Here is a 53,903-nt window from a genome sequence, read left to right as displayed (position 1 = left end):
CACGTGGACTCCGTCGTGCTGCCTGGCGGCGAAGATATTTCGCCCCGCCTGTACAACCAGCAGGCCGAGCCGCAGACGGACTGGAAGGGCGACTACCGCCGGTCCGTGCTCGAAATGGGTCTGCTGCACCAGTGCTTTCACCGCGGCGTGCCCTTGATGGCGATCTGCCGGGGCTTTCAGATGACCAATGTATTTTTCGGCGCGGCGCTGCAGCAGCACGTGGGGCACCAGGTCGGCGTCCGCACGCTCGGCAACGACCAGGGCGAAGAAGCCGGGCAGGCGCGGGCCACCGAGGTCGCGGAGAACGGCGTCGGCGTCTTCGGCACAGCGCTGCAAGGCATCCGCGCGGCCGTCTATCACCACCAGGCCGTGATCGACCCACCGGAGGGCCGGCCGCACCTGAGCACCTCGCTGCGCCGGACCATTCCCTCGGAAGGGGGCGAGACCGCCTGGCGGGCCATCATGGCGGTCGAATCGTCCCAGCCGCGCGCGCCGCTGATCGGCTTGCAGTTCCACCCCGAGTTCTTCGACGGATCGACGGCCGGGGGCGGCGAGGCCCGGCCGTTGTCCAACACGGAACTGGAGCAACTGGGGGCGGGCTATACGCGGCCTGGAGCGCAGACGTCGGGCTTGCAGAACCCGGCCGACCTGATCGCCAGCGGCATCCTGGACCACATGTCGCCTGGCAACGATGCGCTGTGGAAGATCCTGTCGGACGCGGCGACCGCGCACCGCCACAAGGCCGCCATCACGGCCGAGGCGCTGGCGGAGGGGCGTGCGAAGCTGCGGCCCGTGGAGCCGGCAGCAGAGCCGGCCATTGGCTGACGCACCGCGCCAGCGCGCTCACCTGCCGGCGTCGCCCGGCGCGCGCCGGCGCTCCAGCACCCCGATGGCCACGAAGCCGCACAGCACGGCGAACCACAGCGTGGCCACGCGGATGCCCACGGCCGCCAGCGTGGCCAGGCCCAGCGGCACGGCGTGCAGCGCCAGCAGGGCGACCAGGGTGGCCTCGGTGGTGCCGATGCCGGCCGGCAGCATGGACGCGGCGCCGGCCAGCATGGCGGTGGGGTACAGGGAGGCGGCATCGCGCCAGGGCAGGCCGATGCCCAGCCCGTGCAGCAGCCAGGCGAACGACAGCGCCACCAGGCCCCATGCGGCCAGGCCCAGGCCCAGCGAAAGCCCCCAATCCAGCGGGTGCAGCCACGCCCTGCAGCCGGCCAATCCCAGCGCCAGGGCCCGCACCGCACGCGACAGTCGCGGCCAGCCGCGGCGGCGCAGCCGGGCGGCACCGCGCAGCAGCCATGCGGGCCGTGCCGCCACCAGCACGACGGCGCCGATCATGCCCGCCACGAACGCCACCAGCACCGCGAACAGCGGCAGGGCGGGGATGGCCAGCGCCGCCAGCAGCACCACGCACAGCAGGTCGAACGCGCGCTCGTACACGAAAGCCGAGACGGTGCGCGCCGCCGGCACGCCGGCGCGCGCGAAGTAGCGCACACGCACCAGCTCGCCCACCTTGCCGGGGGTCGCAGTGAAGGCGAAGCCCGAGAGGTAGGCCAGAAATCCCGCACCCCAGGGCACGGCGTGCCCTGCGCGGGCCAGCAGCCAGCGCCAGCGCAGGTAGCGCAGCAGGTAGGAGGCGAAGGCGATCGCCGCCATCGAGGGCATCCAGGCGAGCACCTGCGGCAGTTGCGCGAAGACCTGGTTGCGCGCGTCGGCCCACACCAGGGCGGCCACGTAGGCCGCCGTGCAGGCCCCGGCCGCGGCGACGGCGTGGCCGGGCTTCATGCGCGGTCGGCGAAGGACCAGCGCTTGTGGCCCAGGTAGCTCGTGAACACCGGCACGGCCACGCCCACGGCATGGGCGATCTCGGGCACGAAGGCGGTCACGCCCAGGGCGGGCAGCACCTGGCGCGCCAGCAGCAGGCTCACGGCCCAGGTCTGCGCCACCGCCACCAGGTTCACCAGCACGAAGAACGCGGCGGACTTGCGCACCGACTGCTGGCTGCCCTGGAACACGAAGGCGCGCGCCAGCAGGAAGGCCGTGACCATGCCCACGCCGTAGGCCAGCACCACGGCGTAGGAAAACGGCATCCACTGGTTGAGCACGATGCGCGCGATGAAGTTGGCGAGCGCGGCCAAGCCGCCGGTCACCAGGAAGGCCACGAACTGCCGGGAGCGGAACTGCGCGATCATGCGGGGCCTAGACGGGTGCCGCGGCCGCCTGCGCGGCCATCTGGCGCCCGAAGCCGATGCTCTCGGAGATGCCGCGGTCCTCGGGGTAGTAGTAGGACGTGTCGGCCACCCACAGGCCGCGCACGGGCAGCTGCACGGGCGGCAGGCTGTCCAGGTAGTTGGGCGGGCAGATAGGCTGGGCGTAGCGGTAGCGGCTGGCGCGCAGGGCCAGGAAGTCGCTGTCCTGCAGCTTCGGGTTGATGGCCTTCAGGTAGCGGCGCACCTTGTCGAGGAAGGCCGCGTCGGGCTCGGCGAACTTGGGGTGCTCGCCGGGCATGTAGAACGGCACATACACCACCGACTCCGCCAGCGGGCGCAGGTTGCTGTATTCGACCAGGCCGGGAATGTCCATGTCCGGATCGTTCACGTTGAGCCAGAAGTTCTCGGTCAGCGGCTGGCGCAGCTTGGCGATCACGCAGACCACGGCGATGTTCTGCAGCGCGCCGTACTGCGCCAGCAGCGCGGGCGGGAGGTCGGGCATGGTGCGCGGCACGTAGGGCAGGGGAATGGTGCTCACCACCTTGTCGAAGGCCTCGAAGCCCTGCGCGGTCTCCACGCCCTGCACGCGCGTGGCGTCCATGCGCACGCGGGTGACGGGCGTGGACAGGCGGATCTCGCCGCCGTGGCGCTGGATGTCGGCCACCATGCCGTCCAGCAGCGTGGCCGAGCCGCCGTCGAGGTGGCCGAGCTTTTCGCGCATCAGGCTGTAGCGCGAGCGGCCGATGCGGCGGATGCGGCTCCAGATCCACGCGGCGGACAGGTTGCCGGCATGGTCGTAGAACTTGTAGTCGAACAGGCGCCGCCACAGCACCTCGTAGGCCTCCTTGCCCACCCAGCGGCGGATCCAGCCCGTGGCCTCTTCGCCGTCGAGCGGCTTCCAGTCGGTGCGCTTCGTGGACAGGAACGCGTGCAGGCCATAGCGGAACTTGGCGACCAGGCCCAGACCCTGAAAGCGCAGCAGCGCCACCGGGTTGCCCCAGGGCTGCAGGCGCTTTTGGAACCAGTAGCCCATGCGCGTGGCGCGCCAGCGCATCCGGTCCGAAAGCCCCAGTTCGTCGAGCATCTGCAGGAAGGCGTGGTCGGAGGTGCAGTGGAAGTGGTAGTAGCGCTCGATGGGCAGGCCGTCGAAGTCGAACATCGCGGTCATGCCGCCCACGCGGTCGTCGGCTTCAAACACCACGGGCCGGTGGCCGTCGCGCGCGAGCTGGTAGGCCACGGCCAGGCCCATGGGGCCGGCGCCCAGCACGGCGATGCGCTGGCCCGGCGCGGCGGCCGTGGATGCGGAAGGAGGGGGGGTCTGCGCGCTCATCAGAACTCCAGCACCACGCGGCTGTATTCCGGGTGGTTGAAGGTTTCGTGGATGGCCTCGGCGAAGGGCGTGGCGCGCACGCCGAAGATGCCGGGCCAGTCGATCACCTCGAACTCGTCGTGGGCCACCAGCGCCTTGAGCTGGTCGGCGGTGAACGGCGGGTCCTTGTCGAACAGCGCCCACACCTTGAGCAGCAGGTAGAAAAGGCCGTAGGGGATCTTCACGATCCAGGCGCCCGCGCCCGTGGCGGCCTTGATCTGGCGAATGATGTCGATGTAGTCCACCTTCTCCAGCCCCGTGATGTTGAACACGCCGCCCACGCGGCGCTCCTCGATGCAGCGCACGATGATGCGGCAGAAGTCCGCCGCGTACAGCGGCTGGCGCATGTAGCGGCCGCTGCCCGGAATGGGGAACACCGGCACCTTGCGCATGAAGCGCGACAGCCAGCCCAGGTGCTTGCGGTCGAACCAGCCGAACATCAGCGTGGGCCGCAGCACCACGCAGGGAATGCCGCTGTCCAGCACCATCTTTTCCTGCGCGCGCTTGGTCTCGGTGTAGTGGTCCTGGGCGACCGACTCGACCACCGAGGAGCTGATGTGCACGGTCTGCGGGATGCGGTGGCGCTGGATCAGATCGAGGATGCGGCCGGTGGAGGTGAGGTTGTTGCGCACGAACGGGTCGGCCTGCGGCGCGCCGATCTGCGCCTGCAGCATGACCACCACGTCCGCGCCCTCGAAGTGGCGCTCCCACGCGCCGGGCTCGGCCAGGTCGGCGTCCTCGGCCACGATGTCGGGGTGCACCTGGCGCAGGATGGCGAGGTTGCTCGCGTGCTTGTCCAGCACGACGAGGTTGTGGTAGCCGTGCAGCTTCAGGTGGGCCACGAGGTTCTGGCCCACGAGGCCGGCGCCTCCCGGCAGGATGATTTTGGCGTTCTTCATGGTGTTGGTTTTTCTCGGCGGGTTCGGGGCGCTCACTGCGGCGCCGGTATCTGCAGGGCCACCGAGCAGTCGGTGCCGGGTGCGGTCAGGGTCACGGCGGTGGGCAGCGCCTCGGGCGCGGCCTGCAGGTAGGCGGTGAAGGTCAGGTAGCGTGCGGGCGCATGGGGGCCGCCCGGCGCGCTCAGCTTGCGCCAGCGGTGGGGCACGCCCAGGCCCACCACGGTGCCATCGGGCGCGACGAGGCGCATCGATGGCGGCGGCGCATCGCCTTCGGAGGGCAGCAGCGCGCCGCTCACCGAGACAAAGCGCGGGTCGCCGGGCACGCGCTGCACCCAGTCCACGAAGGCCGTGCAGCGGGCGGGCGGCACGTCGGTGTGCGAGCCCAGGGCCGTGGCGGCGTCGGCGAGCGGCGGCCGACCGAAGATCGAGTGGCCCTGCTGGCGGGCCTTGGCGACGATGCGCTCGCCCAGGGCCCGGTCCCAGATCAGCATGCCGATGCGCCGCTCGTCGTGCACGCCCATCGCCAGCGCAAGCGCGCCGGTCATGCGCAGGTGCGCGACATCGCTGCGCCGGGTCTCGCGCAGCTGCACCGACAGCATCTGCGCCAGCACCGCCACCAGCAGCACGGCGGCACCGGCGCGCGCGAGGCCGCGCAGGGCCAGCACGCGCGGGGCGTACAGCACGCCCAGGGCGGCCCAGGCCATCATCGTGGGCGTGGTGTAGCGGCTGGCCAGCGAGCCCTCCATGCTGAACTGCAGCCGGCCGCTGGCGGTGGCGAAGGCGATGCCCGCCACGAAGGCCACGAAGGTGAGCAGCGACAGCTCCAGCGCGTGCGTGCGCGGGGCGCGCAGCGCGGGCACCAGGCGGGCCAGCGCCAGCATGGTGAACAGCACGCCGAAGGCCTGGCTGATCCACATCGTCTCCATCTTGCGCGCCAGGTGCTGGAACGGGCTGCCCAGGTACTGCAGCGTGTACTGCAGCAGGCCCAGCGGCCGGCTCTGCAGCATGGCCAGCAGGCCGGGCCGGGGCGTCGGCGCGGCGAAGTCCGCCATGTACACGCCGATGCCCGCGGCGCCCAGCAGCGCCAGCAGCGCCACGCGGCGCCAGCCCATGCGCGCCACGGCGGCGTAGAGCGCCATCATGGGCAGCGCCATGATGCCGTTGGCCATGGTGCCGATGCTCAGCACGCCCAGTGCGCAGCCGCCGGCGAACCAGCCCACGTCCTGCGGCGCCTGCGTGGCGCGGTACAGGCAGTACAGCCCGGCCAGCGGCAGCCACTGGGCCAGGAAGAACTGGCTCTGGAATGCCCAGGTGAGGTTTTCCTGCTGCACCCACGACAGCAGCCAGACGGACAGCAGCGCCAGCGCCGCCACCGACGCCGTGCGGGTCATCGGCCCCAGGCGCGCCTTCAGGAAGGCCCAGAAAGTGGCGATGCTGCCCGCCACCAGCAGGTAGTTGACCGCGATCAGGAAGGCCTGGGTGCCGCCGAACCAGCGGTATTCCATCCAGAACAGGGCCTTGGACAGCACGAGGCGGTGCTCGTTGAAGAGCCGCCACCAGGCCTGCCAGCCGGCGCCATCGCGCACATCGGCATAGAACTCCAGTGCGCCCCACATGTCCCAGATCGGCACGGACGTGAAGGTGCGCCAGGCCGCCACGGCCGTCGCCAGGGCAAAGAGCGTGGCATAGCCCGCAAGGGCCACCGCCGCCCAGAGGCGGCGGCGTTCAGGGGTCCATGGCATGGCTCAGATGTCCATCTTGTGGAATACCGCGCGCGGCAGGTTGCGGATCACGGCCATGATGAGCGCCCATTTCGCCGGGGCATACACCACGGGCGTGCCGCGGGCCATGCCGCGCACCACGGCCTGGGCCACCTGCTCCACGCTGGCGAGCTTGGCGCCGCGCGCCTTGAGGTGCGCCGTCATCGGCGTGTCGGTGGGGCCCGGCTTGATGAGCACCACCTTCACGCCCGAGCCCGCCAGGCGGTGCTGCAGGCCTTCGGCATAGCGCTCCACCAGGCCCTTGGCGGCGCCGTACACGTAGTTGGATTTGCGGCCGCGGTCGCCGGCCACCGAACCGATGATGCCGATCGTGCCCCGCCCCGCCACCTGCATCGCGCCGGCGAACGCCTCCGCGCACAGCGCGGGCGACAGGCCGTTGACGGCCATGGCCTGCTCGGCGCTGGCCAGGTCGCCCTGGCACCGGGCCTGGTCGGGCAGGCTGCCGTGGGCGATGAGCACGGTGTCCGGCACGCCCTGCGCCACCAGGTGCTGCACCAGCGCGGTGATGGAGGCCGCCTGCGTCACGTCGCCGGCCATCACGTCGATGCGGGCCTGGGGCTGGCGCACCTGCAGGTCGTCGGCCACGCCCTGCAGGCGGGCCGCGTCGCGGCCCACGAGCACCACGCGGCCGATGCCGCCGGCCTGCAGCCATTGGCGCGCGCAGTGCTGCGCGATCAGCGACGTGGCGCCGACGATCACGAGGGTCTGCGGTGCGTTGCTGGCGTTGTTGTTGTTCTGCATGTTAGCGGTGAGTTCGTTCTTGTATTGGAGAAAAAGCCGCAGGTCAGTCGCCCATCAGGCGCCGCGACATCGCGGACCGGATGTTCGGGTCGCGGTACGGAAGGAATTGGGGGAGCTTCGGGTAGCCGGCCTCGAACAGGGCGCGCGGCATGCGCGCGTCCTTGGCGGGGTACAGGCGCCCGCCGGCCTCGGCCACGACGGCATCGAGCCGGTCGAACAGCCGCAGCGTGCGCTCGCCGAGGTTGGGAAAGTCGAGCGCCAGCGTGACGCCCGGCTGCGGAAAGCTCAGCAGGCCCACCGATTCGCGGTCGCCGAAGGTCTTGAGCACGCCCAGGAAGCTGCCCTGGCCCGACGCGGTGATCTCGCGCAGCAGGGCGCCCACGGCATCGGGGCCGTGCGGGCGGGGCACCACGCACTGGTACTGGTAGAAGCCCCGGCGGCCGTAGATGCGGTTCCATTCCTGCAGGTTGTCCAGCGGGTAGGAGAACGGTTCGTAGTGCTGCAGCGCGCGGCCGGCGCGGCGGCGGTTCAGGTGGTAGTACGCCGCGTTGAAAGGGCGCAGGCTCAGGCGGTTGACGAGCGAGACGGGCGGCGCGAACGGCACGGTGCGCTGGCGGTCCTTCGGGGCGGGGCCGTGCTGGGATTCGGGCGCGGCGGCATTGGCGCGCAGGAAGATGCCGCGCGTGCCGCCGGCCCGGGCGCCCGAGAGGCAGTCGATCCACGAGACGGTGTGTTCCCAGCCCGCCTCGGAGGCATCGGCCAGGGCGAAGAACTCGCCCAGCGACCCGTAGGGCAGGGTCTCGGTGTCCAGCCACGCGCCGGGCACCCGCCGCAGCCGCAGCGTGGCCTGCGTGACCACGCCGGTCAGGCCCAGGCCGCCCACCGTGGCGGCGAACCAGTCGGGGTGCAGCTGGGGGCCGCAGCGGATCGACAGCCCGTCGGTGCGCAGCAGCCGCAGTTCCTGCACGTGGTCGCCGAAGGAGCCCTGCACATGGTGGTTCTTGCCGTGCACGTCGTTGGCGATGGCGCCGCCCACGGTGGCCAATTGGGTGCCCGGGGTCACGGGCAGCATCCAGCCGCGCGGCACGAAGGTGCGCTGGATGTCGCGCAGCAGCATGCCGGCCTCGCAGGTCAGGTCGCCGGTGGCTTCGTCCCAGGCGATGAAGCGGTCCAGCCCGCGCAGCGACCACAGCGCGCCGCCGGGGTTCAGGCACACGTCGCCGTAGCTGCGGCCCATGCCGAACGCCAGCCCGTGCTGGCCGGGCTCGCGTGGCAGGTGCGCCAGCGGCCGTTCGGCCAGGATGCGCAGATCGTGGTCGTCGGCGCTCAGGCGGCCCCAGGAGCGTACGGCTACCACGGCAGTCCCAGGGCGGCGGCGACCATCGCCAGGCTGAACAGCGCGCCCGCGGCCAGGCTGGCGCGGTCCTTGAAGGCGAAGACCAGCGGGTCGTCATGCATCTGCCCGCGCACCGCGCGCAGCCACATCCAGCTCACCCAGAACACCATCACGGGCACGGCGGCCCAGATCATCTCCGGCGCGCGGTACATCAGCAGCACCGATTCGCTGTTGAGGTACAGCGCCAGCACCACCACGGCCGTGTAGCCGGCGGCGATGCCCAGGTTCTGCACGATGGGTGCGTCCGAGGTGAGGTAGCCGCGCCCGTGCGCCTGCGTCTTGCCCGCGGCCTGCTGCACCATCAGCTCGGCATAGCGCTTGACGAAGGCCAGCGACAGGAAGAGAAAGCCCGAGAACGCCAGCAGCCAGAACGACAGCGGCTGCGTGATGGCATAGGCGCCCGCCACGATGCGCAGCGTGTAGAGCACCGCGAGCGCGATGCAATCGACCAGCACCCAGCGCTTGAGCGCGAGCGAATACGCCCAGGTGATGGCGAAGTACCCCAGCAGCCAGCCGAAGAACCCCGGGCCCACCTGCCAGGCCAGCGCGAAGCTCGCCGCCGTGAGCACCGGCACCAGGGCCACGCCCTGCCAGGCGGCCAGCGCGCCCGAGGCGAAGGGCCGCAGGCGCTTGCGCGGGTGCCGGCGGTCGCTCTCCAGATCGAGCAGGTCGTTGGCCACGTAGACCGACGAGGCGCACAGGCTGAAGGCCAGGAAGGCCACCAGCAGGAGGCCCCAGGCCTCGCCGTCGGCCACGCGGTGGGCGGCCACCAGCGGCACGAACAGCAGCAGGTTCTTGAGCCACTGGTGCAGCCGCAGGGCCTTGCGCCAGGGCTTGAGGCCCGCGGGCTCGCGGGGAAAGCGTTCCACCACGTTGCCGTGGGCCTCGGCCCGCCGGGTGACGGCCCCCGAGGCGTTGACCACGATGGCCGAGCGCGCGGCCTGCCACACCGGCACGTCCGCCTGCGAGTTGCCGGCGTAGTCGAAGCCGCGCTCGCCAAAGGCTTGCACCAGCGCGGCGGCCTTGGCCCGCCCGGCGAGGTTGGTGGCGCCATCGCTGGCCATCACCTGGTCGAAGCACCCCAGGTGGGCGGCGATGGCCTGCGCCACCGAGCGGTCGGAGGCCGTGCACAGCACGGTGCGCCGCCCGGCCGCGTGCTGGTTGCGCAGCCACTGCACGAACGGCACGTTGTAGGGCAGCGTGGCCACGTCCATCTGCACCCGCTGCCCGATCTCCTGCTTGAGCGCCGCCTTGCCCCGCGCCAGCCACACGGGCAGGGCCAGCGCGCGCCACGGCCCGTCCCGCAGCAGCTGCAGCGACGATTCGTGCAGCATGTCCGTCAGGATGAGCGTGCCGTCCAGGTCCACCACCAGGGGCGGTTCCGAAGACGGGCCCGGGATGGGCAGGGACGAATCGAGGGGCGGGCGCAAAAGGAACCTTTGGTGGGATGGCGTGATGGGGAGGCGCGGCGCATTGGTAACGCTCTGTGCGCAATGGCAACAGGACATTGTAAAAGCCGCCATCCACGCCGCCGCCACCGCCGCCCCGGCGTTACACCCTGCCCGAGCGGGTGTGGCGAAGATGCCGCAGCCCGCCCGCCACCCCCGCCGCGCTCAGCCCTGCAGCATGTACGACACGTCCGGTTCGCGCTGCGTGGCGATGGATCGCTCGAACCGGCGCGATTCCAGGTGGAAGATCCCGACCCGGTCGTTGTCCTGGCTCACGAAGGCCCAGGGCCGGGTGGGATGCAGGCTGACCGCGATGGGGCGCGCGTCCATGGGAATGTGGGCCTGCTCGGCGAGCGTCGCCGGGTCCACGATGGACAGGCTGCGGTCGCCATAGTGGGACACCAGCAGCCGGCCGTCGCGGCAGCGGTAGATGCGCGTGGGGTCGTTGCGCGCGGGCGCACTGCGCACGACCTTCATGGTGGCCGTGTCGATGGCGCACAACGTGTTGCTCCAGCGGCAGGTGACGTACAGCGTGCGCTCGTCCGCGCTGAGCGCATTGCCCTCGGGCTTGTCGCCGGGCACGCAGGCCACGGGCGCGAACGCGGCGTCGTGCGGCTTGAACTGCGTCACCGAGTGCGTGAGCAGGTTCATCGCGTAGGCCGTCTGGCCGTCCCGGGTGAGCGCGAACAGGTGGCTCTTGATGCCGCCCACCGGCACCGCGCGCCGCACGGCGGTGTCGGTCTCGGGCCGGTCCAGCACGGCCAGCTGCGCGCGGTCCTCGCTCAGCACGTAGAGGCGGCCCGACTGGTCCATCTGGATGCCGTGCAGGCGGTTGAACGGCGCCAGGTCGATGGTGCGCGCCAGCGTGCGCGTGGCCAGGTCGATCTGCAGCACGCTGGTGCCGCCCGGGCCCGGGTGCCCCGAGGTCTCCACGCCGTAGTGGCCCACGTAGGCGTAGCGCTGCGCGGCGTCCACCACGAATTCGTGCGGGAACGGGGGCAGGGCGATGGTGTGCAGCCGCTCGCCGCTGGCGATGTCGTAGTGGCTGATGCAGTGGCTCGATTTCTCGATCAGCAGCAGCACCTCGCGCGGCGCGCGCCCCGCCGGGGCCTGGGCGAGGACCGTGGCCGGCCCCAGGGTGGATGCGGCCAGCGAAAGGCCGGCGGTCTTCAGAAGCTCCCGACGTTGCATGGTGGTGGTCTCCCTTGGTGTGGATCGAACAGCGCCCTGGCGGTCGCGCGGCGGGCGCATCGCCGCTTTTTTTTTGCGCGCTTCAGCGCCCCCAGCGCAGCACCAGCGGATCGAGCCGCCGCGCGATGCCGATGAGCTGGCGGCGCACCTCGGGGTGCATCGGCGGCCAGGGCGCGCGCGGCGCCTCGCAGGCGATCACGCCGCCTTCCTTCATGAGCGCCTTGGCGGCCAGGAAGCCCGCCTGGCGGTTCTCGTGGTTGATGAGCGGCAGCCAGCGCTGGTAGTGGGCGAAGGCCGCGTCCGCATCGCCCTGGCGGTGCGCCTGGAGGATGGGGCGGATGCCGTCGGCAAAGCCCGCGCCGGTCATGGCGCCGGTGGCGCCGGCCTCCAGGTCGGCCAGCAGGGTGATGGCTTCCTCGCCGTCCCACGGGCCTTCGATGGCCTCGCCGCCCAGGGCGATCAGCTCGCGCAGCTTCGTTGCGGCGCAGGCCGTCTCCATCTTGAAGTAGCACACCTGCTCGATCGTCGTCGCCATGTCGGCCAGGAAGGCGGGCGACAGCGGCGTGCCGGCCGCCGGTGCGTCCTGGACCATGATGGGAATGCCGATGGCGTCCGACACGCCCTGGTAGAAGGCGCGCACCGGCGCCTCGCCGAAGCGGAAGGTGGCGCCGTGGTAGGGCGGCATGACCATGACCATCGCCGCGCCCATGTCCTGCGCGCGCCGGCTGCGGGCGGCGCAGACGGCGGTGCTGGTGTGCGTGGTGGTGACGATCACCGGCACGCGGCCGGCCACGTGTTCCAGCGCGGTGCGCGTCAGCACCTCGCGTTCGTCGTCCGACAGCAGGAACTGCTCGGAGAAGTTGGCCAGGATGCACAGGCCGTCCACGCCCGAGTCGATCATGAAGTCCAGGCAGCGCCTCTGGCTGGTTAGGTCCAGCGTGCCGTCTTCGTGAAACGGGGTGGGCGCGACGGGGAAGATGCCGCGGTAGCGGGGGTTGGAGAGGCCGGGCATGGCGTGTCCTTCGCGTCTATTCCACGATGTCGAACTGGTCGAGGTACTCGGTCTTGAGCGAAAGGCCCAGGCCCGGCACATCGTCCTGGAGCTGCAGGAAGCCGTTCTCCGCGGCGGGCTCGCCGTCGAAGAGGTACCAGAACAGCTCGTTGCCCACCTCCACGTCGAAGATGGGAAAGTACTCCGCCATGGGCGAGGCCAGCGTGCTCATGGTCAGGTGGTAGTTGTGCATCTGGCCCGCGTGCGGAATCACCGGCACGGAATGCGCCTCGCACAGCGCGTTGATCTTGTGCGCGGCGGTGATGCCGCCCACCCGGTTGGTGTCGTACTGCACGACGCTCACGGCTTTTTTGTCCAGCAGCTGCTTGAAGCCGTACAGGCCGAACTCGTGCTCGCCGCCCGAAATGGGGATGATGTTCATCGCGTTCAGTTCGGCATAGCCGTCGATGTCGTCGGCGATCACGGGTTCCTCCAGCCAGCGCGGCTCGAACTTCGCGAGCTTGGGCAGCATGCGCTTGGCGTATTCGAGGTTCCAGCCCATGTAGCACTCGAGCATCAGGTCGGTGTCGTAGCCGATCACCTCGCGCACCGCCGCGACCGACTTCAGGTTCTCCTGCACGCCGTGCTGCAGGTGCGCGGGGCCGTAGCCGAAACGCATCTTGAAGGCCTTGAAGCCCTGGTCGAGGAAGGTTTGCGCCTCGTCCTGCATCGCCTTCAGGTCGGTGCGGTAGAGCTTGCTGTAGTAGCAGGGGATCTTCTCCTTGGTGCGGCCGCCCAGCAGCTTGAACACGGGCTTGTCCACGCTCTTGCCCAGGATGTCCCAGATGGCCAGGTCCACCGCCGATATGGCGGCCATGGCCACGCCCTTGCGGCCCCAGGCGTGCGTGCTGCGGTACATGCGCTGCCACAGGTATTCGTAGTCCCACGGGTCGTGGCCGATGACCAGGGGCGCAAGATATTCGTCGATGATGGCCTTGGCGATCTTCGGCGCCAGCGCCACGTTGCCGAGGCCCACGACCCCGTCGTCGGTCTCGATCTCCACCACCGTCCACGCATGGAAACGGAAGGTGCTCATGCTCTCGGCCGGCGAATACAGCAGGTCCATGGCGTTGGAGCAGAAGTGGCCCTGCGGCGGCACGGTCTGGCCCTTCCACTGGAATACACGGGCGCGGACGGATTGGATTTTCATGGTGGAGTCTCTGAACGGAGGGAGTGGGATCAGGCGGCGGCCAGCGCCTTGGCGCGCTGCGCGCTGCCCATGCGGCAGGCGATCTGGAAGGCCTGCCAGGTCGCCTCGGCGCTGGCCCGGCCCTGGCCGGCGATGTCGTAGGCCGTGCCGTGCGCGGGCGTGGTGATCGGGATCGGCAGGCCGCCCTGCACCGTGACCCCGCGCGAGAAACCCAGCAGCTTGATCGCGATCTGGCCCTGGTCGTGGTACATGGTCACGATGGCCTGGTACTCGCCGGCCTGCGCCTTCAGGAAGATGGTGTCGGCCGGAAACGGGCCATGGAAAGGCGCCGGCGTGGGCCAGTCGCGCGCCTGCAGCGCCTGCACGGCGGGCACGATGGTGTCGATCTCCTCGCGCCCGCACACGCCGCCATCGCCGCCGTGCGGGTTGAAGGCGGCAATGGCCACCTTCGGTGCCGCCACGCCGCTGGCGAGCAGCGAGCGGTAGATCAGCTCGGCCGCCAGCTGGATGCGCTCCACGCTCAGGTAGCTTGCCACGTCCTTGAGCGGTACGTGCGAGGAGATGCGCGAGGTCCACAGGTCGCCCAGCGTGTTGAACTCGCAGAAGTAGCCGGTCACGCCCAGGTGCCGGGCGAAGTGGTGCAGCTCGTCCTCGTGCTGCATGCCGCCGATCTTCATGGCCTGCTTGTTCAGCGGTGCAAAGCAGATGGCGTCGATGTCGCCGGCCAGCGCCGCGTCCATGCAGCGGTCCAGCACCTGCAGCACCGAGCGGCCCCCGGCCGCCCCGGCGCGGCTGCGCTGCACGTCGGCCGGGGCCACCGTGTCCAGGGCCAGGAAGGCGGGCCGCGCGGTGCCCGCGCGGCCCCGCACATCGGCCAGCGCGCCCACGGCATCGGTCGCCACCTGCACACCGGCGATGCGCTGGCCGTCCTCCCACAGCCAGGGGTCGCCCACCAGCACGGTGTTGGCCCGCTGCGCGGTTTCGGGCCTGGCGAGCAGGCGGGCGATGAGTTCGGGGCCGATGCCGGCGGGGTCGCCGAGCGTGAGGGCCACCACGGGGCGGTCTTGCGTGTTCATGGGCGGCTTGTCCTGCTAGTCGATGCGGATGTGGTTCTTGCGGATGAGGTCGCCGTAGCGCTTGAACTCGGCGTTCTGGAAGGCGATGAACTCGGCCTGCGAGATCGGCTTGAGTTCGGCCCCGACGGCGCCCAGGCGGGTCTGCGTCTCGGGCATGGCCAGCACCTCGTTCACCGCGTCGTGCACCTTCTGCTGCACTGCCTTGGGCGTGGCGGCAGGCATGTAGATGCCGTACCAGGCGCTGATGTCCACCTGCGGCAGGCCGGCCTCGGCCATGGTGGGCACCTGCGGCAGCTGCGGGTTGCGCTGCGGCGTGGTCACGGCCAGGGCGCGCATCTTGGCGGACTTGATCTGGCCCAGCACCGAGGGCATGGTGTCGAAGCTCATCTGCACCTGGCCGCCCACCAGATCGACCAGCGCGGTGCCGCTGCCCTTGTACGGCACGTGCATCAGGTCGATGCCGGCCGCGTCCTTGAACATCTCGGCCGCGATGTGCTGCGTGCTGCCCGCGCCGCTGCTGGCGAAGTTGATGGTGCCGGGCGCTTTCTTCGCCAGGGCCACCAGCTCCTTGACCGACTGCGCGGGCAGGGCGTTGGTCACCACCAGCACGTTGGGCACCGCGCCCACGAAGGCCACCGGCACCAAGTCGCGGTTGTTGTCGTAGGCCAGCTTCAAGAGGTGCGGTGCGATGGCGTGCGCGGTGACCACGCCCATCACCATCGTGTGGCCATCGGTGGCCTTGGCGGTGGCATCGGCCGCCAGCGTGTTGGAGGCTCCCGGACGGTTTTCCACCACCGTGGGCTGCTTGAGCAGCGGGCCCAGCCGGTCGGCCACGGCACGGGCCATGGCGTCGGTGCCGCCGCCCGGGGCCGAGCCCACCAGGATGCGGACGGGCCGGGTCGGCCATTCCTGGGCGCTGGCGCCCAGGGGGATGAGGACGGCGGCGGCCAGGGCCAGGCCGGGCAGGGGGATGCGGCACCACATGGTTTGTCTCCTGTTGTATGCATGCCCATGGACCGGGCATTGAGGGGCATCCTAGGGCGCTGCCTGCGGGCCGTAAATTGAAATGAAATGATGAATTGATATCCATTGGTTATCGTTTCCGGTCGCGTCTGGATGCCACCGGAATGGGGGCCTGCGGTTGAATGCCCCGCGCGCGGCTCACTAAACTCGGCGCTGCTCCCTCCCCACCGGATTCCCTCCCTCCATGCACCGACTGCCCTGGCCCCTGCCCGCCCTCCTGGCCTGGGCCGCCGCATGGCTGGCGTACCTGGGCCTGCAGGGCCGGGTGGCGCCGGTGGCGGCGCTGATCGCGGCCTGCGCCGTGGGCACCGCGGCCAGCGTGCTGGGCACGGGGTGGTGGCGCCGCGGGCTGATCGCGGCGGGGTTTCCGCTGTCGCTGGCGCTGTCCGGCGCGGCCAGCGTGCCGGCCTGGGCCTGGCTGGTGCCGCTCGCGCTGCTGCTGCTGGTGTATCCGCTCAACGCCTGGCGCGATGCGCCCCTGTTTCCCACGCCGCACGATGCGCTGCTCGGCCTGGCCCGCGCGGTGGCGCTGCCGGCGGGCGCGCGGGTGCTGGACGCCGGCTGCGGCCTGGGCGACGGCCTGCTCGCCCTGCGCCGCGCCTACCCGCAGGCGCGGGTGGCGGGCGTGGAGTGGAGCTGGCCGCTGCGACTGCTGTGCGCGCTGCGTTGCCCGTGGGCCGAGGTGCGTCGGGGCGACCTGTGGCGCGCCGACTGGAGCGGCTGCACGATGGTGTATTTGTTCCAGCGCCCCGAGAGCATGGCCCGCGCCTTGGCCAAGGCGCAGGCGGAAATGGCGCCGGGCACCTGGCTCGTCAGCCTGGCGTTCGAGGTGCCGGGGGCGACGCCGCATGCCCGGCTGCCACCGGACGGCGGGCATGCGGTGTGGATCTACCGCATGGGCGCCGCGCCGGTGGCCGGCCGCCCGGCCGCGGCGCTATGATCCGTCGCTGCCCCTGGCAGGCCGGGCGTTCCGGCCGACGCCCTTGCTCGCGCCCTTTCGCCGCAAGGTGGCGTCTCCACCCTTTTCCCTGAGAGGTACCCTCCAATGTCCAAGAAGACCTTGCCACTGCTGGCCGCCGCCTGTGCCGCCGTCCTGCTGACGGGCTGCGAAACCACCAACATGAAGATGGGCAGCGCCGAGTCCAAGACGGTTGCCACCGGCGCGGCCGCGGGCGGTGCCACGGCCAACGAAAGCAGCGACCTGCAAAAGTGCGCCTCGCCCCTGGGCACCGTGTCGCTGGTGGAAAACCAGCAGGCCGGCTGGTACACCATCCTGCGCAACGAATACCGCCTGCCGCCCACGGCCAACCTGCTGCGCCTGCTGATCCAGCAATCGAACTGCTTCATCGTGGTGGAGCGCAGCGCCTCGGGCATGACGGCCATGGACCGCGAGCGCGCGCTCATGCAGTCCGGCGAAATGCGCGGCGGCAGCAACTTCGGCAAGGGCCAGATGGTCGCCTCCGACTACGGCCTGTCGCCCGAGATCGTGTTCTCCAACAGCGATGCCGGCGGCATCGGCGGCGTGCTGGGCGGGCTCATCGGCGGCGGCAGCGGCCGGGCCATCGGCGCCCTGGGCGGCGGGCTCAAGACGCGCGAGGCCAGCGCCATGCTGACCCTGGTGGACAACCGCTCGGGCGTGCAGATCTCGGCCTCCGAGGGCAGCGCCTCCAAGAGCGATTTCGCCGGCTTCGGCAGCCTGTTCGGCGGCTCGGCCGGCGGCTCGCTGGGCGGCTACCAGAACACGGCGCAGGGCAAGGTGCTCACCGCCGCGTTCATGGACGCGTACAACCAGATGGTCGTGGCGCTGCGCAACTACAAGGCGCAAAGCGTGCAGGGCCAGGGCCTGGGCGGCGGTGGCCGCCTGGGCGTGGACGGCGGTGCCGCACCGTCGCAGACCCGTGCCGGCGTTCCCGCGCCCGCAGGGGCCCCGGCCGGCGCCCCTGCCATGTCGGTGCGCGAGGCGCAGGAGCGCCTGAACGCCCTGGGCTACAACGTGGGCACGCCCGATGGCGCTGCCGGCGCCCGCACGGCCACCGCGCTGCGCAACTTCCAAAAATCGAAGGGCCTGCCGATCACGGGCCGCGTGGACGCCGCCACGGCCGACGCGCTCTCGCGCTGAAGCCAAAAGCGCGAAGGGGACCGCAGGCCCGCGCCTGCCCGTCCCCTTTTGCGCGGCGCCGGGCCTGGCCCCGGCGCCGCCATGCCACCCCGGTCACTGCCCCCCGATGGGCGCCACCGTGTTCCACAGCGCGGTGCAGTGGGCCGCCGAATCGATGGACGATGCCGGGAGGCTGCTGGGGCTGCCCGCGGTGCTCCATTGCGAAAGCGAGGAGGACAGGCCGGCATAGGGCGTCCAGGCCGTCGGCAGCTGCGCGCCGCTGGCGGCCACCGGCGTCCATGGCGCCGGGCTGGCGGGGCTGTTCACGAAGCTCGCCCAGGCGGCGGCCATGGTCTGGGCCAGGGCCTGGTCGGCGGGCGGCGGCGGCTGGCTGCCCCGGGTGTACACCGCGTAGGCCGTTCCCAGGGTGTTGAACACATAGGGCAGTTCGTTGCCGTGGCAGACGTTGCCGTCCTGGCCCGGTGCGCAGGCCGCGACTTCCGTGGGCGGCTTGCCGGCGCTGTAGAGGTCGATCAGCGGCGGCTGGGCGAACAGGTAGCCGAAGGCCGGCAGCGCGGGGCTCGCCTGCGCGTTGCGGGCGGCCGCCCGGTTCGCCATGGCCAGGTTGCCGCAGCGGAACGCGAAGTCGTTGATCACGCCGGACAGCGTCGCCGCCGTGCCGTTCATGTAGCTCGGCGCGGGCCGGGTGGGCGCGCGGTACGGGAAGACCGGCTGGCCTTGTGCCGTGGTGCTGTAGCCCAGGATCGTCTTGGCGTCGTCCGGCCAGACCTTCGGCACCAGCCCCTCGTTGAAGACCACGGGATTGAGCCCCACCCCCAGCTTCAGGAAGGCCAGGTTGGCGAAGACGGCGCCCTCGTCGCGGTTCACGCCGAAGACGAAGGGCTTGGGCGGCATCGAGGCCGTGGCGGACACCGCGTTGTAGCCGGCCAGGGGCTGGCCCACGATGACCTTGCCGTCCACGGTGGGCGACCAGGGCAGGCCATCGTTGACCTGGGGCGACGCCTGGGCCAGAAGCCCCACCAGCGGGCGGGTGGCGGCCTCGCGTTCGGCGGCGGCGAGGGCCTTGGGGTTGCCGGCCTTGCCCCGGGTGCCAAACAGCTGGCCCGCCTGGGCCGCGACGATCTGCGCCGGCGTGGCCTTGAGCAGGATGGGCTTGCCCGCGAGGCACCCGCCCACCTGGGTGCACAGGGCATCGCGGAACAGGCTTCCTATGCCTTGCGCCTGCGCGGGCGTGCGGTACACCGAGCCCACCGGGTTGCTCTCCATGATGGCGGCCTGAAAGCGCGTGGCGCTGTCCGGTGCTGAGAACAGGTGCAGCCCCGCCGACATGGCCCCGGCGCTCTCGCCCGCGACCGTCACCCGGGTGGCATCGCCCCCGAAGGCGCCGATGTACTTCTGCACCCAGTCCAGCGCCGCCTGCTGGTCCAGGATGCCGAAATTGCCCCGCAGCGGCCCCCCGACGGTGGGGTTTTCCACCGCGTTGTCGAGGGCCAGGAAGCCCAGCGCCCCCAGGCGGTAGTTGATGGTGACGACCACCATGTCGCCCGCCGCCGCGAGGTACGAGCCGTCGTACAGGTTGCCCACCGTGGCGCCCTTGGCGCTGTCGTACAGCGGCAGGTAGCCGCTGCCCTCCACGAACGCGCCGCCGTGGATGAAGAACAGCACCGGCCGCTTGGGCTGCGCGCCGATGGCCGACTGCGGCGTGAAGACGTTCAGGTACAGGCAGTTCTCGCTCTGCGCGCTGGTGGGAAGGTTCGGCCGCGCGGCCTGCGGGCAGAACGGGCCGGCGGCCGTCTGCGCCACGTTGCTGCCGGCCGGGACCGTCGCCGCCGGGGGCTGGAACCGCGCGGCCGTCGCGTACTGGATGCCCAGGTAGGCGTTCACCGGCACCGGGGCCGATGCGCCCGCGGGGGTGAGGGGCGTCTGCAGCCCGCACAGCGTGGGCGCCGCGGGCGCGCCGGCGATGGTGACGGTGGTGCCGCTCGCGCAGGCCGGTGCCGTGGCGGCCGCGGCCATGTTCGGGGCGCCCAGGCACAGCAGGGCAGGGGCCGCCAGCGCCAGCAGGGCGCGTCGGGCGGAAGGGGGTCGTCGCATGGAAATCTCCCTCTCTTGTTCGATGGATCGGTGTGTCGCGCCCCCCGGGCGGGGGGCGGCTCCATTCTTGGAGAAAGCGCGGGCCCCGGGCCGCCGCAGCGCCTGAAGCCTTCTGAATCGTTCTGGGGTGGCGGTGCCGGCCCAGGGTGCCGTGTGCAAGGCGTTACCTGTGGTCACAGCTCCTTGGAATCCTTGGCCTGGCCTGTCATGTTTGCTATTGAAATAATAGCTGCCAAGGCATGTTTCACTAGGGCGTGAGGCCTGAAAGGCTTGCAATCGATCTATACTCCCGCCCGTTGGTGCTCGCGCGGTCATTGCGACCGCGCAGTTAAACGGGAACCAGGGAGGGCGCGTCCGACGGACCGCGCCCCAACCTGGGCTGCCCCCGCAACGGTAAGCGAAAGAAGGCCTCGCCTTCACCCCGTGGAATCGTGCCCACTGGATGCCTCGGCATCTGGGAAGGGTCCACGGGTTTTCGCCAGCCCGGAGACCGGCCGACAGGGGGCCGCGCGCCCCAAGGCTCAGGCCTTGGAGCGCGCGGCCCATTTCACGGAACCTGCGGGGAGGCAGGGGTCCGGGCGAATGCATTCCTGTGGTCCCCATGCAAATCTTCTCTGTGCTGGCGCGTGCGCCAGCCCCGCGGCCATGACGCCGGGCACCGTCTGGTTCGTCGGCGCCGGGCCGGGCGATCCCGAGCTCATCACCGTCAAGGGCCGCGCGCTCATCGAGCGCGCCGGTGCCATCCTGTTCGCGGGCTCGCTCGTCAACGAGGCGGCCACGCGCTGGGCGCCGCCCGGTTGCACCATCGCCGACAGCAAGGACATGACGCTGCCGCAGATGGCCGCGTGGCTCATCCTGCAGGCGCAAAAGCACGACACCGTGATCCGCCTGCAGACGGGCGATCCGGCCCTGTACGGCGCGCTGATCGAGGTGGTGCAGCCGCTGGACGCCGCGGGCGTGCCGCTGCGCGTGGTGCCGGGGGTGTCCTCGGCCATGGCCTCGGCCGCGGCGGCGGTGGAGAGCTTCACCCTGCCCGAGGTCACGCAGAGCGTGATCTTCACCCGCGTGGAGGGCCGCACGCCCATGCCGCCGGGCGAGTCGCTGGCCGAGCTGGGCCGCCACCACTGCACGCTGTGCATCTTTCTGTCGATCACGCTGCTGCGCAAGGTGCAGGCCGGGCTGCGCGAGGCCGGCTGGGCCGAGGACGCGCCCCTGCTCGTGGTGCACAAGGCGAGCTGGCCGGGCGAGGAGCTGATCGTGCGCGGCACGCTCGCCGACATCCGCGACCGCTGCCGCGAGGCCCAGGTGGTGAGCCAGGCCATGGTGATCGCCAGCCCCACGCTGGGCGCCCGCCAGTGGACGGAGCTGGCCAAGTCCAAGCTGTACGACCCCACCTTCACGCACCGCTTTCGCCGGGCGAGCGAGCCCGCCCGCCCCACCCAACCCCCTCTGGAACGTGCCCCATGAACACCACCATCCTGCTGATCGGCCATGGCTCGCGCGAGCCCGAGGGCAACGACGAGATCCACGCCTTCGTGGCGCAGTGGCGCGCGCGCCAGCCGGCCTGGCGCATCGAGGTGTGCTTCATCGAGTTCGCGCCGCCCGGCCTGCACGACGGCCTGCTGCAGGCCGCGCAGGGCAGCCAGCGCGTGCTGGTGCTGCCGCTCATCCTCAACGCGGCGGGCCACGTGAAGATGGAGATCCCCGAGGCCATCGAACATGCGCGCGCGCACTGCCCCGGCGTGGCGTTTCTCTACGGCCCGCACCTCACGGCGTGCGAGCCCATCCTGGCCATCCTGCAGCGCCAGCTGCGCCAGTGCATGAACGCGCTGGACATGCCCGACCCCACCACCACCGGCGTGGTGCTGCTGGGCCGGGGATCGTCCGACCGGCAGGCCAACGGCGACGTCGCCAAGATGGCGCGCTGGCTGCAGGAAGACGGCCACCATGAGCTGGTCGAGATCGCCTTCACCGGCATCACCTGGCCGCGCCTGGAGCGCGTGGTGCAGCGCCAGGTGCTGCTGGGCATGAAGCAGATCGTGGTGCTGCCGTACTACCTGTACACCGGCACGCTGATGCAGCGCATCGGCCGGCAGGTGGCGCACCTGCGCGCGCAGTACCCGCAGGTGCGCTTCGCGCAGTCGCCGCACTTCGGCCTGGAGCGCGAGATCTTCGAGTTGCTGGAGGGCCGCGTGGCCGACCTGCTGGAGGGCGCCCCGGGCAGCCTGCTGCCCTGCGACGGCTGCAAGTACCGCGAGATCGCGCACGACCTGGGGCATGGCCACAGCCATGAGCACACGCACGCCCCGGCGGGCGCGCCCGCGCCGACCCCCGAGGCGGCGGTGGCCCTCGCCGCGGGCGGGGCGCCGGTGCACCGGCACGCGCACGCCCCGCACGGGGCCGACCATGCCCATGGCGCGGCGCACCCGCACCCGCACCCGCACGAGACCGCCACGGCATGAGCACCGTCAACACCGTCACCGAGCAGCTCACGCGCGCCGGCCAGGCCATCGAGCACGACAGCTTCGCCATCATCGACGCCGAGGCCGGCCCGCACCCCTACACCGCGGCGCAGTGGCCCATCGTGCGCCGCATGATCCACGCCAACGCCGACTTCGAGTTCAACGGCCTGACCGACTTCCACCCGAAGGCGGTGGAGGCCGGCATCGCCGCCCTGCTGCGCGGCGGCGCGCCCGTGGTGGCCGATGTGGAGATGATCTGCTCGGGCCTGTCGCAGCCGCGCCTGGCCCACTTCGGCATGCGCACGCACCAGTTCATCAGCGACGCCGACGTGATCGCCCAGGCCCAGGCCGAGGACACCACGCGCGCCGTGCAGGCCATGCGCAAGGCGCACCGGCACGGGCTGCTGCGGGGGGCCGTCGTCGGCATCGGCAACGCGCCCACGGCCCTCATCGAGCTGGTGCGGCTGATCCGCGAGGAGGGCGTGCGCCCCGCGCTCGTCGTGGGCATGCCGGTGGGCTTCGTCTCCGCCGCCGAATCCAAGGACCTGATGGCCGGCGTGGACGCGGTGCCGTGGATCGTCATCCGCGGGCGCAAGGGCGGCTCCACGCTGGTGGTGGCCGCGCTGCACGCGCTGCTGGCGCTGGCCGAGGCCCGCCAGAAGGCCACGATGCCGGGGACGCCGTCGCCATGATGGAAAAGACCGTGCGCCGCGGCACGCGCACCGGCTTCACCACCGGGGCGTGCTCGGCCGCCGCCGCGCGCGCCGCCGTGCTGGGGCTGGTGCACGGCTGCGTGCCCGAGGCGGTGGACTGCCTGCTGCCCAACGGCGACGTGGTGCGCTTCGCCGTGAACGACGGCCGCTGCGACGGCCAGGCCGCGCATGCCATGGTCATCAAGGACGCGGGCGACGACCCCGACTGCACCGACAAGGCCCACCTGACCGCCGACGTGCGCGTGCTGCCCGGCGATGCCGGTGCGGTGCGGCTGGCGGGCGGCTTCGGCGTGGGCACCGTCACCATGGCCGGCCTGGGCCTGGTGGTGGGCGGCCCGGCCATCAACCCGGTGCCGCGCCAAAACATCGAAGAGAACGTGCGCGCCGTGGGCGAGGCGCTGCTCGCCCATGCGGGGCTGGAGGTCACCATCTCCGTGCCGCAGGGCGTGGACATGGCCAAGAAGACGCTCAACGCGCGCCTGGGCATCCTGGGCGGCATCTCCATCCTCGGCACCACCGGCATCGTCAAGCCCTATTCCACCTCGGCCTACCGCGCGAGCGTGGTGCAGGGCGTGCAGGTGGCGGCCACGCTGGGCCACGGCGTGGTGGTGCTCACCACCGGCGGGCGCACCGAGCAGTTCGCCATGAAGGAGCGCGCGCAGCTGCCCGCCGCCTGCTTCGTGCAGATGGGCGACTTCCTGCGCTACGCGCTCGACGAGGCCGTGGCCCAGGGGCTGCGCGAAGTCGTCATCGGCGGCATGGTGGGCAAGCTCACCAAGATCGCCCAGGGCGAGACCATCACCCACGCCAACCGCGCCGAGGTCGACACGCAACTGCTAGCCGAACTGGCCGCCGGCATCGGCGCGCCGGCCGACGTGTGCGCCGAGATCGCCGCCGCCGAGACCGCGCGCTTCGCCGCCGAGCGCATGGAAGCGCTGGGCCTGGCCGCACCCTTTCACGCCGCGCTGGCCCGCGCGGTGGTGGACACCCTCATGGCCCCCGACCGCTACGGGGGCCGCTTCCAGCTCCAGGTGCTCGTCTGCGACTTCGACGGCCGCAAGATGGCCGAGGCCTGCTCCGCATGAACGCCCCCGACACCGTGACCGCCTTGACCACCGCCCCGACCGCCATGCCCGACCCCCAACCCTGCCGCATCATCGGCGTGCTCGACGACGGTGCGGCCAGCCTGGGCGCCACCGCGCTGGCCCTGCTGCGCCGCGCCGACCTCGTGGTGGGCGGCACGCGCGCGCTGGCGCTGTTCGAGGACGACATCGCCCCCGGCGCCACGCGGCGCGACCTCACGGGGCAGCTCTCCGCCGTGCCCGGCTGGATCGCCGCCGCGCGCGAGGCGCAGCAGGCCAGCGTGGTGCTGGCCACGGGCGACCCGCTGTGCCACGGCATCGCCAGCTACCTGGCCTCGCGCCTGTGCATCGAGGCCATCGAGGTGATTCCCAACGTCTCCACGCTGCAGCTGGCCTGCGCCCGCCTGGGGCTGGCCTGGCAGGACGCGCGCATCGTCTCGGTGCATGCCAGGGATGCGGGCGAGTGGCAGCAGGGCGCGGCGCCGTCGCACGGCCTGTATGCGCTGGCGCAGGCCGTGCGCGCGCACGACCGGCTGGCGGTGCTCACCAGCCCCGACAACACGCCTGCGCGCATCGCCCGCCTGCTGGTGGCCGAGGGCCTGCAGGACGACTTCCAGCTCAGCGTGGCCGAGCGCCTGTGCACGGCCGACGAGCGCGTGTGCGCCGACCTGGCGCCGGCCGACGCGGCGCAGCAGGCCTTCGCCGACCCCAACGTGGTGCTGCTGGTGCGCACGCGCCAGCGGCCCGCGCCGGTGCGCTTCGGCCTGCCCGATGCGGCCTACCACCAGCGCCAACCGGACAAGGGCCTCATCACCAAGCAGGAGGTGCGTGCCGTGTCGCTGGCGCGCATGCAGCTGCGCGCCGACAGCTGGGTGTGGGACATCGGCGCGGGCAGCGGCTCGGTGGGGCTGGAGGCCGCGCGCCTGTGCCCCCAGGGCCATGTGTGGGCCATCGAGAAGAACGAGGCCGATGCGGCCATCGCGCGGCAGAACGTGCAGGCCTTCGGCGTGTCCAACCACACGCTGGTGCACGGCAAGGCGCCCGAGGGGCTGGATGCGTGGCCCGACCCGGACGCCGTCTTCATCGGTGGCTCGGGCGGCGAGCTGGCCGAGCTGATCGCGCTGTGCCTCAAACGCCTGCACCCGGGCGGCTGGCTGGTGATGAACTTCGTCACGCTGGAGAACCTGGCGGCCGCCACGCAGGCCCTGCAGGCCGCGGGTGCCGCGTGGGACGTGCTGCAGCTGCAGGCCGCGCGCAGCAAGCCCATCCTGCACATGCACCGCATGGCGGCCGAGAACCCGGTGTGGATCGTCTGCGCGCAGGCCGTGGGCACGGAGGCCCCGGCAGCGGCGGTGGTGGAGGAGGGCGCATGACCGATACGACCCCGTCCAGCGCCGCCCTGGGCCGCCTCATCGGCGTGTCGCTCGGCCCCGGCGACCCCGGCCTCATCACCCGCGCGGCCTGGGCGCAGCTGCAGCGCAGCGATGCCGTGTGGACCTACCCGGCCCGCAGCACCAAGACGCCCAGCTACGCCTTCGACATCGTGCAGCGCGCAGGATTGGCGCCGCCCGCCACGCACCAGACGCTGCTGTTCCCCATGACGCACGACGGCGACAAGCTCGCCCGCGCCTGGGCGCGTGCCGCCGCCGCCGTGCTGCCCTGGCTGCAGGCCGGGCAGGACGTGCTGTTCCTGGTGGAGGGCGATGCCAGCACCTATGCCACCTTCGGCCACCTGGCGCGCACCGTGCGGGCGCTGGATGCGCGCATCGAGGTGCCGGTGATCGCGGGCGTGAATGCCTTCACCGCCGCCTGCGCCGCGCGCGGCATGCCGCTGGCCGAGCAGGACGACACCGTCGCCATCGTCCCCGCCGCCTACGGCGTGGGCGCGGTGGACCGCCTGCTGCCCGACTTCGACACCCTGGTGCTCATGAAGGTCAAGCCGCTGATGGACGAGCTGATCGACTGGCTCGTGCGGCGCGGGCTGCTGCCGCACACGCAGTTCATCGAGCGCGTGGGCGCGCCCGACGAGCGCTGCGTGAACGGCCCGGACCTGCCGGCCCTGCGCGGCTCCAAGGTCAGCTACCTCTCGCTCATGGTGGTCAAGAACCCGCACCGCATCCGCGGCGAGCGCATCAAGGGCTGCCTCAAGAAAACTTCGCCCACTGCGCCGCTCACCGGCGCCCTGGGCCTTCCACTTGCCGAAATGGAGACAGACGAATGAATTCCCCCACCGCCACCCCCGCCGTGGTGCTCTCCGCGCCCGCGCAGCCGCTGGAGGCCGTGCGCGTGTGCCTCGTCGCCATCACCCGCCACGGCGCCGCGCAGGCCGCGCAGCTGGCCCGCGACGTGCCGCAGGCCCATGTGTGCACTGCGGCCAAGTTCGCCAGCGCGTTCGAGGGCCTGCCCAACACCGTGCGGGCCTACGAAGGCGCGCTGCGCGACGAGATCGCGCCGCTCTTCGCCGCCTATGACCAGCTGGTGTTCTTCGTCTCGCTCGGCGCCGTGGTGCGGCTCATCGCGCCGGTGCTGAAATCCAAGGACGAGGACCCCGGCGTGACGGTGGTGGACGACGCGGGCCAGTTCGTGATCCCCGTGCTGTCGGGCCATGTGGGCGGCGCCAACGACTGGAGCGAGCGCATCGCCGCGCTGATCGGCGCCACACCCGTGCTCACCACCGCGTCGGACGTGGGCAAGACCATTCCCGTGGACATCCTCGGGCGCCACCTGGGCTGGCGCGTGGAGGCGCCCAAGATCAACATCACGCGCGTGTCGGCCCACGTCGTCAACGGCGAGCCCATCGCCGTGGTGCAGGAGGCCGGCCGCCGCGACTGGTGGAACCGCCCCACGCCGCTGCCCGCCAACATCGCCTGCTTCGACCGCCTGGACGATGTCGACCTGGCGCACTACCGGGCCGTGCTGTGGGTCACCCATGCGCCGGTGCCTCCCGAGCAGTGGCAGGCCCTGCAAGAGCGCCTGGTGGTCTACCGCCCGCCGCTGGAGGGCGCTGCGGCATGACGGCGGCGTCCGGCACCGGTGGGCTGCGGCTGGCCATCGGCCTGGGCTGCGACCGCGGCACGCCCGAGGCCACCGTTCAGGCCTGCCTGCTGCAAGCCCTGGCGCAGGTGCCCGCCGACCTGCGCCACGTGGCTGCCGCCGCCAGCATCGCCGCCAAGGCCGACGAGGCCGCTTTTCTCGCATTGGCGGCGCGCCACGGCTGGCCGCTGCAGTGGTACACCGCCGCGCAACTGGCGGCCGTGCCCGTGCCCAATCCCTCGGCCACGGTGCTGCGCTACATGGGCACCCCGTCGGTCAGCGAGGCCGCAGCGCTGCTGGCGGCCGGCGCCGCGCACGACGCATCCGCCCTGCTGGTGGAAAAGCACCGGCTGCGCGGCGAGGACGGCCGCAACGCCACCGTGTCGATCGCGCGCATGGCGCACGCGGCCGGCTGATCCCTTCGTTCCGATCTTTCCCCTTCTTCACCTCAAAAGGCTCACACCATGCACATCGAAATCGGCATCCTTTCGCAGGACAAGATCGCCTTTGCCTCCGTCGCCGCCACGGCGCTGCTGGGCGCGCACGCGCTGCCCCTGCTCAAAAGCCCCACCGCCTGGCTGCGCACGGTGCTGGCGGCCTTCTTCTTCAGCGTGCTCATGCAGGTCTGGCACATGCCCGTGGGGCCGTCGGAGCTGCATTTCGTGGGCGCCATGCCCATCTACCTGCTGTTCGGCTTCATTCCCACGCTGTTCGGCTTCGGGCTGGGGCTGCTCGCCCAGGCCCTCGTGTTCGAGCCGCAGGACCTGGCGCACCTGGCCATCAACTTCCTGAGCCTGGCCGTGCCGCTGGTGGCCGTGCACCACGGCCTGGGAAAGCGCATGCAGCGCATCAGCGTGGCCAACGTGCTCAAGCTTGATGCCATGTACTACGGCGGCGTGACGCTCATGGTGGGCTTCTGGCTGTCCATCAGCAGCGATGCGGCGCCCGTGGCCGACTGGGCGCTGTTCGCCGCGTCGTACCTGAGCCTCGTGGCGGTGGAGCCGCTGCTCACCATCGGCATCACGCTGGGCGCCGCCCGCCTGCGCGGCCGCCGCTGGCTGGCCGCCTGCATCGACGAGCGCACGCTGCAGCGCGTCGCGTCCCCCGCCCCGGCGGCCGCTGCGTGAGGGGCCCCGCGACCATGTCCGCAGGAAAGATCATGCTCGTGGGCATCGGCCCCGGCAGCACCGACCACATGACGGCGCGCGCGCGCGCCGCCATCGCCGAGGCCGACACCATCATCGGCTACGTCACCTACATCAAGCTGGTGGCCGATCTCATCGAGGGCAAGGAGATCATCCGCAAGTCCATGACCGAGGAGCTGGACCGCGCCATCGAATCGCTGGCCCGCGCCCGCGAGGGCAAGAAGGTGGCGCTCATCTCCTCGGGCGATGCGGGCGTGTACGGCATGGCCGGCCCCACGTTCGAGGTGCTGTTCCAGGCCGGCTGGACGCCGCCCGCCTTCGACGAGAACGGCGTGGTCGAGCCCGGCGGCATCGAGGTCGAGATCGTGCCCGGCGCCTCGGCCATCAACAGCTGCGCCGCCCGCGTGGGCGCGCCACTCACGCACGACTTCTGCGCCATCTCGCTGTCCGATCTGCTCACCCCCTGGCCCACCATCGCGCGCCGGCTCGACGCCGCCGCCCTGGCCGACTTCGTGGTCGCGCTCTACAACCCCAAGAGCGGCCGGCGCACGCGGCAGATCGAGGAGGCGCAGCGCCTCTTTCTGCGCCACCGCAGTCCGGATACGCCGGTGGCCATCGTCAAGAGCGCCTACCGCCGCCGCGAGCGCATCGAGTTCGCCACGCTGGCCACCATGTGCGATGCCGACATCGGCATGCTGAGCACGGTGCTGATCGGCAACAGCAACACCATCGTGCAGCACGGCCTCATGGTCACGCCGCGCGGCTACGCCAACAAGTACGACGTGGAGGGCGGCGGCGCCACGCGGGCCGGCGAGCGGCCGGGGCGGTCGCTCTCCACCGGCCTCAACGGCTGGCTGGAGAATCTGCAGCTCGACCACGCGGCCGGCGAGAGCATCGAGGCCCTGGCCCGGCGCCACCGCCTGCCGGCCGATTACATTCGCGACACCCTGGCCCAGCCCCTGGCGGCCGAGGCCGTCGCCACCACCGAGGAAGAGGCATGAGCCAGCAAGACCCCACCACCGCCACCGCCACGACCGCGGCGCCCGAAGGGGTGCGCGTGGCCATCCGGCCGAAGATCGGTGCCTACCGCCGCCACATCCTCATCTGCACCGGCCCGCGCTGCGCCGAAGACGGCCAGGCGCAGGCCCTGTTCGACAGCCTGGGCGACAAGTTCAAGGCCGCGGGCCTGAACGATGGCGAGCTGCGCGTCAAGCGCAGCCGCGTGAGCTGCTTCGCCGCCTGCAAGGGCGGGCCGGTGATGTGCGTGCAGCCCGACGGCACCTGGTACTACGACGTCACGCCCGCCAACATGGACCGCATCATCGAAAGCCACCTGGTGGGCGGCCAGCCGGTGCAGGACCTGGTGTTCCACCAGGGGCCGTCCGGGGGCTGAATGGCGCGAATGCGGCGGCCGGGGCGGCCGAGCGGGCACCATGCGGCCGGCTTCACGCACCGGTGGCCAGGCGCTCCTGCAGGAACTCGATGAAACGCAGCGTTTTCGCCGGCAGGAGCCGCGTTTCGGTCAAGGCGTAGACCGGGACGGGCGTTCCGTACCAGCCGGGCAGGATGCGGCGCAGGCGCCCCTCGGCCACGTGGTCCGCGACGACGCCTTCCGCCAGCAGCGCGATGCCCTGGTCCAGCACGGCCAGGCTGCGGCACATCCCCACGCTGTTGACCTTGAAGCGCTGGCCGATAGCGACTTCCACGGTGGCCCCTCCCTCGTTGGCGTTCAGCACCCATGGGCCGAGCTTCGGAGAGCCGATGCACACGTGCTGTGACAGCGCGGCGGGGTCTGCGGGCTCGCCCGCTGCCTGCAGGTAGCGGGGCGATGCGTACAGGTGGGTGGTCAGGCGGGCCAGCTGGCGCGCGACCAGCGTCGAGTCCGGTTGCTCGCCCATGCGGATGGCCACATCGAAGGGCTCGGCCACCAGGTCCACCCGGCGCGGGCTGAGGTCCAGATCGAAGGCGATGCCCGGATAGCGGCGGGCGAACTCCGCGATCAGCGGCGCCACGTAGATGGTCGCAAAGTCCACCGGCAGCGAGGCGCGCAGCACCCCGCTGGGCTGGGCCAGCAGGTCGCCCAGCTGCTCGTGCGCGATCCGCGCCTCCTCGACGATGCGCCGGCAGCGCTCGTAGTAGATCTGTCCCGCTTCGGTCAGCTCGATCCTGCGGGTCGTGCGGTGCAGCAGGCGCAGGCCGATCGATGTCTCCAGCGCGCCGATCCGGCGCGACAAGGTCGAGTTGGGCACCCCGGTCGCATCGCCGGCCGCGCGAAAGCTCTTGGCTTTCACCACCTCCACGAAAAGCGCCATGTCGTTCAGGTATTCGAGGGCCATTGCGTCAATATTGGATCAATCATTCCCGCCAAACCATCTTTATCTCATGGGTAGGTTAATCGAAGATGCAGCGTCGCAACCGGAGAAACCCATGACCGCCCTTTTCAGCCCTGCCACCGTCGGCCGCTACACCCTCTCGAACCGCCTCGTGATGGCGCCGATGACGCGTTCCCGTGCCGCGCCCGACGGCACGCCCACGGCCCTCGCGGCCACCTACTACGCGCAGCGCGCCGATGTCGGGCTGATCGTCTCCGAAGGCACGCAGCCTTCCGACGACGGCCAGGGCTACCTCACCACCCCCGGCATCTACACCGATGCCCATGTGGCCGGCTGGCAGGCCATCACTGCCGCCGTGCACGCCAAGGGCGCGCGGCTGTTCATCCAGCTCATGCACGTGGGCCGCATATCGCACCCCGACAACACGCCCCACCACCGGCAGGCGGTGGCGCCTTCGGCGATCGCACCCGGCGCGCCGATGTTCACGATGACGGGCATGCAGCCCATCCCCGAGCCACGCGCGCTGACCACCGAGGAGATCCAACACACCGTGGCGGACTTTCGCCGGGCCGCCCGGCGGGCGATCGAAGCGGGTGCCGACGGCGTCGAAATCCACGGTGCCAATGGCTATCTGGTCCAGCAGTTCTTCGCCCCGAGCGCCAACACCCGCACCGACCAGTACGGCGGATCGTTCGAGAACCGCGCCCGTTTCGCCATCGAAGTGGCCACCGCGATCGCCGAGGAAATCGGCGCGGACCGTACCGCCATTCGCCTGTCGCCCGGCGCCCAGCTGGGGGGCATCGATGAGGGGCCCGAAGGGCCGGCCCTGTACCGCTACCTGAGCGCCGAACTCTCCCGGCTGGGCCTGGCTTATGTGCATGTGATGCACGTGGGCGACGAAGCCCTGGTGGCGGACATTCGCAAGCTCTGGCGCGGCACGCTCATCGTGAACCGCCCGGGGCGTGCACGCGAGCAGATCGGCACCGACCTGGCGTCGGGCCTGGCCGATCTGGAGGCCTACGGACAGATGGTGCTGGCCAACCCCGACTTCGTCGAGCGCCTGAAAACCAACGCCCCGATGAATGCGCCGGACCACAACACCTACTACGGCGGTGGTGCCAAGGGCTACACCGATTACCCGGGCCTGGCCGGCGCAGCCGCCTGAAACGGCGCGCCCCGCCATCGACACCTGGACAGGAGAACCTCCCATGACCACGACCCAACGCGCGGTCCTGATCCGCGCCTACGGCGGCGCGTCGGCCGCCGAGATCGGCGAGATCCCGAAACCCTCCGCCGGCGACGGCCAGGTGCTGGTCCGGGTTCGCGCGGCCGGCGTGAACGGCATCGACTGGAAAGTCCGCGAAGGCCTGGTCCAGAAGGCTTTCCCGATTCCCCTGCCCGCCGTGCTCGGCATCGAATTGGCCGGCACCGTCGAGGCCGTCGGACCGGGGGCCTCGCGCTTTCGGGTCGGCGACCGCGTCATGGGCCCGCTGGGCCGGCTCGGCGCGTACGCGCAATTCGTGCCGGTGGCCGAGGCGAACCTGGTGCACACGCCCGCGGGGCTGGACGATGTCCAGGCCGCCGGCATCCCCGTGGCGGCCGTCGCGGCCTGGCAGAGCCTGCACCAGGCGGGGCCCATCGCGGCAGGCCAGCGCATCCTGATCCACGGCGCTGCGGGAGGGCTGGGCGGCTATGCCGTGCAGTACGCCAAGCGGGCCGGCGCCGAGGTCTTCGCCACGGCCTCCGCAGCGCACCTCGACCATGTCCGAAGCCTGGGCGCGGACCACGCCATCGACCACCGAAGCGAGCGTTTCGAGTCGGTGGCGCAGGGCATCGGCCTGGTGCTGGACTACGTTGGCGGCGAGGCGCTCGATCGCTCGTGGGCCGTGCTGGCCGAAGGCGGCGCCATCGTCAGCGCGGCCGCGCCCGACATCGCCGCACGCACCCCTGCCGGCCGTCGCGGACTGTGGTTCGTCAACCAGGCGGACGCGGTGCTCCTGGCGCAGTTCGCGCAGGAAATTGCCCAAGGCTCGCTGATCTCGAAGCTGAGCGATACCGTGTGCTTCAACGGCATTCCGGCAGCCATCGAACGCAGTCGCACCGGCCCCCGCATCGGCAAGGTGGTGGCCGACTTCACGCGCTGATCGGTCTCCGGCCGCGAATGCCTGGGAGGCGAACGTCTTCGGCGGTGTATCGCGCCGGCCTTACCGCTGCGCCGGCGGGCGCGCCAGCCAGCGCACCCCCACCCTGGCCAGGTACAGCATCAGCGCCGAGGGCAGCGTGAACATCGACCCCCACGCACCGATCATGAGCACCGAATACGCCGCGTCCGACAGCCCGGGGGCCGCGGCGCATTGCATGCCCGAGCCCTCGTTGCCTTCGCAGCCGAGCAGGCGCAGCAGCGGCCACGACAGCAAGAGCAGCAGCACCGGCGCAAGACCGAGGACGATGCACAGCAGGCCGAACCAGCAGCGCACGGCGAAGCGGCGCAGCGCGGTGGCCCTCATGCCGGGCCGTCCCGTTCCATCGCAGCCGCCCCGCACCGCGCAGGGGCCGGCTGCGGGCCGCGCATCCCCATCACTTTTTCGCGCCCAGCACCAGCAGCAGGCCGCCGACGGCGATGGCGCCGATGCCCACCCACAGCGGGATGTTGACGGTCTCCTTCTCCTTGGCCGAGATCTCCAGCGGACCGACCTTCACCACGGTGGTGTCCTTCGTGTAGCTGAAGCCGCCGTAGGCCAGGCCCAGGGCGCCGGCCACGATCAAAACGATGGCGATCAGTCGGGTGGGGTTCATGGTGTCGGTTCTCTGCAGTGGAATGGAAAAGGGTTGGTGGAGCATAGCCGCTGGCCGGCCCCGCCCAGGCCCGCTCAGCGCGGCCGGTGCATCTTGAACAGCTGCTCCGGCCCCACCGTGAAATAGTCCGCCGGGCCGCCCGCGCGCAGGATGTGCCCGGCATGGGCCGTGTCGTACACCCCGTCCTTGAGTAGCGCGCGGTCGATGTGCACCGCCACCACCTCGCCCAGCACCAGCCAGGTGGGAACCTTCTCTCCGTCCGCGCCCTCGAGCTGCACGATCTGCGTGCGGCGGCATTCCATGGCCACCGGGCTTTCGGCGACGCGGGGCACGGACACGATCCGCGAGGCCGCGGGGGTGAGGCCGCCGAGCGTGAACTCGTCCACCTCGGGCGGCACGGCGGCGCAGGTCCGGTTCATGGCCTCGGCCAGCGGGCGGGTGGCCAGGTTCCAGACGAACTCGCCCGTGGCCTGGATGTTGGCGAGCGTGTCCTTGGCGCCGATGCTGGCGAACCCGATGATGGGCGGCGTGTAGTTGAAGGCGTTGAAAAAGCTGTAGGGCGCCAGGTTGAGCACGCCGGCCGCGCTGCGCGAGGCGATCCAGCCGATGGGGCGCGGCCCCACGATGGCGTTGAAGGGGTCGTGCGGCAGGCCGTGGCCCTGGCGCGGCTCGTAGCTGTGGATGCCGGAGGCGGCCGGGGCGTCGTCGTGGGGGGAGGTGGCGGTCGTCATGCCTGCACGATACACAAACGGTTGCGGATTCGCCGGCCAGGGCATTTGCTACTATTTTCATAGCTAACAGGGCAATCAATCTCCCGGCGTGCGGCCTGAAAGGTTCGAAAAGGCTGCGAACGCCCCCTTCACCGCCTGCCCGGGCGCCTTCAGTCCAGCAGGCAGGCGGCCACCGCGCCCAGCAGCTCGCCCAGGTCCGCCGCCGGCACGGTGCCGGGCAGGGCGATGTCGCCGTGCAGCAGGCCGATGGCGATGCCGGCGGCCAGGTGGCGCCCCACGGCGTAGGCGGCCTGGCATCCGCGCACGCCGCCGCTCGCGCGGCCCCGTGGGCTGATCGATCGCGCGCTGGCGCTACCCCGGGCCCAGGCCCGCGGGCGACTGCAGGCCCAGAAAGCGGGCCGGGGGCATGCCCACCGCCCGCCGCACCATGGCGCTGAAGGCGCTGGCGCTGTAGCCCAGTTCGGCCGCGATCTGCCCCACGGGCAGGCGCTCGGCAGCCAGCGCCACCGCCTTGGCCAGGATCACCTGCTGGCGCCACTGCGTGAAGGTGCTGCCCAGCTCGGCGCGGAACAGCCGCGCCACGGTGCGCGGGCTGGCACCGGTGTCGCGCGCCCAGTCCTCCAGGGCCTCGTGGCGCGTGGGGTCGGCCAGCACGGCCTCGCACAGGTGCAGCAGGCGCTTGTCGCGCGGCAGGTCCACGCCCAGGCGCAGGGCGGCGGCGCGGCGCAGTTCCTCGCAGATCAGGGCGCTCAGGTGGCGCTCGCGCCGCAGCAGCTCGGGCGTCGGGGGCGTGGCGCTGTCGTCGGGCTCGAAGGGCATCTCGCACACCAGGGCGCGCAGCAGGGGCGACACCTCCAGCACGCGGCACTGGCGCCAGGCCGCGTCGTCCGCGCGCGCCGCGCCGATGGGCACGCCCGGCCCGCAGCGCCCGCGCGGCTGGTGGAAGTACAGGGTGCGCAGGTCGGCGTCCTGCACCATGGTCACGGCATGCTCCACGCCGGGCGGAATCCACAGCGCGCGCGAGGGCGGCACGATGTAGGTGCCCTGCGCCGCGGTGAGGCGGATCACCCCCGTGGTCGAGATCGCCACCTGCGCCCACGGGTGGCGGTGGGGCAGCACCTGCGTGTCGGCGGGCAGCCAGCGGGCCTTGGCGCGCACCGGGCGCGTGCCGGCGGGCACGAACAGGTCGGGCGTGAGCGAGCTGACGTACGACACCGCGCGGCGCGGGCGCGGTGCGGCGCTGGGGGCCGGCGCGGGAGTGGAATGGGCGGTGCTTGGCATGATCGCGACAGAAGTTGGCAGTCTATCGTCAACCTGCCGCCGCGCCGCTGCCTAAGATCGCTGCCATGACCTCCACCGCATCCCCCCACCCCGCAGCGCCCGCCGGCACGCTGCGCCAGGACGCCCGCACCATCGGCCTCATCGGCCTGGCCCACGGCTCCTCGCATTTCTTTCACATGCTGCTGCCGCCGCTGTTTCCGTTCCTGATCGCGGAGTTCGGCTTCAACTACTCGGAGCTGGGGCTGCTGGTGTCGGTGTTCTTCGTGATCTCGGGCGTGGGCCAGGCGCTGTCGGGCTTTCTGGTGGACCGGGTGGGCGCGCGCCCCATCCTGTTCTTCGCGCTGTCCAGCTTCGCCGTGGCGGGCCTGGTGGCCGGCACGGCGCAGGGCTATGCGGGGCTGATGCTGGCGGCGGCGCTGGCGGGGCTGGGCAATGCGCCCTTCCATCCGGTGGACTTCACCATCCTGAACAAGCGCGTGTCGCCGCAGCGCCTGGGCCACGGCTTTTCGGTGCACGGCATCTCGGGCAACCTGGGCTGGGCCACGGCGCCGGTCTTCATGGCCGGGATCGCCGCGGCCACCGGATCGTGGCGCACCGCCTGCCTGTGCGGGGCCGCGCTGGCGGCGGTGGTGCTGGCCATCATGGTGTGGCAGCGCGACGCGCTCGATGACCGCCAGGGCGCCTGGGCCCACGCGCCCAAGCCCGGCACCGCCGGCGCGCCGGGCGCTGCGGCCGTGGCCGAGCACCCCATGGCCTTCCTCAAGCTGCCCTCGGTGTGGCTGTGCTTCTCGTTCTTCTTCTGGACCACCTGCGCCCTGAGCGCCATCCAGAGCTTCGCCAGCCCCGCGCTGCAGCAGATGTACGGCCTGCCGCTGGCGGTGACCTCCATGGTGGTCACGGGCTACATGCTGTGCGGCGCCGCCGGCATGGTGGTGGGCGGCTTTCTCGCCGGCCGCGTGGCGCGGCTGGAGGGCATCATCACCGTGTGCCTGCTGGCCACCGGCGTGCTGCTGCTGCTGGTGGGCACCGGCTGGCTGCCCGGCATGGGCGCCGTGGCGTTCGCCGCCATCGCGGGCCTGGGCACGGGCCTGGCGGGCCCCTCGCGCGACATGCTCATCAAGCGGGCCGCGCCCCCCGGGGCGACGGGCCGGGTCTATGGCACGGTGTATTCGGGCCTGGACCTGGGCTTTTGCGTGGCAGCCCCGATCTTTGGCGCGCTGCTGGACCGCGGCGCGGCGCACGGGATCTTCTATGGATCGGCCGCGGCGCTGGTGCTGGGCGTGGCCTCGGCCGGCGTGGTCGGTGCGGGCGTGGCGGCCCGGGCCCGCGCGGCCCGGCCCATGGCCGCCTGACGCGGGGGGCGCCGGCGGAAGGGCTTCGAGCCTTTCAGGGCTCCAGTGCAGATTCCACTAGGGCATATTGCTATTAAAAGTGTAGCAATGTGCTTTGGGGCTCAGAACGCTTCGGTATCCACCTCGGCCTGTGCCTGGGGCGGGTAGCGGTCGCCCGCCATGGCGCGGTCATGCACGAGCGCATCGAGCCGCGCCAGCAGCTCGGGCGGCAGTCGCACCTCCGCCGCGCCCAGGTCGTCGCGCAGGTGCGCCACGCTCGTGGTGCCCGGAATCGGGATGATCTCCGGCCCCTGCGCCAGCAGCCAGGCCAGGGCCAGCTGCGCGGGCGTGCAGCCGGCCTCGCGGGCGAGGGCCTCGTAGGCGCCCAGCAGCCGCAGGTTGGCCGCGTAGGCCTCGGGCGCGAAGCGGGGCATCGTGCGGCGGATGTCGCCCGGCGCCAGCGTGGACACATCGCGCAGCGCGCCGCCCAGAAAGCCCCGCGCCAGCGGGCTGAACGCCACGAACGCCGTGCCCAGCTCGCGGCAGGCCTGCAGCACGGCGATCTCGGGGTTGCGCGTGCACAGCGAATATTCGGTCTGCAGCGCGGTGATGGGGTATTCGGCATGCGCGCGGCGCAGCGTGGCGTGGCGGCCGACACCTCCGACAGGCCCACGCCGCGGATCTTGCCCTCGCGCACCAGATCGCCCAGCGTGCCCACGCTGTCTTCGATGGGCACGCGCCGGTCCCAGCGGTGCAGGTAGTACAGGTCGATCACGTCCGTGCGCAGCCGGCGCAGGCTGGCCTCGCAGGTCGCGCGCAAGGTGGCGGGGCGGCCATCGATCACGCGCACCAGCTTACCGTCGCCGTTGGCGTCCACGCCCTGCATGCCGCACTTGCTCGCCAGCGTGATGCGCTGGCGGTGCGGCGCGAGGATCTCGCCCACCAGTGTCTCGTTGGCCCCGAAGCCATAGAGCGCCGCGGTGTCGAACAGCGTCACGCCCTCGTCGAGCGCGGTGAGCAGCACCCGCTCGGCCTGCTCGCGCGAGGCCGGTACGCCGTAGGCATGGCTGAGGTTCATGCAGCCCAGGCCGATGGGGTGGACTTGGAAGGGGCCGAGGGAGCGGGGGGTGGTGGGCATCGAATGGCGCTGGTGTGCGAAGCGGAAGGTGGCGTGACGGTAGCGGCCGGGCAGGCACCAGTCAATACACGATGCGCGCCACCGCACGCAGCGCCTCGGGCGTGGCGCCGCCCCAGCCGAAGAACTCCAGGTACGCGGGAATCATCTCGAACAGCATGTCGGTGCCCTGCTGCACCGGGCAGCCCCGGGCCATCGCGGCCTGCAGCAGCGGGGTGTGGGCCTGCGCCATCACCACCTCGCCCACGAAGGTGCCGGGGGCGATGCGGTCCACGTCGAAGGGAAGGGGGTCGTCCTCGCGCATGCCCAGGGGCGTGGCGTTCACGACCAGGTCGAAGCCGGCGGGGTCGTTGCGGCCCACCGCCGTGCGCAGGGCGGGGTAGTGCTGCCGCAGCCGGTCGGCCAGCGCCTGCGCGCGGTGGCCGTCCACGTCGAACAGGGCCAGCTCGGACACCCCCGCAGCCGCCAGCGAGGCGGCGATGGCCGACCCGACCCCGCCGCTGCCGGACACCAGCGCGCGCCGGCCCGCCAGGGCCAGGCCCTTGCGCTGCACGCCGCGCACGAAGCCGGCGCCGTCGAACTGGTCGCCCAGCAACGTGCCGTCGGGTCGGCGCACGATGGCATTGCAGGCCCCGGCGATGCGCGCCGTGGGCGTGAGCGCATCCACCAGCGCCAGCGTGCTCACCTTGTGCGGCATGGTCACCAGCGCGCCGTGCCAGTTGGTCATGCGGCGCAGCACCTGCAGGGTGGCGGGGTAGTCCTCGGCCTGCACGCCCATGGGCACCACCAGGGCGTTGATGCCCTGCTGCGCGAACCACGGGTTGTAGATCATCGGGGCCTTGAAGGCCTCGGTCGGGTAGCCCAGGTGGGCGATCAGGCGGGTGCTGCCGTTGATGGTTTGCTGCTGCATGGGGAACGATGGTGGGCCGATTGCCGTGGGTCTTTCAGCGGCCGCGCCCGTGGCTGCGCAGGGCTTCCTGGCGGGCCTGTTCGTAGGCGGCTTCGGACAGGGGCTGGGCATCGGGCTGGCCCAGGTCCTGCGTGGGAATGCGGAAGGTCTCGCGCGCCGACCACGCGGCCAGCGCCGCGATGGCCGTCACGCCGAACGCGATCGCGCCCACGGTGGCCGGCACGTTGGTGGAGCCGGGCGGCGCCACGGCGGCGAACAGCGCGGGCAGCAGGGCCGCGAGCGTGGTGCCCACGTTCTGCGAGATGGCCATCGAGGTCACGCGGGTGCGGGCCGGGAACAGCTCGGGGTAGAAGCTCGGGAACACCGCGTTGTAGCCCTGGTACACCACGCCCCACATGAGCAGCGACATGCCGATCGCCATCGGCACGTGGTGGATGCTGATGGCATACAGGTACAGGAACGCCAGCAGCCCCGACAGCAGCGCGCCCACGATGATCGGCGGGCGCCGGCCGATGCGGTCCGACAGGTTGCCCACGTGCGGGATCACGAGCACCGCGACGATGTTGCCCAGCACCGGAATCCACAGGTACACGCTCTTGTCGAAGCCCACGCCATAGCCCGGCTGCACGGCATAGGCCGCGCCGAACACCGTCGCCACCACCGGAATCACGTTCATGAGCGCCATGCACACCACGCGCAGCATGTTCGGCCCGTTCTCCTGGAACGCCTGCACGATGGGTGCGCGCGGCACGGCGCCCTGCCGGCGCTCGGCGGTGAACACGGGGGTTTCCTGCACTTCGCGGCGGATGTAGTAGCCCACCAGGATGACGATGAAGCTCAGCAGGAACGGCACGCGCCAGCCCCAGGTGTTGAACTGCTCGGCCGGCAGGAAATACGCCAGCGGCAGGAACACCGCCGCCGCCAGCACCTGCCCTGCCTGCACGCCCTGCAGCGCGAAGCTGGCATAAAAGCCCCGCCGCCCGGTCGGCGCGTGCTCCAGGATCATCGAGCTGGCCCCCGAGATCTCGCCGGCCACCGCGAAGCCCTGGATCAGGCGCAGCACCACGAGCATCGCCGGGGCCAGCAGGCCGGCCTGCGCATAGGTGGGCAGCAGGCCCACGGCCAGGGTGGAAAAGCCCATCAGGAACATGCACAGCACCAGTACCTGCTTGCGGCCATGGGTGTCGCCCCAGTGGCCGAGCACCAGGGCACCGATGGGCCGGGCCACGTAGCCCACGCCGTAGGTGGCGAGCGAGGCCACGATGGCCGCCGTCGGGTTGCCTGCGGGAAAGAAGATCTGCGGAAAGATCAGCGACGCGGCGGTGGCGTAGATGAAGAAGTCGTAGTACTCCAGCACCGAGCCGATCCAGCCACTGGCGGTGGCCTTGCGCGTTTGCTGTAAGCCGCTGTCGGCGGCGTGGTGGTCTGGCATGGGTTTGTCTCCCCTGTTGGAATGGTTGGATGGACGCAAAAGCCTGCGTTGGGCGTTTGGCGGAGCATCTCATGCCTTGGGGTGCCTTTTGGCCATCCGTGCATGGCGGATGGCGCTGGCCGGCGGTGCATCAGGCCTTGCGTTCGAGCTCCCTGGCGTACCGGTGGCTGGCGATGCCCAGGACGATGCCGAAAACGATGAACCCCAGCCCGAAGGCATGGCCGAAACCGAACCATGGCCCTTTGCCGCTGCCGGAAAAGGCGATGAACAGGGCACCGGCAGCGATGAAGAACAGGGGCGCAAGGAAGCGGTTGCGCCGCTGCGCGGCCAGCACCACGCTGCTTTGCGCGACCTGCGAATCCAGCGTGCGCGCCTTGGTCTCGCAAGGGCCCTGGCTGCAGCAGATGGAATGGCCCAGGTCCTTGGCGCAGGCCGGGCAGACCCCCTTGTTGCAGGCGCGGCAGGTGCCCACGGCGTCGGCGCCCTGGTGTACGAAGCACTTCATGGATTCTCCGGGTGGTTGGTGGCCATCACGCGGACTTTAGCGTTGCAGGCGCGGCGGCCCCAGGCGTCATGCCCCATCGGCTGGAAGCGGCGGGGCGGCGTCGATGGGCGCCCAGCCCTCCACCGATTCCAGTGCCACCCGGGCGCACCGGGCCGTGGATCGGGCCGCAAAGGCCTGCTGGTACCGAAGGGTGGCCGCGTCCCATTGGAAGTCCTGCGCAAACCCCTTGGCCAGCACCTCCAGCCGGGCGATCTTCCACCCGTCCACGTCGATCAGCGCAGCGCAGGTGATGGGCCCTGCGGCGTAGTCGGTGGTCAGCCATTCCTGCGCGGCCAGAAAGCGCGAGTCGGGCGACCATTGGAGGGGCTGGCCGAAGATCCGGTGCGGGATGCCGCGGCCGTCGATCGACAGGCGAAAGTACTCCGGGCCGAACCGGATCTCGCCTTCGAAGCGCAGCGCCGCCCGGTGGGTTCCGTCCGGAGAACGTGCCATGTTTTGAATCGCTGCAAGGGGCCGGCCTTCGGCCGCCCGCGTCACAGCGCGAAGATCTTGCCCGGATTCAGGATGTTCTTCGGGTCCAGCGCGCGCTTGATGGCCCGCATCATGTCCACCGCGCCCGCGCCGGTCTCGTCCAGCAGGAAGCCCATCTTGTGCAGGCCCACGCCGTGCTCGCCCGTGCAGGTGCCGCCCAGGCGCAGGGCGCGGGCGACGAGCTGGTGGTTCAGGTCCTCGGCCTTCAGGCGCTCTTCGGCGCTTTCGGGGTCGATCAGGTAGCCGAAGTGGAAGTTGCCGTCGCCCACGTGGCCGACGAGGAAGTAGGGGATGCCGCTCGCGTCGGCCTCGGTCACCGAGTCGAGCAGGCAGTCGGCCAGGCGGCTGATGGGCACGCAGGTGTCGGTGCTGATGGCGCGGCAGCCAGGGCGGCTTTGCACCGCGGCGAAATAGGCGTTGTGCCGCGCGGTCCACAGGCGGGTGCGTTCCTCGGGGGTGGTGGCCCATTCGAACGCGTTGCCGCCAAACTCGGCCGCGATCTCCTGCACCACCTCGGCCTGCTCCTTCACGCCAGCCGGCGAGCCGTGGAATTCCATGAGCAGCATGGGCTCCTCGCGCAGGCCCAGCTTGCTGTGGGCGTTGACCATGCGCACGGTGTGCGCGTCGATCAGCTCCACGCGCGCGATCGGCACGCCCAGCTGGATGGTCTGGATGGTGGTGCGCACGGCGGCCTCGATGCTCGGGAACGAGCAGATGGCGGCCGACACGGCCTCGGGCAGCGGGTACAGGCGCACGGTGACCTCGGTGATCACGCCCAGCGTGCCTTCGCTGCCCACCAGGAGGCGGGTGAGGTCGTAGCCCGCCGCGCTCTTCTTGGCGCGTGTGCCGGTGCGGATGGCCTCGCCGCCGGCCGTGACCACTTCGAGGGCCAGCACGTTCTCGCGCATGGTGCCGTAGCGCACGGCATTGGTGCCGCTGGCGCGGGTGGCGCACATGCCGCCGATGCTGGCGTCCGCGCCGGGGTCGATGGGAAAGAACAGGCCCGTGTCCTTGATGGCATCGTTGAGCTGCTTGCGCGTGATGCCGGGCTGCACGGTCACGGTGAGGTCGTCGGCATCGACGCTGAGCACGCGGTTCATGCGGTTCACGTCGATGCTGATGCCGCCCTGCACGGCCAGCAGGTGGCCTTCGAGCGAGGAGCCCGCGCCGTACGGAATCACCGGCACGTCGTGCTGCGCGGCGAGCTTCACGGCGTCGGCCACGTCCTGCGTGGTTTCGGCGAACACCACGGCCGAGGGGGGCGGCGCCTTGAGCGAGCCCTCGTCGCGACCGTGCTGTTCACGCACCGCCTGTGCCGTGGAGCACTGCGCGCCGAAGCGGGCGGCCAGTGCGTCGAGCAGTGCCTGCGGAACGGGGCGCAGGTGGATTTCGGGAAGCAGGTGCTTGGCGGCGGCGGGGGCGTTCATGGCGTGTCTCCAGGCTGGAATGGGTGCGGCTTTTTCATTGTAGGCAGCCCGTCGCAGGCAGGGGATTGCCCGGGATTGACGGTCTCGCTGCCGCGTATTTACATTACGTTCGAAATGTATAACGTTTGCCGCCGATGATCCACCGCACGCCCCGCCGCACCCATGCCGAGCGCAGCGCCGCCACGCAGCAGCGCCTGATCGCCACGGCCATCGAGGTCATCCAGTCGCGCAGCTTCGAGGCCATGTCGATCCATGAACTGGCCCGCACGGCGGGAATGACGTCGGGGGCGGTGCAGCACCACTTCGAGTCGAAGGCCGCGCTGATGATGCGCGTGCTCGCCGAGCTGATCGCGGCGCAGGACCGCGAGGGCCTGCTGTGGCCCGCCGCATCGCTGCCGGCGCTGCAGCGCGCGCGGCATTTCGTGCGGTCCGCGTGGCACATCGTCTATGCCCAGCCGCGCTTCATGGCGGCGTGGAACATCTACCTGGGCAGCCGCAACCAGCCCGAGGTGGTGGCGCACATCGCCGCGCTGCGCCAGGACCTCAATGCGCGCATGCACACGGGGTTCTTCGAGGCGTTTCCCGAACTGGCGGGCGACCCGGAGCGCGAGGGGTTCGTGGGGCTGGTGTTCTCCACCCTGCGCGGCCTGGGCCTGCTGGAGATGTTCCGCCCCGCCGACGAAGCCGCCCATGCGCAGCTCGATTGCCTGGCCACGCTCATCGCGCAGCGCTGCGACGGCCTGGCCCGCGCGGGCGCTCCGGCATCGAAACCCCGACCCCGCGCCAGGCCCCCGCGCGCGGCATGACCGGCGCCGTGCCCTGGCCCGGGCACGTGCGCACCCCAGGGCACCCGGCATCCATCACGACAACAGGAGACACACCATGAACCCCCCTTGCACAGGCGCACGGCGCGCCCTGGCCGGCGCCGCGTTCGCGTCGCTGGCTTTCGCGGCCGGCGCCCAGCCCGCGGCCTACCCCGCCAAGCCGATCCAGCTCATCGCCCAGCAGCCGCCGGGCAGCGCGTCCGATGCGATGACGCGCGCCTGGGCCGACTGCGCCGCGCGCGAGATGGGCCAGCCCGTGGTGGTGCAGAACAAGCCGGGAGCCAACGGCATCCTGGCGGTCAATGCGCTCAAGTCCCAGCCGGCCGACGGCTACACGCTGATGACCATCGGCATGTCGCAGATGACCATCACGCCCTACGTCTACCGGCAGCCGCCCTACGACCCGCTGCACGACTTCGACAGCGTGGCGGTGCTGGGCAGCACGCCGCTGGTGCTGGCCGTGCCGGCGGGGCTGGGCATCACGCGGCTGGCGCAACTGGCGGACCAGGCCAGGGCCCACCCGGGCGGGCTCGATTTCGGCTCGCCCGGCAAGGGCAGCCCGGCGCATCTGCTGACGTCGGCGCTGCTCGACCGCATGGGTGTGTCCGGCACGCACGTGCCCTTCGTGGGCGAAGGCGCCGGCCTCACCGCCCTCATGGGCCAGCAGATCCAGGCGATGACGCTGGTCATCGGCACGGCCGCGCCGCATGCCAGGTCGGGCAAGCTCGTGCCGCTGGCGGTGTTCGCGCCGCAGCGATCGCCCCTGCTGCCGGATGTGCCCTCGATCGGCGAGGCCCTGCCGGCCGCCAAGGACCTGGCCCGCACCGCGTGGATCGCCGTGGTGGCCCGGGCCGGCACGCCGCCCGCGCTGCTGGGCACGCTGAACGCCGCGACCGAGAAATGCCGCAGCGGCGATGCGTCCTACCGCGCGCGGATGGAGGCCATGAACGTGACGCTGGCCGCGTCCGTCCCGGGGGATGCGCGCACCTGGGCGGCACGCGATACTTCGGTCTGGAAACCGTTGATCGACAAACTGGGATTGGCCACTGAATGACTCTGGATACCGTGCCGTGCGTGCACCTTTCCCACGGAGGTGGGCTGCAGGGGCGCCTTGACCATGGCGCCGCCGTGTTCCGCGGCGTGCCCTATGCGCAGGCCCCGCAAGGCGCACTGCGCTTTTTAGCCCCCCAGCCCGCCCCCGCCTGGTCGGGCCTGCGCGAGGCGATGGCTTTCGCGCCGGTGCCGCCCCAGTGGCCGCGCGGCGGCGGTGCCCGGGCCCGCCCGCTGGGCGGCCCGGACTGCCTGGCGGTGAACGTGTGGACCCCCGAGCCCCGCGCGGGTGCGAACCTGCCGGTGATGGTGTGGATTCCCGGCGGCGGCTTTCTGCGCGGCGGTGCGAGCGACCCGCTGTACGACGGCGCGTCGTTCGCTCGCAAGGGCATCGTGTTCGTCTCGCTGCAATACCGGCTGGGGGTGGACGGCTTCATGCACTTCGGTGGTGAGGCGCCCGCCAACCGGGGCCTGCTCGACCTGCTGGCCGCGTTGCACTGGGTGCGGGAGCACATCGCGGCCTTCGGCGGGGATGCCGGGCGCGTGACGGTGTTCGGCCAGTCGGCGGGCGCGGGCGCCATCGCCTGCCTGATGGGCATGCCGGCGGCGCAGGGCCTGTTCCAGCGCGCCATCCTGCAAAGCCCGAGCGTGGCCTGCCAGACCGTCGAAGAGGCCACCGTGGTGCGCACTGCCGTGGCGCAGCTGCTGGGCGTGGCCCCCACGCTCGCGGCGCTGGGCGCGGCGCCGCCGGCGGACGTGCTGTTCGCCGTGCACCGGCTGGCCGAGGACGCGGCCCTGCGCGACCAGCACGGCATCAGCCGCCGCAACGTGTTCCCGCTGCGCCCGGTGATCGACGGTCAGGTGCTCGCCCAGGCGCCGCTGGCAGCGCTGCAGCGCCAGTGGTCCGATCCGTCGCGGCCGCCGCTGCAGGTGCTGGTGGGCAGCAATGCCGAGGAGATGCGCCTGTACCACGTGCCCGGCGGCGCCATCGACCGCGTGACCGATGAACAGGTCACGGCCTTCATGCGGGACACGGGCCTGCCGCCCGCGGCGCGTGCGGCGTATGCGGCCCTGCCCGCGTGCGAGGGCGGCGCCCATGCGGGCGAGATGCTGTGCGCCATGCAGTCCGACTACTACTACCGCGTGCCGGCGCGCCGCATCGCGGCCCTGGCCGTCGCGAACCGGCTGCCGGTGCACCGGTACGAGCTGGAATGGCGCTCGCCGCAGTGCAGCGGGCAACTGGGCGCCGCGCACGGGGTGGACCTGCCGTTCGTCTTCGACCGCCTGGCCACGTCCACCGGGCGCGAGTTGACCGGCGATGCCCCGCCGCAGCCGCTGGCCGATGCCATGCACGGTGCGTGGGCGGACTTCGTGGTGCAGGGCGACCCCGGCTGGCCGGAGCACGGCCCCGGAACGCCCTGGATGCAGTTCTTCGACGACCTGGGCTGGTGCGGTCCGGCGCCGGCCTCCGCCACGCTGGACGCGTGGGACGGCGTGCTTTGAACTGACCGGATCCGGGGCGGCCCGCCAGTCGCCAAACTGGTGCATCTGGCTTGTATACCAGTTGGCACGGAACCTGCGTGGTTCCGTGGCAATGACCAGCGCCACCGAAATCAGCAACCGCATCATCGAAGCCGTGATGGCCCAGAAGCTCGCCCCCGGCGCGCGCCTGGGGGAGCAGCAACTCGCCATGCTGTTCGACTGCAGCCGCACCATCGTGCGCGAGGCGCTCACGCGGCTGTCCACGCGGGGCATCGTCACCGTCAGCGCGCGCCGTGGCTGGTACGTGATCGAGCCCTCCGAGGACGAAGCGCGCGAGGCCTTCGAGGCGCGCCGCGTCATCGAGCTGGGCCTGCTGCACCAGCTGAAGACGGTGGACAAGGCCGCGGTGCGCAAGCTGCGGGCCCATCTGCAGCGCGAGAAGGCGGCCCTGGCGGGCAGCGACGTGGGCGCGCGCAGCTTCCTGCTGGGCGACTTCCATGTGTGCCTGGCCGAGTGCCTGGGCAACGGCCTGCTGGCCGACACGCTGCGCGACTTCACCGCGCGCACCACGCTCATCGCCATGCTGTACCAGTCGTCGCACGACGCGGCGCAATCGTGCGAAGACCACGTGCGCATCGTCGAGGCACTGGAGGCGGGCGACATCGCCCGCGCCGAATCGCTGATGGCCGAGCACATCGGCTCGGTGCAGTCCGCCCTGCGGCTGCAGGCCAGCGCCGATCCGCTCGAACACCTTCGCAGCGCGCTGGCGCCCGTGCGCGCCGGCGCCGCCAGTGGCCCGGCCGCCCCTTCCGCTTCCCCTTCCCCCGCCGCGTCCCCGGGCGACGCATCCACCTACCTAGGAGCCTTGCTATGACCTTCGCCACCCGCTTTCTCTCCCGCCGCCTGGCCCTGGGCCTCGTGGCCGCCGCCGGCCTCGTGTGCGCCGTGGCGCCTGCACAGGCGCAGACCGCGCTGGACGACATCCTGAAGTCCAAGACGATCAAGATCGCCATCCCCACCGACTACCCGCCCTACGGCTTCGTCGGCACCGACCTCAAGCCCCAGGGCCTGGACATCGACATGGCCGAGCTCATCGCCGCCAAGCTGGGCGTGAAGGTGGAACTGGTCGCGGTCACCAGCGCCAACCGCATCGCCTACCTGCAGACCAAGAAGGCCGATCTCGTCATCTCCACGCTGGGCAAGAACCCCGAGCGCGAGAAGGTCATCGACTTCACCTCGGCCTATGCACCCTTCTACCAGGCCGTGTTCGGGCCCAAGTCCCTCACGGCCAAGGCCTGGAGCGACCTGGCTGGCAAGAGCGTGGCGGTCACGCGCGGCGCCATGGAAGACCAGGAACTCGCCAAGGTCGCCCCGCCCAGCATCGACGTGAAGCGCTTCGAGGACAACAACGCCACCATCGCCGCCTTCGTGGCCGGCCAGACGCAGTTCGTGGCCACCAGCGCCTCGGTGGCGGGCAACATGATGCAGAAGAACCCGCAGCTGCAGGCCGAGTACAAGCTGCTGCTCAAGGACAGCCCGTGCTTCATCGGCCTGCCCAAGGGCGAGGCCGCGCTGATGGCCAAGGTCAATGAAATCATCGCCGGCGCCAAGAAGAGTGGCGAGTTGGACACCATGGCCAAGAAGTGGCTGGGCCGCCCCGCCGGCGACCTGCCGGTCTGAGCCCCTTCGCGCCGCCCGCATCCCCTGACCCGTTGACCTGATCGGCTGCCCATGCGCATCGAGTTCGACTTCATGGCCGTGCTGTCGCAGTGGCCGCTGCTGGCCACGGGCGTGGCCTGGACCCTGGCCCTCACCGCCGTGGCGACCGTGGTGGGCATGGCGGTGGGCATCGCCTGCGCCTGGGCACGGTCCCAGGGGCCGGCGGCGCTGCGCTGGCCCGTGGCGGCCTATGTGGAGCTGGTCCGCAACACGCCCTTCATCGTGCAGCTGTTCTTCATCTTCTTCGGGTTGCCCGCCGCGGGCCTGAAGCTCTCGCCGGAGGCGGCCTCGTTCATCGCCATGGTGATGAACCTGGGGGCCTACTCGACCGAGATCGTCCGCGCCGGCATCCAGGCCACGCCGCGCGGCCAGATCGAGGCGGCGGTGAGCCTGGCGCTGTCGCGGGTGCAGGTCTTCACGCGCGTGGTGCTGCCGCCCGCGCTCAAGAAGGTGTGGCCGGCCATGGTGAGCCAGATCGTCATCGTGATGCTGGGCTCGGCGGTGTGCAGCCAGATCTCGGTGCAGGACCTGAGCTACGCCGCCAACCTGATCCAGAGCCGCAACTTCCGCGCCTTCGAATCGTTCATCGTGGCCACGGGCATCTACCTCGTGCTCTCGATCGCGCTGCGCCGGCTGCTGCACTGGGTGGGCCCGCGCTTTCTCTTCGGCCGCTGAGCCATGGCCCGGGCATTTTTATAGGAACGCGAGATGGTCGATTTCACCTTCTGGGACATCCTGCGCAACCTGCTGCTGGCCGCGCGCTGGACCGTCGTGCTTTCGCTGATCGCCTTCGTCGGCGGCGGCCTGGTGGGCGGGCTGCTGCTCGTGGCCCGGCTCACCGGCGGCCGCGTGGCCGAGCGTGCCGTGGGCGTTTACGTGCAGGTCTTCCAGGGCACGCCGCTGCTGATGCAGCTGTTCCTGTCGTACTTCGGCCTGGCACTGCTCGGGCTCAACGTGTCGGCCTGGACCTCGGCCGCCGTGGCGCTCACGCTCTACACCAGCGCCTTCCTGGTGGAGATCTGGCGCGGCTGCGTGGCCGCCGTGCCCAAGGGCCAGTGGGAGGCCTCGGGCAGCCTGGCCCTGTCGTTCGGCGAGCAGATGCGCCACGTGATCCTGCCGCAGGCCGTGCGCATCGCCACGGCGCCCACGGTGGGCTTTCTGGTGCAGGTGGTCAAGGGCACGGCGCTGGCCTCGGTGATCGGCTTCGTGGAGCTGACCAAGGCCGGGGGAATGATCGCCAACACCACCTTCAAGCCGTTCGCCGTCTTCGCCTGCGTGGCGCTCGTCTATTTCGCGCTGTGCTTTCCCGTGAGCCTGTATGCGCAACACCTCGAAAGGAAGTTCCATGGCCGCCGCTGAAACCCTGGCCGACGCGCCCGCCGTGGCGCCTGCCGTGTCCGCACCGCCGGGCCGCCCCATCGTGCAGGTCACCGCGCTGCGCAAGTCCTACGGCACCAACGAGGTGCTCAAGGGCATCGATCTCACGGTGCAGCCCGGCGAGGTGATCGCCATCATCGGCAAGAGCGGCTCGGGCAAGAGCACGCTGCTGCGCTGCATCAACGGCCTGGAAACCTTCCAGGACGGCGCGCTCACGGTGGACGGCAAGCCGCTGCTGCACGACAGCGCCATGGCCATGCGCGAGCTGCGCCAGCGCGTGGGCATGATCTTCCAGAACTTCAATCTCTTTCCGCACCTCTCGGTGGGCCGCAACGTCATGCTGGCGCCCACGCTGGTCAAGCAGCGCTCGCAAAAGGACGCGGCCGCACAGGCGGCCCGGCTGCTGCAGCGCGTGGGCCTGGGTGAGAAATTCGACGCCATGCCCGACCAGCTGTCGGGCGGGCAGCAGCAGCGCGTGGCCATCGCCCGCGCGCTGGCCATGGAGCCGGCCGTGCTCCTGTGCGACGAGATCACCTCGGCCCTCGACCCCGAACTGGTGGGCGAGGTGCTGCGCGTCGTGGAGTCGCTGGCCCGCGAGGGCATGACCCTGCTGATGGTCACGCACGAAATGGCCTTCGCCCGCAAGGTGAGCAACCGCGTGATCTTCATGCACCAGGGCCGCGTGCACGAGATGGACCCGCCGCAGGATCTGTTCGGCAACCCGCAGACGCCGGAACTGCGGCAGTTCCTGTCGTCCCTCAAGGATTGAGCCGCCCTCGCCGGCAGCCCCCCCAATGGCGGCGGGCCGTCCGTGCCCGCGCACGCATCAAGGCCCGCATGCCTCCTCAGCATGCGGGCCCGTCGGGGTGGAGTGGAGTTCGTGTGGTAGTTGCTCCGGGCGGCGTCAGGAGTGGGCGCCGGCCTCGAATTCCGAGCGCGACAGGGCACCGTTATGGTCCTTGTCGAGCTCCTTGAAACGGTTGCCGATGGCGGGCAGGCGAGCGGCCTCTGCCAGGGTCAGCTGTCCGTTCTTGTCGCTGTCAACGCGATCGAATGCGCTGGAAGTTTGTGCGGCGGGCTGCGAGCCGCCGAAGGTGGCGCCCTTGGCGCCGGAATGCAGGCCCATGGAGGTGCCCGACGCGGTCTGGGGAGGTTGGTTGGACGGGGAGGTGAGGGTCGGGGAAGGTGTTTGTGCATGCACTGCGGCACCTCCCAGGGTGATCGCCGCGAACAGCATCACGCTGCGGCTGTCGAAAGGAAGGGTGCGTCGTTGCTGAGCTGCCATGGGTTCACGCTCCGTGAAAGTTGAACAGGATTGCATTGCACCGCAACCTGCGGTGCCCGGCCAGTGATTTTGCCCGCTGTTGCCCTGATACACATTTGCCTGCCGGTTGTAACGCACAATGCCCGCGGCCGCCTCCAGCGCGGCTTGCAACGCACAAGGAGCAGCCCATGGGCAACCGACTGACACAGATCGCCACGCGCACCGGAGACGACGGCACCACGGGCCTGGGCGACAACACCCGCGTCTCCAAGGACAGCCCGCGCCCGCATGCCATGGGCGATGTGGACGAACTCAATTCGCACATCGGCCTGCTGCTGTGCGAGCCGTTGCCGGCCGAGGTGCGCACGCTGCTGTCGGACGTGCAGCACCAGCTGTTCAATCTGGGCGGCGAGCTGTCCATCCCCGGCTTCGAGCTGCTCAAGGACGAGGCGCTCGCGCAGCTCGACGAAGCCCTGGCCACCCACAATGCAGCGCTGCCGCGGCTGGCCGAATTCATCCTGCCCGCCGGCACGCGCGCCGCGGCGCAGGCCCATGTGTGCCGCACCGTCGCCCGCCGCGCCGAGCGCGCGGTGGTGGCGCTTGGCGCGGCCGAGCCGGTGCGCGATGCGCCGCGGCGCTACCTCAACCGGCTGTCGGACCTGATGTTCGTGCTGGCGCGCGTGCTCAACCGCCTGGATGGCGGCGACGATGTGTACTGGAAGAGCGAGCGCCTGGCGCGCTCGGAGTCCGGCGCGGCCTGACTGGCACCGCCGCCGGCCTGAAATCCGCCGCCACGGCGGTCAGCGCGGCGCCAGCATGGCGATGGTCAGGCGCGACACGCAGGTCAGCTCGCCTTCGTCGTTGACCATGTCGATCTGCCATACCTGCGTGGTGCGGCCGATGTGCACGGGCCTGGCGGTGCCGGTCACCCAGCCGCTGCGGGCCGAGCGCAGGTGGTTGGCGTTGATGTCCAGGCCCACGGCATGCCAGCCCTCGGGCGAGGCGTACACCGCGCCCACGGAGCCGAGTGTTTCGGCCAGCACCACGCTCACGCCCCCGTGCAGCAGCCCGAAGGGCTGCTTGGTGCGCGCATCGACGGGCACGCGGGCGCGCAGGAAATCTTCGCCGATCTCGGTGAACTCGATGCCGAGGTGGGACACGGCGGTGCCTTCGTTGCCGGCTTGCACGGTGGGCAGGTCGATGGGGCGCTTCCAGATGGGCATGGGGACTCCTTGCGTTGGTGGGTGGGGCCCGCCCGCCGCGGGCGGCCGGGAAAGTGGCCCGGATTATCCGGCGCCCTGGCCGCGGCAGGAGTCGCTCAGGCGCGCATGGTCCCCGTGCGCACGTAGCGCTCGTGCCAGGACAGCGCCTCACCCAGCAGGTGGGGCGTGTGGCGGCCGCAGCCGCTGGCCTCGGCGCGGGCCACGTAGTCGCGCAGCGCGGGGCGGAAGTCCGGGTGCGCGCAACGCTCGATCACCACGCGCGAACGCTGCGAGGGCGAGAGCCCGCGCAGGTCGGCCAGGCCCTGCTCGGTCACGATCACCTGCACGTCGTGCTCGGTATGGTCCACGTGCGAGGCCATGGGCACGATGCACGAGATGGCGCCGCCCTTGGCCAGCGACGGCGTGAGGAACATCGACAGGTAGGCGTTGCGCGCATAGTCGCCCGAGCCGCCGATGCCGTTCATGATGGACGAGCCCATCACGTGCGTGGAGTTCACGTTGCCGTAGATATCGGCCTCGATCATGCCGTTCATCGAGATCAGGCCCAGGCGGCGGATCAGCTCTGGGTGGTTGCTGATCTCCTGGGGGCGCAGAACGATGCGCTCGCGGTAGAAGTCGATGTGGCGGTTGAATTCCTCGGTGGCCGCCGGGCTGAGCGACAGCGCCGTGGCCGAGGCGCTGTCGAGCTTGCCCGAGCGCAGCATGTCCAGCATGCCGTCCTGCAGCACCTCGGTGTAGGCCGTCATGTGGTCGAACGGCCCGGCGTTCAGGCCGGCCAGCACGGCGTTGGCGATGTTGCCCACGCCGGACTGCAGCGGCAGCAGGCCGGGCGGCAGGCGGCCCCGCGCCACCTCGTGCTGCAGGAACTCGATGATGTGGCCGGCGATGCGCTGGGAGGTGTCGTCCGGCGCGGCATAGGCCGAGTTGCGGTCCGGTGCGTGCGTGGCCACCACGGCGACCACCTTGGCCGGGTCGCAGCGCAGGTAGGGCTCGCCGATGCGGTCGGCCGGGCGCACCAGCGGGATCGGCACGCGGTTGGGCGGCAGGTCGGTGCCGTAGTAGATGTCGTGCATGCCCTCCAGGCCCTCGGGCTGCCAGCTGTTGACCTCCAGGATGATGCGGTCCGCCTGGTCCAGCCAGGTCTTGTTGTTGCCCACCGACGACGAGGGGATCAGCCGGCCGTCGGGCAGCACGCCGGCCACCTCGATCACCGCCACGTCCAGCTTGCCCCACAAGCCGAACCACACGTAGGGCGCCACGTGCGACAGGTGGGCGTCCACGTACTGCATCTGGCCGGCATTGATCTGCTGGCGGCAGGTGGGGTCGGACTGGTAGGGCATGCGCATGCTGATGCCCCCCACCTTGGCCAGCGCGCCGTCCAGCTCCGGCGCGGTGGAGGCCCCCGTCCACAGCCCGATGCGAAAGGCCTCGCCGGCCGCGTGCAGCCCTTCGATGCGGCGGGCCAGCGCCGCCGGCACGGCCTTGGGATAGCCCGCGCCGGTGAAGCCGCTCATGCCCACGCGCGCGCCGTCGGGAATCAGCTCGGCGGCCTGTTCGGCCGACAGTGTGCGTTCGCGCAGCAGGGGGTTGAGAACGCGGCTGGGTGGGGTCATGGAAGGGGCTTTCTGCGCAAGGAGGGGCGGCCACAAGGGGCCGCAAAGGCTGCGCGAAATCTTAGCAGCCGCCTGTGTCATGCCTCAGGGTTTACCCGAGCGCCAAAGCGGTCCCGGTCACTTTGGAATGCACCCGCGGCGACCGGCGGTACGATCGATGCCACCCATGTCCACGACATCCCTTTGCCCCTCCTGCCGGCAGCCCGCCGAGTCCCATCGCTTCCGCTCGCACGGCAGCGAGACCATCGAGCTGGACCTGTGTTTCGCCTGCCAGGGCCTGTGGTTCGACCCGCGGGAGAACACGCGCCTGGCCCCGGCCGGGGTGGTGGCGCTGTTCGAGCTGTTGCACCAGCACCGCGGGGATGCGCGCCACCCGGTGGCCCAGCGGCTGCAATGCCCGCACTGCCCGCGCGCGCTGGAGCCCGGCTTCGACGTGGTCAAGGGCGGGCGGTACAAGACCTTCCGCTGCCCCGCGGGGCACGGCCGGTTCAGCACCTTCGGCTCGCTCATGGTGGAAAAGGGGTTCGTGCGGCACCTGTCGGTGGCGGAGATCGACGCGCTGGCCGAGCGCGTGGGCACCATCCAGTGCACCAGTTGCGGCGGCACGGTGGACATCCGCAACGACCACGCCTGCCCCTATTGCCGCTCGGCCCTGTCGCTGCTGGACCCGCAGGCCGTGGACCGGGCATTGGACCGCCACGCCAGCGCGGCGCGGGCCGCACCGGCTGCCGCCGCGCCCGGGCCCTCCGACGTGGCCGATGCGCTGGTGGCCCTGGAGCGCGTGCGTTCGCGCGAGCGGCGCGAGATGGAGCGGGAGCGGCTGACCGGCGCGGGCGAAGGCTTCGATCTGCTGGCCGCGGGGCTGGAACTGGTCTGGACGCTGGTGCGGCGCTGAGGCCGCACCGGCGGCCCGGCGCCCGCTGCGGCAGGGGTCAGCGCCGGCGGTTCAGCAG

At 71.2% G+C, this 53,903-nt stretch carries 56 protein-coding genes, 1 pseudogene and 1 riboswitch (2 of these 58 running past the window's edge); of the genes and pseudogenes, 27 read left to right on the top strand and 30 right to left on the bottom strand.

Going from position 1 to position 53,903, the window contains the following annotated elements; all coding sequences use genetic code 11:
* Window positions 1-825, top strand: the end of a protein-coding gene (locus tag AVME950_RS15340) for a gamma-glutamyl-gamma-aminobutyrate hydrolase family protein (RefSeq protein WP_284430478.1). 1,152 nt of this gene lie to the left of the window's left edge; the window shows 825 of its 1,977 coding nt (coding positions 1,153-1,977); the start codon falls outside the window, past its left edge; it ends in the stop codon at window positions 823-825.
* 18 nt (window positions 826-843) lie between these two features.
* Here AVME950_RS15340 and AVME950_RS15335 read toward each other — a convergent pair whose 3' ends face one another.
* The 13 genes from AVME950_RS15335 to AVME950_RS15275 all read right to left on the bottom strand — a co-directional run bounded on the left by AVME950_RS15335 (window position 844) and on the right by AVME950_RS15275 (window position 15,299).
* Window positions 844-1,788, bottom strand: coding sequence for a lysylphosphatidylglycerol synthase transmembrane domain-containing protein (locus tag AVME950_RS15335; RefSeq protein ID WP_284430477.1), 945 nt, complete (start codon window positions 1,786-1,788; stop codon window positions 844-846).
* On the bottom strand, window positions 1,785-2,195 hold the full coding sequence (locus AVME950_RS15330) for a GtrA family protein (RefSeq protein WP_284430476.1): 411 nt from the start codon (window positions 2,193-2,195) through the stop codon (window positions 1,785-1,787). Before AVME950_RS15330 ends, AVME950_RS15335 begins: the two co-directional genes overlap by 4 nt.
* A 7-nt stretch (window positions 2,196-2,202) precedes the next feature.
* Window positions 2,203-3,543 carry an NAD(P)/FAD-dependent oxidoreductase gene (locus tag AVME950_RS15325; RefSeq protein ID WP_284430475.1) on the bottom strand — a complete coding sequence of 447 codons (1,341 nt, stop codon included), beginning with the start codon at window positions 3,541-3,543 and terminating at the stop codon, window positions 2,203-2,205.
* Window positions 3,543-4,481 carry an NAD-dependent epimerase/dehydratase family protein gene (locus AVME950_RS15320; protein ID WP_272566268.1) on the bottom strand — a complete coding sequence of 313 codons (939 nt, stop codon included), beginning with the start codon at window positions 4,479-4,481 and terminating at the stop codon, window positions 3,543-3,545. Before AVME950_RS15320 ends, AVME950_RS15325 begins: the two co-directional genes overlap by 1 nt.
* Before the next feature lie 32 nt (window positions 4,482-4,513).
* Complete coding sequence (locus tag AVME950_RS15315) at window positions 4,514-6,223, bottom strand: hypothetical protein (protein ID WP_284430474.1); 1,710 nt, start codon at window positions 6,221-6,223, stop codon at window positions 4,514-4,516.
* 3 nt (window positions 6,224-6,226) lie between these two features.
* The gene (locus tag AVME950_RS15310) at window positions 6,227-7,003 is read right to left on the bottom strand and encodes an SDR family NAD(P)-dependent oxidoreductase (protein ID WP_284430473.1); all 777 of its coding nucleotides are present in this window, start codon (window positions 7,001-7,003) and stop codon (window positions 6,227-6,229) included.
* Window positions 7,004-7,046: 43 nt separating this feature from the next.
* Entirely contained in the window at window positions 7,047-8,360 is a 1,314-nt protein-coding gene (locus AVME950_RS15305) for an FAD-binding oxidoreductase (protein ID WP_284430472.1), read from the bottom strand.
* Window positions 8,354-9,829 carry a UbiA family prenyltransferase gene (locus tag AVME950_RS15300; RefSeq protein WP_284430471.1) on the bottom strand — a complete coding sequence of 492 codons (1,476 nt, stop codon included), beginning with the start codon at window positions 9,827-9,829 and terminating at the stop codon, window positions 8,354-8,356. The genes AVME950_RS15305 and AVME950_RS15300 overlap by 7 nt, the downstream gene beginning before the upstream one ends.
* Window positions 9,830-10,012: 183 nt before the next feature.
* Window positions 10,013-11,038 carry a YncE family protein gene (locus AVME950_RS15295; protein ID WP_284430470.1) on the bottom strand — a complete coding sequence of 342 codons (1,026 nt, stop codon included), beginning with the start codon at window positions 11,036-11,038 and terminating at the stop codon, window positions 10,013-10,015.
* A gap of 82 nt (window positions 11,039-11,120) precedes the next feature.
* Window positions 11,121-12,050: a dihydrodipicolinate synthase family protein gene (locus tag AVME950_RS15290; protein ID WP_284430469.1), complete on the bottom strand. Its 930-nt coding sequence runs from the start codon at window positions 12,048-12,050 to the stop codon at window positions 11,121-11,123.
* A gap of 16 nt (window positions 12,051-12,066) precedes the next feature.
* Window positions 12,067-13,239: an L-rhamnonate dehydratase gene (locus tag AVME950_RS15285; RefSeq protein ID WP_284430468.1), complete on the bottom strand. Its 1,173-nt coding sequence runs from the start codon at window positions 13,237-13,239 to the stop codon at window positions 12,067-12,069.
* A gap of 29 nt (window positions 13,240-13,268) precedes the next feature.
* Entirely contained in the window at window positions 13,269-14,315 is a 1,047-nt protein-coding gene (locus AVME950_RS15280) for a 4-hydroxythreonine-4-phosphate dehydrogenase PdxA (RefSeq protein ID WP_284430467.1), read from the bottom strand.
* A 15-nt stretch (window positions 14,316-14,330) separates the two neighbouring features.
* Window positions 14,331-15,299, bottom strand: a complete 969-nt coding sequence (locus AVME950_RS15275; RefSeq protein WP_284430466.1) for a Bug family tripartite tricarboxylate transporter substrate binding protein — start codon at window positions 15,297-15,299, stop codon at window positions 14,331-14,333.
* 223 nt (window positions 15,300-15,522) lie between these two features.
* Between AVME950_RS15275 and AVME950_RS15270 the strand changes: the two genes are divergently transcribed.
* Together AVME950_RS15270 and AVME950_RS15265 are read left to right on the top strand one after the other, a co-directional pair.
* Window positions 15,523-16,278: a class I SAM-dependent methyltransferase gene (locus tag AVME950_RS15270; RefSeq protein WP_284430465.1), complete on the top strand. Its 756-nt coding sequence runs from the start codon at window positions 15,523-15,525 to the stop codon at window positions 16,276-16,278.
* A 105-nt stretch (window positions 16,279-16,383) separates the two neighbouring features.
* Window positions 16,384-17,457, top strand: a complete 1,074-nt coding sequence (locus AVME950_RS15265) for a peptidoglycan-binding domain-containing protein (RefSeq protein WP_284397188.1) — start codon at window positions 16,384-16,386, stop codon at window positions 17,455-17,457.
* 93 nt (window positions 17,458-17,550) lie between these two features.
* Here AVME950_RS15265 and AVME950_RS15260 read toward each other — a convergent pair whose 3' ends face one another.
* A complete protein-coding gene (locus AVME950_RS15260; RefSeq protein WP_284430464.1) occupies window positions 17,551-19,551 on the bottom strand; it encodes a carboxylesterase family protein in 2,001 nt (666 codons plus the stop codon).
* Window positions 19,552-19,831: 280 nt separating this feature from the next.
* A riboswitch (cobalamin riboswitch) is annotated at window positions 19,832-20,064 on the top strand.
* A gap of 132 nt (window positions 20,065-20,196) precedes the next feature.
* On the opposite strand from AVME950_RS15260, the gene cobM reads away from it, so the two are divergent.
* Genes cobM through AVME950_RS15205 form a run of 11 tightly spaced genes read left to right on the top strand, consistent with a single transcriptional unit; the run spans window position 20,197 to window position 29,379 of the window.
* Window positions 20,197-21,018 carry a precorrin-4 C(11)-methyltransferase gene (gene cobM / locus AVME950_RS15255; protein ID WP_284430463.1) on the top strand — a complete coding sequence of 274 codons (822 nt, stop codon included), beginning with the start codon at window positions 20,197-20,199 and terminating at the stop codon, window positions 21,016-21,018.
* Entirely contained in the window at window positions 21,015-22,013 is a 999-nt protein-coding gene (locus AVME950_RS15250) for a sirohydrochlorin chelatase (protein ID WP_284430462.1), read from the top strand. Before cobM ends, AVME950_RS15250 begins: the two co-directional genes overlap by 4 nt.
* Entirely contained in the window at window positions 22,010-22,705 is a 696-nt protein-coding gene (locus AVME950_RS15245) for a precorrin-8X methylmutase (RefSeq protein WP_284430461.1), read from the top strand. The genes AVME950_RS15250 and AVME950_RS15245 overlap by 4 nt, the downstream gene beginning before the upstream one ends.
* Window positions 22,702-23,811, top strand: a complete 1,110-nt coding sequence (locus tag AVME950_RS15240; RefSeq protein ID WP_284430460.1) for a cobalt-precorrin-5B (C(1))-methyltransferase — start codon at window positions 22,702-22,704, stop codon at window positions 23,809-23,811. Before AVME950_RS15245 ends, AVME950_RS15240 begins: the two co-directional genes overlap by 4 nt.
* Window positions 23,808-25,181, top strand: a complete 1,374-nt coding sequence (gene cbiE, locus AVME950_RS15235; RefSeq protein ID WP_284430459.1) for a precorrin-6y C5,15-methyltransferase (decarboxylating) subunit CbiE — start codon at window positions 23,808-23,810, stop codon at window positions 25,179-25,181. The genes AVME950_RS15240 and cbiE overlap by 4 nt, the downstream gene beginning before the upstream one ends.
* Window positions 25,178-26,029, top strand: a complete 852-nt coding sequence (gene cobI, locus AVME950_RS15230) for a precorrin-2 C(20)-methyltransferase (RefSeq protein WP_284430458.1) — start codon at window positions 25,178-25,180, stop codon at window positions 26,027-26,029. Before cbiE ends, cobI begins: the two co-directional genes overlap by 4 nt.
* A complete protein-coding gene (locus AVME950_RS15225) occupies window positions 26,026-26,823 on the top strand; it encodes a cobalamin biosynthesis central domain-containing protein (RefSeq protein WP_284405588.1) in 798 nt (265 codons plus the stop codon). Before cobI ends, AVME950_RS15225 begins: the two co-directional genes overlap by 4 nt.
* On the top strand, window positions 26,820-27,257 hold the full coding sequence (locus tag AVME950_RS15220) for a cobalamin biosynthesis protein (protein WP_284430457.1): 438 nt from the start codon (window positions 26,820-26,822) through the stop codon (window positions 27,255-27,257). Before AVME950_RS15225 ends, AVME950_RS15220 begins: the two co-directional genes overlap by 4 nt.
* A 48-nt stretch (window positions 27,258-27,305) precedes the next feature.
* A complete protein-coding gene (locus AVME950_RS15215) occupies window positions 27,306-27,968 on the top strand; it encodes an energy-coupling factor ABC transporter permease (RefSeq protein ID WP_284430456.1) in 663 nt (220 codons plus the stop codon).
* A 14-nt stretch (window positions 27,969-27,982) separates the two neighbouring features.
* The gene (gene cobJ / locus AVME950_RS15210; RefSeq protein ID WP_272566244.1) at window positions 27,983-28,987 is read left to right on the top strand and encodes a precorrin-3B C(17)-methyltransferase; all 1,005 of its coding nucleotides are present in this window, start codon (window positions 27,983-27,985) and stop codon (window positions 28,985-28,987) included.
* Window positions 28,984-29,379, top strand: a complete 396-nt coding sequence (locus AVME950_RS15205) for a (2Fe-2S) ferredoxin domain-containing protein (RefSeq protein ID WP_272566243.1) — start codon at window positions 28,984-28,986, stop codon at window positions 29,377-29,379. The genes cobJ and AVME950_RS15205 overlap by 4 nt, the downstream gene beginning before the upstream one ends.
* 52 nt (window positions 29,380-29,431) lie before the next feature.
* Here the strand turns inward: AVME950_RS15205 and AVME950_RS15200 are convergent, their stop codons facing one another.
* Window positions 29,432-30,322 carry a LysR family transcriptional regulator gene (locus tag AVME950_RS15200; protein ID WP_284430455.1) on the bottom strand — a complete coding sequence of 297 codons (891 nt, stop codon included), beginning with the start codon at window positions 30,320-30,322 and terminating at the stop codon, window positions 29,432-29,434.
* Window positions 30,323-30,413: 91 nt separating this feature from the next.
* Here AVME950_RS15200 and AVME950_RS15195 point away from each other — a divergent pair, with 91 nt between their 5' ends.
* A complete protein-coding gene (locus AVME950_RS15195) occupies window positions 30,414-31,484 on the top strand; it encodes an alkene reductase (protein ID WP_284430454.1) in 1,071 nt (356 codons plus the stop codon).
* A 43-nt stretch (window positions 31,485-31,527) separates the two neighbouring features.
* On the top strand, window positions 31,528-32,463 hold the full coding sequence (locus tag AVME950_RS15190; protein WP_284430453.1) for an NADP-dependent oxidoreductase: 936 nt from the start codon (window positions 31,528-31,530) through the stop codon (window positions 32,461-32,463).
* Window positions 32,464-32,523: 60 nt separating this feature from the next.
* Here the strand turns inward: AVME950_RS15190 and AVME950_RS15185 are convergent, their stop codons facing one another.
* From AVME950_RS15185 to AVME950_RS15165, 5 genes are all read right to left on the bottom strand, one after another.
* Entirely contained in the window at window positions 32,524-32,826 is a 303-nt protein-coding gene (locus AVME950_RS15185; protein ID WP_284430452.1) for a hypothetical protein, read from the bottom strand.
* Between the two features lie 70 nt (window positions 32,827-32,896).
* The gene (locus AVME950_RS15180) at window positions 32,897-33,115 is read right to left on the bottom strand and encodes a hypothetical protein (RefSeq protein ID WP_272566235.1); all 219 of its coding nucleotides are present in this window, start codon (window positions 33,113-33,115) and stop codon (window positions 32,897-32,899) included.
* A 74-nt stretch (window positions 33,116-33,189) separates the two neighbouring features.
* Window positions 33,190-33,846, bottom strand: coding sequence for a flavin reductase family protein (locus AVME950_RS15175; protein WP_284405594.1), 657 nt, complete (start codon window positions 33,844-33,846; stop codon window positions 33,190-33,192).
* A 149-nt stretch (window positions 33,847-33,995) separates the two neighbouring features.
* Entirely contained in the window at window positions 33,996-34,151 is a 156-nt protein-coding gene (locus AVME950_RS15170; protein WP_284430451.1) for a hypothetical protein, read from the bottom strand.
* Window positions 34,152-34,197: 46 nt separating this feature from the next.
* Window positions 34,198-35,127 carry an AraC family transcriptional regulator gene (locus tag AVME950_RS15165; protein ID WP_284430450.1) on the bottom strand — a complete coding sequence of 310 codons (930 nt, stop codon included), beginning with the start codon at window positions 35,125-35,127 and terminating at the stop codon, window positions 34,198-34,200.
* A gap of 65 nt (window positions 35,128-35,192) precedes the next feature.
* On the opposite strand from AVME950_RS15165, the gene AVME950_RS15160 reads away from it, so the two are divergent.
* Window positions 35,193-36,479: an MFS transporter gene (locus AVME950_RS15160; protein WP_284397137.1), complete on the top strand. Its 1,287-nt coding sequence runs from the start codon at window positions 35,193-35,195 to the stop codon at window positions 36,477-36,479.
* A 101-nt stretch (window positions 36,480-36,580) separates the two neighbouring features.
* On the opposite strand, the pseudogene AVME950_RS15155 reads toward AVME950_RS15160, so the two are convergent.
* The 6 genes and pseudogenes from AVME950_RS15155 to AVME950_RS15130 form a co-directional block, all read right to left on the bottom strand.
* A pseudogene (locus AVME950_RS15155) lies at window positions 36,581-37,596 on the bottom strand (aldo/keto reductase).
* A gap of 61 nt (window positions 37,597-37,657) precedes the next feature.
* Window positions 37,658-38,503 carry a shikimate dehydrogenase family protein gene (locus AVME950_RS15150; RefSeq protein WP_284430449.1) on the bottom strand — a complete coding sequence of 282 codons (846 nt, stop codon included), beginning with the start codon at window positions 38,501-38,503 and terminating at the stop codon, window positions 37,658-37,660.
* A gap of 34 nt (window positions 38,504-38,537) precedes the next feature.
* On the bottom strand, window positions 38,538-39,935 hold the full coding sequence (locus AVME950_RS15145) for an MFS transporter (protein ID WP_284430448.1): 1,398 nt from the start codon (window positions 39,933-39,935) through the stop codon (window positions 38,538-38,540).
* A 130-nt stretch (window positions 39,936-40,065) separates the two neighbouring features.
* Entirely contained in the window at window positions 40,066-40,440 is a 375-nt protein-coding gene (locus AVME950_RS15140) for a DUF485 domain-containing protein (protein ID WP_284430447.1), read from the bottom strand.
* A gap of 66 nt (window positions 40,441-40,506) precedes the next feature.
* Window positions 40,507-40,932 carry a hypothetical protein gene (locus AVME950_RS15135; protein ID WP_284430446.1) on the bottom strand — a complete coding sequence of 142 codons (426 nt, stop codon included), beginning with the start codon at window positions 40,930-40,932 and terminating at the stop codon, window positions 40,507-40,509.
* Between the two features lie 41 nt (window positions 40,933-40,973).
* Window positions 40,974-42,398 (bottom strand): FAD-binding oxidoreductase, encoded by a 1,425-nt coding sequence (locus tag AVME950_RS15130; RefSeq protein WP_284405607.1) that lies wholly within the window; start codon window positions 42,396-42,398, stop codon window positions 40,974-40,976.
* A 134-nt stretch (window positions 42,399-42,532) separates the two neighbouring features.
* Between AVME950_RS15130 and AVME950_RS15125 the strand changes: the two genes are divergently transcribed.
* The 8 genes from AVME950_RS15125 (at window position 42,533) to AVME950_RS15090 (ending at window position 49,619) form a co-directional block, all read left to right on the top strand.
* Window positions 42,533-43,204, top strand: coding sequence for a TetR/AcrR family transcriptional regulator (locus AVME950_RS15125; protein WP_284430445.1), 672 nt, complete (start codon window positions 42,533-42,535; stop codon window positions 43,202-43,204).
* Window positions 43,205-43,280: 76 nt separating this feature from the next.
* Window positions 43,281-44,276: a Bug family tripartite tricarboxylate transporter substrate binding protein gene (locus AVME950_RS15120; RefSeq protein ID WP_284430444.1), complete on the top strand. Its 996-nt coding sequence runs from the start codon at window positions 43,281-43,283 to the stop codon at window positions 44,274-44,276.
* Window positions 44,273-45,775, top strand: a complete 1,503-nt coding sequence (locus AVME950_RS15115) for a carboxylesterase/lipase family protein (protein WP_284430443.1) — start codon at window positions 44,273-44,275, stop codon at window positions 45,773-45,775. The genes AVME950_RS15120 and AVME950_RS15115 overlap by 4 nt, the downstream gene beginning before the upstream one ends.
* Window positions 45,776-45,866: 91 nt before the next feature.
* The gene (locus AVME950_RS15110) at window positions 45,867-46,628 is read left to right on the top strand and encodes a GntR family transcriptional regulator (protein WP_284397649.1); all 762 of its coding nucleotides are present in this window, start codon (window positions 45,867-45,869) and stop codon (window positions 46,626-46,628) included.
* Window positions 46,625-47,434 carry a transporter substrate-binding domain-containing protein gene (locus AVME950_RS15105; protein ID WP_272566205.1) on the top strand — a complete coding sequence of 270 codons (810 nt, stop codon included), beginning with the start codon at window positions 46,625-46,627 and terminating at the stop codon, window positions 47,432-47,434. Before AVME950_RS15110 ends, AVME950_RS15105 begins: the two co-directional genes overlap by 4 nt.
* A gap of 51 nt (window positions 47,435-47,485) precedes the next feature.
* Window positions 47,486-48,148 carry an amino acid ABC transporter permease gene (locus AVME950_RS15100; protein ID WP_284397113.1) on the top strand — a complete coding sequence of 221 codons (663 nt, stop codon included), beginning with the start codon at window positions 47,486-47,488 and terminating at the stop codon, window positions 48,146-48,148.
* Window positions 48,149-48,181: 33 nt separating this feature from the next.
* A complete protein-coding gene (locus AVME950_RS15095) occupies window positions 48,182-48,832 on the top strand; it encodes an amino acid ABC transporter permease (protein WP_272566202.1) in 651 nt (216 codons plus the stop codon).
* Complete coding sequence (locus AVME950_RS15090) at window positions 48,819-49,619, top strand: amino acid ABC transporter ATP-binding protein (RefSeq protein ID WP_284430442.1); 801 nt, start codon at window positions 48,819-48,821, stop codon at window positions 49,617-49,619. Before AVME950_RS15095 ends, AVME950_RS15090 begins: the two co-directional genes overlap by 14 nt.
* Before the next feature lie 135 nt (window positions 49,620-49,754).
* On the opposite strand, the gene AVME950_RS15085 is transcribed toward AVME950_RS15090, so the two are convergent.
* On the bottom strand, window positions 49,755-50,135 hold the full coding sequence (locus AVME950_RS15085; protein ID WP_284430441.1) for an EF-hand domain-containing protein: 381 nt from the start codon (window positions 50,133-50,135) through the stop codon (window positions 49,755-49,757).
* Between the two features lie 167 nt (window positions 50,136-50,302).
* Between AVME950_RS15085 and AVME950_RS15080 the strand changes: the two genes are divergently transcribed.
* On the top strand, window positions 50,303-50,875 hold the full coding sequence (locus AVME950_RS15080) for a cob(I)yrinic acid a,c-diamide adenosyltransferase (RefSeq protein ID WP_284425189.1): 573 nt from the start codon (window positions 50,303-50,305) through the stop codon (window positions 50,873-50,875).
* Between the two features lie 39 nt (window positions 50,876-50,914).
* On the opposite strand, the gene AVME950_RS15075 is transcribed toward AVME950_RS15080, so the two are convergent.
* Window positions 50,915-51,337, bottom strand: coding sequence for a hotdog fold thioesterase (locus AVME950_RS15075; protein ID WP_284430440.1), 423 nt, complete (start codon window positions 51,335-51,337; stop codon window positions 50,915-50,917).
* Between the two features lie 95 nt (window positions 51,338-51,432).
* Entirely contained in the window at window positions 51,433-52,950 is a 1,518-nt protein-coding gene (scpC, locus tag AVME950_RS15070) for a succinyl-CoA:acetate CoA-transferase ScpC (protein ID WP_284430439.1), read from the bottom strand.
* Window positions 52,951-53,116: 166 nt separating this feature from the next.
* On the opposite strand from scpC, the gene AVME950_RS15065 reads away from it, so the two are divergent.
* Entirely contained in the window at window positions 53,117-53,845 is a 729-nt protein-coding gene (locus AVME950_RS15065) for a TFIIB-type zinc ribbon-containing protein (protein WP_284430438.1), read from the top strand.
* Between the two features lie 37 nt (window positions 53,846-53,882).
* Here the strand turns inward: AVME950_RS15065 and AVME950_RS15060 are convergent, their stop codons facing one another.
* On the bottom strand, window positions 53,883-53,903 hold the 3' portion of the coding sequence (locus AVME950_RS15060; protein WP_284430437.1) for a solute carrier family 23 protein. The gene runs 1,266 nt beyond the window's last position; the window shows 21 of its 1,287 coding nt (coding positions 1,267-1,287); its start codon lies beyond the right edge, outside the window; it ends in the stop codon at window positions 53,883-53,885.

This window comes from Acidovorax sp. SUPP950, from assembly GCF_030158935.1.
Taxonomy (GTDB): Bacteria; Pseudomonadota; Gammaproteobacteria; order Burkholderiales; family Burkholderiaceae_C; genus Paracidovorax.
This window is presented reverse-complemented; position numbering and strand designations above follow the sequence as displayed.

Excerpts from the sequence above, each read along its gene's own strand:
- AVME950_RS15335 (WP_284430477.1), bottom strand. The coding sequence starts at position 1,788 with ATGAAGCCCGGCCACGCCGTCGCCGCGGCCGGGGCCTGCACGGCGGCC.
- AVME950_RS15330 (WP_284430476.1), bottom strand. The coding sequence starts at position 2,195 with ATGATCGCGCAGTTCCGCTCCCGGCAGTTCGTGGCCTTCCTGGTGACC.
- AVME950_RS15325 (WP_284430475.1), bottom strand. The coding sequence starts at position 3,543 with ATGAGCGCGCAGACCCCCCCTCCTTCCGCATCCACGGCCGCCGCGCCG.
- AVME950_RS15320 (WP_272566268.1), bottom strand. The coding sequence starts at position 4,481 with ATGAAGAACGCCAAAATCATCCTGCCGGGAGGCGCCGGCCTCGTGGGC.
- AVME950_RS15315 (WP_284430474.1), bottom strand. The coding sequence starts at position 6,223 with ATGCCATGGACCCCTGAACGCCGCCGCCTCTGGGCGGCGGTGGCCCTT.
- AVME950_RS15310 (WP_284430473.1), bottom strand. The coding sequence starts at position 7,003 with ATGCAGAACAACAACAACGCCAGCAACGCACCGCAGACCCTCGTGATC.
- AVME950_RS15295 (WP_284430470.1), bottom strand. The coding sequence starts at position 11,038 with ATGCAACGTCGGGAGCTTCTGAAGACCGCCGGCCTTTCGCTGGCCGCA.
- AVME950_RS15290 (WP_284430469.1), bottom strand. The coding sequence starts at position 12,050 with ATGCCCGGCCTCTCCAACCCCCGCTACCGCGGCATCTTCCCCGTCGCG.
- AVME950_RS15285 (WP_284430468.1), bottom strand. The coding sequence starts at position 13,239 with ATGAAAATCCAATCCGTCCGCGCCCGTGTATTCCAGTGGAAGGGCCAG.
- AVME950_RS15280 (WP_284430467.1), bottom strand. The coding sequence starts at position 14,315 with ATGAACACGCAAGACCGCCCCGTGGTGGCCCTCACGCTCGGCGACCCC.
- AVME950_RS15275 (WP_284430466.1), bottom strand. The coding sequence starts at position 15,299 with ATGTGGTGCCGCATCCCCCTGCCCGGCCTGGCCCTGGCCGCCGCCGTC.
- AVME950_RS15270 (WP_284430465.1), top strand. The coding sequence starts at position 15,523 with ATGCACCGACTGCCCTGGCCCCTGCCCGCCCTCCTGGCCTGGGCCGCC.
- AVME950_RS15265 (WP_284397188.1), top strand. The coding sequence starts at position 16,384 with ATGTCCAAGAAGACCTTGCCACTGCTGGCCGCCGCCTGTGCCGCCGTC.
- AVME950_RS15260 (WP_284430464.1), bottom strand. The coding sequence starts at position 19,551 with ATGCGACGACCCCCTTCCGCCCGACGCGCCCTGCTGGCGCTGGCGGCC.
- cobM (WP_284430463.1), top strand. The coding sequence starts at position 20,197 with ATGACGCCGGGCACCGTCTGGTTCGTCGGCGCCGGGCCGGGCGATCCC.
- AVME950_RS15250 (WP_284430462.1), top strand. The coding sequence starts at position 21,015 with ATGAACACCACCATCCTGCTGATCGGCCATGGCTCGCGCGAGCCCGAG.
- AVME950_RS15245 (WP_284430461.1), top strand. The coding sequence starts at position 22,010 with ATGAGCACCGTCAACACCGTCACCGAGCAGCTCACGCGCGCCGGCCAG.
- AVME950_RS15240 (WP_284430460.1), top strand. The coding sequence starts at position 22,702 with ATGATGGAAAAGACCGTGCGCCGCGGCACGCGCACCGGCTTCACCACC.
- cbiE (WP_284430459.1), top strand. The coding sequence starts at position 23,808 with ATGAACGCCCCCGACACCGTGACCGCCTTGACCACCGCCCCGACCGCC.
- cobI (WP_284430458.1), top strand. The coding sequence starts at position 25,178 with ATGACCGATACGACCCCGTCCAGCGCCGCCCTGGGCCGCCTCATCGGC.
- AVME950_RS15225 (WP_284405588.1), top strand. The coding sequence starts at position 26,026 with ATGAATTCCCCCACCGCCACCCCCGCCGTGGTGCTCTCCGCGCCCGCG.
- AVME950_RS15220 (WP_284430457.1), top strand. The coding sequence starts at position 26,820 with ATGACGGCGGCGTCCGGCACCGGTGGGCTGCGGCTGGCCATCGGCCTG.
- AVME950_RS15215 (WP_284430456.1), top strand. The coding sequence starts at position 27,306 with ATGCACATCGAAATCGGCATCCTTTCGCAGGACAAGATCGCCTTTGCC.
- cobJ (WP_272566244.1), top strand. The coding sequence starts at position 27,983 with ATGTCCGCAGGAAAGATCATGCTCGTGGGCATCGGCCCCGGCAGCACC.
- AVME950_RS15205 (WP_272566243.1), top strand. The coding sequence starts at position 28,984 with ATGAGCCAGCAAGACCCCACCACCGCCACCGCCACGACCGCGGCGCCC.
- AVME950_RS15200 (WP_284430455.1), bottom strand. The coding sequence starts at position 30,322 with ATGGCCCTCGAATACCTGAACGACATGGCGCTTTTCGTGGAGGTGGTG.
- AVME950_RS15195 (WP_284430454.1), top strand. The coding sequence starts at position 30,414 with ATGACCGCCCTTTTCAGCCCTGCCACCGTCGGCCGCTACACCCTCTCG.
- AVME950_RS15190 (WP_284430453.1), top strand. The coding sequence starts at position 31,528 with ATGACCACGACCCAACGCGCGGTCCTGATCCGCGCCTACGGCGGCGCG.
- AVME950_RS15185 (WP_284430452.1), bottom strand. The coding sequence starts at position 32,826 with ATGAGGGCCACCGCGCTGCGCCGCTTCGCCGTGCGCTGCTGGTTCGGC.
- AVME950_RS15180 (WP_272566235.1), bottom strand. The coding sequence starts at position 33,115 with ATGAACCCCACCCGACTGATCGCCATCGTTTTGATCGTGGCCGGCGCC.
- AVME950_RS15175 (WP_284405594.1), bottom strand. The coding sequence starts at position 33,846 with ATGACGACCGCCACCTCCCCCCACGACGACGCCCCGGCCGCCTCCGGC.
- AVME950_RS15165 (WP_284430450.1), bottom strand. The coding sequence starts at position 35,127 with ATGCCAAGCACCGCCCATTCCACTCCCGCGCCGGCCCCCAGCGCCGCA.
- AVME950_RS15160 (WP_284397137.1), top strand. The coding sequence starts at position 35,193 with ATGACCTCCACCGCATCCCCCCACCCCGCAGCGCCCGCCGGCACGCTG.
- AVME950_RS15150 (WP_284430449.1), bottom strand. The coding sequence starts at position 38,503 with ATGCAGCAGCAAACCATCAACGGCAGCACCCGCCTGATCGCCCACCTG.
- AVME950_RS15145 (WP_284430448.1), bottom strand. The coding sequence starts at position 39,935 with ATGCCAGACCACCACGCCGCCGACAGCGGCTTACAGCAAACGCGCAAG.
- AVME950_RS15140 (WP_284430447.1), bottom strand. The coding sequence starts at position 40,440 with ATGAAGTGCTTCGTACACCAGGGCGCCGACGCCGTGGGCACCTGCCGC.
- AVME950_RS15135 (WP_284430446.1), bottom strand. The coding sequence starts at position 40,932 with ATGGCACGTTCTCCGGACGGAACCCACCGGGCGGCGCTGCGCTTCGAA.
- AVME950_RS15130 (WP_284405607.1), bottom strand. The coding sequence starts at position 42,398 with ATGAACGCCCCCGCCGCCGCCAAGCACCTGCTTCCCGAAATCCACCTG.
- AVME950_RS15125 (WP_284430445.1), top strand. The coding sequence starts at position 42,533 with ATGATCCACCGCACGCCCCGCCGCACCCATGCCGAGCGCAGCGCCGCC.
- AVME950_RS15120 (WP_284430444.1), top strand. The coding sequence starts at position 43,281 with ATGAACCCCCCTTGCACAGGCGCACGGCGCGCCCTGGCCGGCGCCGCG.
- AVME950_RS15115 (WP_284430443.1), top strand. The coding sequence starts at position 44,273 with ATGACTCTGGATACCGTGCCGTGCGTGCACCTTTCCCACGGAGGTGGG.
- AVME950_RS15110 (WP_284397649.1), top strand. The coding sequence starts at position 45,867 with ATGACCAGCGCCACCGAAATCAGCAACCGCATCATCGAAGCCGTGATG.
- AVME950_RS15105 (WP_272566205.1), top strand. The coding sequence starts at position 46,625 with ATGACCTTCGCCACCCGCTTTCTCTCCCGCCGCCTGGCCCTGGGCCTC.
- AVME950_RS15100 (WP_284397113.1), top strand. The coding sequence starts at position 47,486 with ATGCGCATCGAGTTCGACTTCATGGCCGTGCTGTCGCAGTGGCCGCTG.
- AVME950_RS15095 (WP_272566202.1), top strand. The coding sequence starts at position 48,182 with ATGGTCGATTTCACCTTCTGGGACATCCTGCGCAACCTGCTGCTGGCC.
- AVME950_RS15090 (WP_284430442.1), top strand. The coding sequence starts at position 48,819 with ATGGCCGCCGCTGAAACCCTGGCCGACGCGCCCGCCGTGGCGCCTGCC.
- AVME950_RS15085 (WP_284430441.1), bottom strand. The coding sequence starts at position 50,135 with ATGGCAGCTCAGCAACGACGCACCCTTCCTTTCGACAGCCGCAGCGTG.
- AVME950_RS15080 (WP_284425189.1), top strand. The coding sequence starts at position 50,303 with ATGGGCAACCGACTGACACAGATCGCCACGCGCACCGGAGACGACGGC.
- AVME950_RS15075 (WP_284430440.1), bottom strand. The coding sequence starts at position 51,337 with ATGCCCATCTGGAAGCGCCCCATCGACCTGCCCACCGTGCAAGCCGGC.
- scpC (WP_284430439.1), bottom strand. The coding sequence starts at position 52,950 with ATGACCCCACCCAGCCGCGTTCTCAACCCCCTGCTGCGCGAACGCACA.
- AVME950_RS15065 (WP_284430438.1), top strand. The coding sequence starts at position 53,117 with ATGTCCACGACATCCCTTTGCCCCTCCTGCCGGCAGCCCGCCGAGTCC.